Raw genomic sequence first — 57,671 nt, forward strand, 5'->3', positions numbered from 1 at the left:
GAAAATTAACAGGTTTATTTGGAGCACCTGTATCAGATAGAGAAAATAGCATGACAGCTGGCCCACGTGGACCATTAATGATGCAAGATATATACTTTTTAGAACAAATGTCTCACTTTGATCGTGAAGTTATTCCAGAAAGACGTATGCATGCAAAAGGATCAGGCGCATTTGGTACTTTTACTGTAACGAATGATATTACTAAATACACAAGTGCTAAAATCTTCTCAGAAGTAGGTAAACAAACTGAAATGTTCGCAAGATTTTCTACAGTTTCAGGAGAAAGAGGCGCAGCAGATGCTGAACGTGATATTCGTGGATTTGCTTTAAAATTCTACACTGAAGAAGGTAACTGGGATCTAGTAGGGAACAATACACCTGTATTCTTCTTTAGAGATCCTAAATTATTTGTAAGTTTAAACAGAGCAGTTAAAAGAGATCCTAGAACAAATATGAGAAGTGCACAAAATAACTGGGACTTTTGGACAGGATTACCTGAATCATTACATCAAGTTACAATTTTAATGTCTGATAGAGGTATTCCAAAAGATTTACGTCATATGCATGGTTTCGGTTCTCATACTTATTCAATGTATAACGATAAAGGCGAACGTGTATGGGTTAAATATCACTTCAGAAGTCAACAAGGTATTGAAAACTTATCTGATGATGAAGCGGCTAACATAATTGCTACAGATCGTGATTCATCTCAACGTGATTTATTTAATGCCATTGAAAATGGAGACTATCCTAAATGGAAAATGTATATCCAAGTGATGACTGAAGAACAAGCTAAAAATCATAAAGATAATCCATTCGATTTAACTAAAGTTTGGTACCACGGCGATTATCCTTTAATCGAAGTTGGAGAATTTGAACTTAACCGTAATCCTAATAACTATTTCCAAGATGTAGAACAAGCTGCATTTGCGCCAACTAACATTGTACCTGGTTTAGACTTCTCGCCAGATAAAATGTTACAAGGACGTTTATTCTCTTATGGAGATGCTCAACGCTATAGATTAGGCGTAAACCATTGGCAAATTCCTGTTAACCAACCTAAAGGTGTAGGCATTGAAAACTTATGTCCATTTAGTCGTGACGGTCAAATGCGTATCTTAGACGATAACCAAGGTGGTGGACCTCACTACTATCCAAATAATCAAGGCGTATATGATTCTCAACCAGAATTCAAAAAGCCTGCTTTCCCTGTAGACGGTGATGGTTATGAATATAATCAAAGACAAGATGATGATAATTACTTCGAACAACCTGGTAAATTATTTAGATTACAATCTGATGAAGCGAAAGAGCGTATCTTTACAAATACAGCGAATGCTATGGATGGTGTAACTGAAGATGTGAAACGTCGTCATATCCGTCATTGTTATAAAGCTGACCCTGATTATGGTAAAGGTGTAGCGAAAGCATTAGGCATTGATATAAATACAGTTGATTTAGAAGGCGAACAAGACGAAACTTACGAAAATTTTAATAAATAAAATTGAAGATTGCGCACAAAACAAATTTATGATAAAATTTTAAATCGTAAGTATTCCTAATTAGAAAGGGTGTTTAACGTGCGCGTAAATATCACATTAGCATGCACAGAGTGTGGCGATCGTAACTATATCACTACAAAAAATAAAAGAAATAATCCTGAGCGTATTGAAATGAAAAAATACTGCCCTAGATTAAATAAATATACGTTACATCGTGAAACTAAATAAATCTTATCTTTCAAATACGACAATTTGAAATGGCTTAAGGGACCTTTTTCTTTAGGAAAAGGTCTCTTTTTTTACGAGTAAATGTCATTTTTAAACAGAAATATGTTTGTTATAGAACTTTTAGATTTGCAAATTGAGATAATCGTGTTAATATATAAAACGAAATTATTACGATTTATAAAAAGAGAGGTAATGGAAATGGCTAAAAAATCTAAGATTGCAAAAGAACAAAAAAGACAAGAACTAGTAGATAAATATTTTGAATTAAGAAAAGAATTGAAAGCTAAAGGTGATTATGAAGCATTAAAAAAATTACCACGTGATTCTTCACCAACACGTTTAACTCGCAGATGTAAAGTGACAGGAAGACCAAGAGGCGTATTACGTAAATTTGAAATGTCACGAATTGCTTTTAGAGAACACGCACATAAAGGTCAAATACCAGGTGTTAAAAAATCTAGTTGGTAAAACTAGTCCTAAAGTCCATTTACAAGAACAATAAAACAATGTACAGTTAATAAGGATAATGAATTTCTGAATAAAACAACTGATAAAACTATGATTATTCGGATTTTAGCTATTTATCCTAATATTATTGTTTTTAAAAAGGGGCTATTTAATTAATATGAAAATATTTGATTATGAAGACATACAACTAATACCAAACAAATGTATTGTTGAAAGTAGATCAGAATGCGATACATCGATAAAATTTGGTCCTCGTACCTTTAAACTTCCAGTAGTACCAGCTAATATGCAAACAGTAATGAATGAAGAATTAGCTCAATGGTTTGCTGAAAATGATTATTTTTATATCATGCACCGTTTTAATGAAGCAGCTAGAATTCCGTTTATCAATAAAATGCAACAAAATAATCTATTTGCATCCATATCAGTTGGCGTAAAGAAATCAGAATTTGACTTTATTGAGCAATTATCAAATGAAAATTTAACACCCGAGTATATTACTATTGATATCGCTCATGGTCATTCAGATTCGGTAATTAATATGATTAAACACATCAAAACGAACCTACCTAATTCTTTTGTTATAGCAGGAAACGTAGGAACACCTGAAGGCGTAAGAGAATTAGAAAATGCTGGTGCTGATGCTACAAAAGTTGGTATCGGTCCGGGACGTGTATGTATTACAAAAATAAAAACTGGATTTGGTACAGGTGGTTGGCAATTATCTGCACTTAATTTATGTAGTAAAGCAGCTAGAAAACCTATCATAGCAGATGGCGGATTACGTACACACGGTGATATCGCTAAGTCTATTCGATTTGGTGCTTCTATGGTAATGATAGGATCACTATTTGCAGCACATGAAGAATCTCCTGGAGAAACTGTTGAATTAGAAGGTAAGCGATATAAAGAATATTTTGGTAGTGCGTCAGAATTCCAAAAAGGTGAACATAAAAATGTTGAAGGTAAAAAAATGTTTGTTGAACATAAAGGTTCATTAAAAGACACTTTAAAAGAGATGCAACAAGATTTACAAAGTTCTATTTCTTATGCAGGTGGCAAAGATTTGAAATCTCTTCGAACAGTGGATTATGTCATTGTTAGAAATTCAATTTTTAATGGGGATAGAGATTAATATCATACGGTAGGTGGCTAAAATTAAAAGATTTCTAGTATTTTTTATATTCTTCTTGTGTCTCGTTATTTTCTTACCATTAAATGAGTTCAAATTTACAGAGCATTTACAACAAGAAGTTAGAGAGCAAGTTGATCAATGGGCATATGGTAATTCAAATGAAGAAGACTTAAGCTTAGATGTTCCTGACAAACAAGAATTTGCGATTAATAATATTCAAATGAATATGACAAAAAAAGACGTTGAGGATAAATTAGGTAAAGAAAAACGCATAACTTCCAATGAATACGGTACACATTGGTATACGTATTATGATAATGATTATAATCAATTCATAATGATTAGTTATATTAAAAATCGTGTCAATGGCATGTATACGAATCAAAATTTAATATCTTCACAGTCTAAAATTAAATATGCTACACCTAAAAAGGCAGTTCGAGATCGTTTAGGTAAACCTATAGAAGAAATAAGTAAAGGTAACAAACGTTTTGAAGTTAAAAATGACGAGTACGATATTTTCCATAAAAATCACATTTACACAACAGTATTTTACGATAAACATGAAAAAAATGGCGTAACAGCTTTATATCAAGTGAGTGAAGCTATGGAAAATAGATTACAAGAACAATATGGTGCACCTTCCAAATCATTAGAAAAGAGTTTTGAATTACAAAATTTTGACATCGTAAATGCTGAACGTAAACAACATCAATTACCAACTTTAAAATATTCAGCTTCAGTTTCTAATACTGCTAGAAAGCATAGTCAAGATATGGCGGACAATAACTACTTTGATCATACAGATTTAAAAGGAAAATCACCTTTTGATCGTTTGAAAGATGATCATCATGATTTTAGTTCTGCTGGTGAAAATTTAGCGTATGACAACAAAGTAGTATATTTGCACATGAAGGATTAATGAATTCATTAGGTCATCGAAAAAATATTTTAAATGATAGCTTTTCTACTTTAGGCGTAGGTGTTGATTTTAATGATCGTCGACAACCGTATTGGACAGAAAATTATACTGGTTAATCGTTTAGAGTTAATCATCTTTGGGTAATAATTAGTTGTAAGGAAGTAGATAGAATGTCAACTAAATCAAAACAACAACCTGATATCTTAGATAAAGTAAAAGAAGTTTTAAAAAAGAATCAAAATAAAAAGGATTAGGCAATCGCCTAATCCTTTTATTATTTATAGGGGGTTATGAGCATAAAATATGATTACATTTCTCTATATAAACCGATAACTTTACCAACTACTATGACATTGTCTAAATAAATTGGATCCATTGTGCTATTTTCAGGTTGCAATCTATAACGATTTTTTTCTTTGTAGAATCGTTTAACTGTAGCCTCATCATCTTCTGTCATAGCAACAATAATATCTCCATTTTCAGCAATTGTTTGACTACGAACAATTACTTTATCTCCATCTAGAATACCTGCTTCAATCATACTATCACCTACAACATTTAATATGAAAATATCACTGTTATGTGTAGATGTTAAATGTTCGGGTAGTGGGAAATACTCTTCAATATTTTCGACTGCTGTAATTGGAATTCCGGCCGTTACTTTACCTATAACAGGAACGTGAATCGTTTCTTCCATATTAATATTGTCGCCTAATTGTTCGCTAACAATTTCAATTGCTCTTGGTTTAGTAGGGTCTCGTCTAATGTAACCTTTTTCTTCTAATCTTGATAAATGACCATGAACAGTCGAACTCGAAGCTAATCCTACAGCCTCTCCGATTTCTCGAACACTCGGTGGATACCCTTTTGATTGAACAATATGTTTAATGTAATCATATATTTCACTTTGTCTTTTCGTTAACTCTCTCATATATAGGCACTCCCTAATTTTATTTGATTATATTATAGCATCTACATAAACAAAAAACAAACGTTTGTTCGTTAAAGTGTTGACATGGAACATCTGTTCTGTTAAATTAATAATACAAACAAACGTTCTAGGAGTGAGATGCAATGTTAACAAAACAAACAAAAACATTTTTAACTTATATATCAGTATTTTTAATATCTTGTCTTATTTTTCTAGTATTTTTCTTAAGCGTTAACCAAAATGAGCATTCAGAACAAACGTACGAAATGACAGACCATGAAATACATCAAAACGTTAATCATAATACTAATCAATCTTTAAATAAACAAGATGATAGCGAACAAAATTCAGGATCAGTGTTCGCATCAATTAACTAATATCACATTTAATAGTTTATGTGAGCGTAACGATTTGGTTACGCTCCTTTTTTTGTTATATTTTACAAAAGGTATATACACAGAATAAATCCATTTTACTTATTGAAATAATATGTAGTAGGTTATTTTCTAACAAATTATCAATTTAAACGATTAACAAACGAAAGTAGGAGCTAAAATGTCTAATAATTTAAATATTGATAGAATTAATGAATTAGCTAAAAAGAAAAAAGAAAAAGGTTTGACCAATGAAGAAGCAAAAGAACAATCTAAATTAAGAAAACAGTATCTTGATTCATTTAGAAAAGGGTTCAAACAACAACTTAAAAGTACTAAGGTCATTGATCCTGAGGGAAATGATGTTACTCCTGAGAAATTAAAACAAATTCAACGACAAAATAAAGAAAAATAGAATGCTAATTACTGAATTTTAAATATAGATTAATATGGAAAATTAAAAATTTTTCAGATTTTTCTTTATGAATTTATATTAAAATAAGTTATAATTGGCATTAAGTATTATTATTAGAAGGGAAGAATATATAATGTTCAATAAAGAAGATCAATTAGCAATCGATACAATTCGTGCATTAAGTATCGATACAATAGAAAAGGCCAATTCAGGTCACCCAGGTTTACCAATGGGAGCAGCACCAATGGCTTACACACTATGGACAAGACACCTAAATTTCAACCCACAATCTAAAGACTATTTCAATAGAGACAGATTTGTATTATCTGCAGGTCATGGTTCTGCTTTATTATATAGTTTATTACACGTTTCTGGTAGTTTAGAAATGGATGAACTAAAACAATTTAGACAATGGGATTCTAAAACTCCAGGTCACCCTGAATTCAGACACACTGATGGTGTAGAAGTGACAACAGGACCTCTTGGTCAAGGATTTGCAATGTCAGTCGGAATGGCTTTAGCTGAAAGTCATTTAGCTGGTAAATTTAACAAAGATAACTATAATGTTGTAGATCATTATACTTATGTTCTAGCTTCTGATGGGGATTTAATGGAAGGTATTTCTCATGAGGCTGCATCATTTGCAGGTCATAATCAATTAGATAAATTAATCGTATTATATGATTCAAATGATATTTCATTAGATGGAGATTTAGATAAAGCATTCTCTGAAAATACTAAATCTCGTTTCGAATCATATGGTTGGAACTACATTTTTGTTAAAGATGGTAATGATTTAGAAGAAATTGATAATGCAATTAATAAAGCTAAATCTCAGCAAGGTCCAACAATCATTGAAGTTAAAACTGTAATTGGTTATGGCGCGCCTAATAAATCAGGTACAAATGGCGTTCATGGTGCTCCTCTAGGCGACGAAGAACGTAAATTAACTTTAGAAGCTTATGGATTAGACCCTGAAAAGAGATTTAATGTACCACAAGAAGTTTACGACATTTTCAATTCAACAATGTTAAAACGTGCTAATGAAAATGAAGAAAATTGGAAAAATAAAGTTGAAGAGTATAGTAAAGCTTATCCTGAATTAGCGGAAGAATTTAAATTAGCTGTAAGTGGTAAATTACCTCAAGATTACAGAGAAGCTTTACCTAAATTTGATGCAGATCATAATGCAGCTTCACGTGCAGATTCTGGTGAAGTTATTCAAGCGTTAAGTAAACATGTACCTTCATTCTTTGGTGGTTCAGCTGACTTAGCTGGTTCAAATAAATCAAATGTTAAAGAAGCTAAAGATTATGATAAAAATAATCGTGACGGTAAAAACATTTGGTTTGGTGTTCGTGAATTTGGAATGGGCGCTGCTGTTAATGGTATGGCTGCACATGGAGGTTTACATCCATATGGTGCAACATTCTTCGTATTCAGTGACTACCTAAAACCAGCTTTACGTTTATCTGCAATTATGGGATTAAATTCAACATTTGTATTTACACACGATTCAATCGCAGTTGGTGAAGATGGTCCAACACACGAACCAATTGAACAATTAGCTGGATTACGTGCAATTCCAAATATGAATGTGATTCGTCCTGCTGACGGTAATGAAACTAGAGTGGCTTGGGAAGTTGCATTAGAATCAGAAGGCACTCCAACATCATTATTACTTACACGTCAAAATTTACCTACTTTAGATGTTTCTGAAGAAACTGTTGAAGAAGGTGTACGTAAAGGTGCATATATTGTATATGAATCTAAAGAAACTCCAGAATACCTATTATTAGCAACTGGTTCTGAAGTAAGCTTAGCAGTAGAGGCTGCAAAAGACTTAGATGCTCAAGGTAAAGGTGTTAGAGTTGTTTCTATGCCAAACTGGTTCGCTTTCGAACAACAATCTGAAGAATATAAAGAGTCTGTTATTCCTTCAAATATTACTAAACGTGTTGCTATTGAAATGGCTTCACCACTTGGTTGGCATAAATATGTTGGAACACAAGGTAAAGTTATTGGTATAGATAGCTTCGGTGCAAGTGCTCCTGGCGATTTAGTAGTTGAAAAATATGGATTTACTAAAGAAAATGTTTTAAACCAAATTCGTGAATTTTAGTTAATCAATAATTTAAACTCAAATAAACTGCTAGTTAAGCTTATGCGAAACTAGCAGTTTTTAAATGTTAACTTTAATATTCAAAAGTACATTTAATATATATTGAAAATTTGTTATTATTTTTGATGTGCGTTATTTTAAGATACAAATTTGTCTTGAAATAAATATTTGAATCTAGTAAAATTCATTAGGATAAAGAAAGTGGGTGAAACAATGGCAATTTGGTTAGCAATTATTTTAATTATAATAGCATTAATCGCAGGTTTAGCTGGTGGTTTCTTCTTAGCAAGAAAATATATGATGGATTATTTGAAAAAAAACCCACCTATTAATGAAGAAATGCTACGTATGATGATGATGCAAATGGGTCAAAAACCTTCTCAAAAGAAAATCAATCAAATGATGACTATGATGAACAAAAATATGGACCAAGGCATGAAAGGTCAAAAGAAATAAGATAAATATTAGTGGGGATTAAGTCAATGTTAACGTTGATTTAATCCCTTTTTTTATGGAGAATGAGAAAACAAGTTAATTTATAAAATAGCTAGAATTTATTAATTTAAAAACTATGAAAATGACTTGATTTAATGATATACTAACACGTGATTAAAAAGAGTATTAAAGTTTAGAATATATGAGAAGGTGTAAGCGTGGCATATTTAGTATTTTCTATAGTAGTTGCATTCTTTATGGGTGCAATTGTTATTGTGATTCGAATGAAGGCACAAAAATTCCCAGTTAATGAAAAGAAAATTATATTGCCTCCATTTTTTATGGCAACAGGTGCTCTAATGTATGTAGTACCATATTTTAGATTGACTGGTACCGAGATTTTAGAGTCACTTATTTTAGGTGTACTTTTCTCAACAGTGTTAATTTGGACATCTAGATTTGAAGTTAAAGGTAGCGAAATTTATATGAAACGATCAAAAGCGTTTCCGATTATCTTAATTTCTCTATTAGTTATCCGTACTGTTCTAAAAATCTTTATTAGTAACGAAATCGATCCAGGTGAGATAGCGGGTATGTTTTTCTTATTAGCATTTTGTATGATAGTACCATGGAGATTAGCAATGTATTATCAGTATAAAAAAGTAAAAAAATCAATTGTTCATTAAATATATTATAGCCACTTATCTTTAGAGATGAGTGGTTTTTTACTTGATATATAGATTAAAAAATTATAAAATAGTTGCGAACAAACGTTCTATTTGGAGGTAAAAAATGAAAATAATTCATACAGCAGATTGGCATTTAGGGCGAATTTTGAATGGTAAGCAATTGTTAGAGGACCAAAGGTATGTATTAGAACAGTTTATAAAGAAAATGAAAGATGAAGAACCTGATGTCATCGTTATTGCAGGAGATTTATATGATACTACTTATCCAGGTAAAGAAACGATAAAACTATTTGAAGAAACAATTTCACAACTTAATATTGAAATGAAAATACCAGTAGTTATGATAAGTGGAAACCATGATGGAAAAGAACGTTTGAATTACGGGGCAAATTGGTTTGAACATAGTAACTTATATATTAGAACAAAATTAGAAAGTATGATTGAGCCTATAAATATTAAGGGAGTTAATTTTTATACATTACCATTTGCGACAGTAACAGAAGTGCAACACTTTTTTAAAGATGAAACAATTCAAACACATCAACAAGCACTTGATAAATGTATAATGTATATGTCAAAAACGCTAGATAAGAGTAGCATTAATGTTTTAATTGGTCATTTAACTGTCCAAGGTGGCAAAACATCAGATTCTGAAAGACCATTAACTATTGGAACTGTAGAGACAGTGGAAAAAAGATCGTTTGATATATTTGATTTTGTACTATTAGGTCACCTACATCATCCATTTAGTATTAATGAAGATAGAATTAAATACAGTGGTTCACTTTTGCAATATTCATTTTCTGAAGTTGGACAACCTAAAGGTTATCGTGTTGTTAAATTTAATAATAAAGAAAATATAAATGATTATTTCGTTCCAATAGAACCAATGAGAAAGTTAGAAATAGTAGTTGGAGATTACGAAGATGTTATTCAAGAAAAGGTAGATATTACTAATAAAAATAATTACATACATTTTAGATTGAAAAATATGTCTCATATATCAGATCCAATTATCAATTTGAAACAAATTTATCCCAATACACTGGCATTAACTAATGAGACATTTGAATATTATGATGCAATCGAACAAATTGAAATAAAACAGGAAAGTGATATTTCGATTATAAATAAATTTTATGAAAACATAACCAATGAACAACTGAGTGATATTCAAGAAAAGAAAATTAATCAAATTATTAATAATTTGATGAGAAAGGAAGATTAATTAAATTGAAACCTGCTAAGTTAACTTTAACTAATTTTGGACCTTTCTTAAATGAAACAATAGATTTTCATAAAATAGATCAAAATCAATTATTTTTGATAAGTGGTAAGACCGGTTCTGGTAAAACAATGATATTTGATGCCATAGTATATGCGTTATATGGGGAAGCTTCAACTAAAAATAGAAAAGAAAGTGATTTAAGAAGTCATTTTGCTGATGGTAATTCAGCCATGCAAGTTACTTTTGAATTTGAACTAAATAACAAAATCTTTAAAATAGTTCGAACTGGACCTTATATTAAAGAAGGAAATACAACTAAAACACCAGCAAAGCTAAATGTTTTTGAATACAATGATAATGAATTTGATTTACGTGAAAGTATGGTGAGTGCTGGAAATCAATTTATTATTGATTTAATTGGCGTTAACGCTGAACAATTTAGACAATTATTTATATTACCACAAGGTGAATTTAAAAAATTCTTATTATCTAATAGTAAAGAAAAGCAAGGTATATTAAGAACTCTTTTTAATAGTGAAAGATTTGAACAAATTGAAAAAGCTTTGAGTGAAGATGTTAAAAATGAAAAAAAACAAATTGAAGATAGATATAAGAATATTGAAAGATTATGGAATGATATCAACACCTTTGACAGTGAAAGCCTTGAAGAATTAAAAACGATTAATGTTCAGCAAACTGAAAAATTAATAGATGCATTGCCAAAATTCAATGAATTCGGTAAAAAATTGGCTCAAAGTAAATATGAAGATAAAAATATTTTAGAGAACAAGATTTCAAAGATTGAACATAATTTGAATGAAAATAAAGAGCTGGAATCAAATTTAAAAGAATTAGAGAAAAACAAAAATCAATTTAATCAATTAAAAGAACAAGAAGAAAGCATCAATAAACAAAAGGAAAAGCTAAATAAAATCAACGAAATTAAACCTTTATCACAATTGCTTGATAGAAAAAATGAAACAAACAAAAAATTAAAACAAATAGAAAATTCTGTTGAAACATCTAAACAATCAATTAAACAGTTAAATCAAGAACAAGAGGACTATCAATACCAATTAAAAAATTTAACTGAAAGTGAAGAATCAATAAACAAAGAAAAAGCATATTTAGAAAAAACACATACTTTCTATGTTAATTTATCTAAATATGATTCAAGTTATAAAGATAAGGAAAAACTTTCATCTAAATTGGAAAAATTAAAAGAAAAGAAAGAGCAAGTCGAAAAAGAATTCTATCAATTAAAAGATTCTATTGATTCGAAAGACGTTGACTACGATGTAGTTGAACAATTATCTCAAGATATTTTCAAAATAGAAAAAAATATTGAAACAACTGAAAAGCAATTGGAAGAAGTAAAAACCAAAGAAAATCTAAATTCCAGAATTAATGAAATAAAAGATTCTAATGAGAAAACGGACAATGAAATTGAAAAATTAACCAATGCGATAGCTGATATCAATCAAAATGAAATTAATTTAAACAATAAAGAAACGTTAGTAGAACAATTACAGCAAGTTGTTTCAATAGGAGATACTTGCCCAGTTTGTGGTAATGAAATCACTTCTTTAGATCAACATATTGACTTCGAAAGCATTAATGAAAAGCAAAGGTTATTAAAGTCGTTACAAGAAGAATTAAATGAGCATAAAATAAACAAAGCTAAATTTGAAAATTCAATTAATCACCTTACTGAACAATTAAAAAATATTAATGTAGATGAAAAATCAATTCTCAATATAGATAAACTTAATACTCAACTTAGAGAAAAACAGGAAGAAAAAGTAAGACATCAAAAAGAAAATGACCGTATCTTATCAACAAATAAAAAAATTGAACAAAAAAAACAAGAAATATATGAAATAGAAAATGAAATAAAAGATACAAATGCAAAAATTGAACAATGTGAAATTAGAATTAATGATTTTGAAACGACATCTCAATTTACTAACATTAAAGAGTTTAAATTGTACTATGAACAATTAAAAAATAATGTTACTGAATATGAACAACTAACCGAGAAGTATAAACATGCCATGAGTGATATTTCTCAAAAACTAAGTATTGAAGAAAACAATGTTAAGCATCATACCACTTCATTAAATGAAAGCCAAGATGAACTTAAACGAACTCAAAAAGAAATTGAAAATGAAATGAATAGATTAAGTTTATCTTCAATAGAACAAATCCAAAGCATTATAGAAATCGTTAATGAAAAGGAATCAATCGAGAAAGAAATTAATGATTTTAATAAACAATTGCATATGTATGAAGTAGAAATAAATAGGCTAACGAAGCTAGTTTCAGATAGAAATTTGGAAGATATCGATAAAATACAAGAAAATCTATCAAAGACAAAAGAACAATTGAATCAATTAAATAATGAGATAGCAACGCTAGAGTATCAAATCAAATTAAATGAACAAAAAGGAAATGAAGTTGAATCTAATATAAATTACTTGAATAAAGAGTTAAAAGAACAACAAGATATCTTTAATCTGTCTGAAATTTTGTCAGGTAAAAATAGTCAAAAGTTAACCTTAGAAAATTACGTTCTTGTATATTATTTAGAAAAAATCATCGCTCAAGCTAATATTCGTCTTGCAACTATGAGCGGTCAAAGATATCAGTTACAAAGAAGAGCAGCTTTATCACAAGGGTTTAGTGGTCTTGAAATTGACGTATTTGATTTTTACTCAAATAAATCTAGACATATAAGTTCGTTATCAGGAGGGGAAACGTTCCAAGCGTCATTAGCTTTAGCATTAGGTTTAAGTGAGATTGTACAACAAGAATCTGGAGGAATTTCATTACAATCTATGTTTATTGATGAAGGATTCGGTACTTTAGATCAAGAAACACTTGAAACAGCACTTGATACATTAGTTAATTTGAAATCTACAGGAAGAATGGTAGGAATCATATCTCATGTAAGTGAATTGAAACAACGAATACCACTCATTTTAGAAGTGACATCTAATCAATACCAAAGCACAACACAATTTAAATGGAATTAATAATCATAAAGTAATAAAAAAAACGATTTATCAACTTCTATAAATTAGGTTGATAAATCGTTTTAATTAATAATTATTAATTTTTTTCTCGTAATAAATCTCTGATTTCTGTTAAAAGAACAGTGTTTGCTTCTAATTCTTCTTCTGGTTCTTCTTTTCTCATTAATGTATTTGCGATTTTCACAAAGATAAATAATGCAAAAGCTATGATTATAAAATCAATTATTGATTGTATGAATAAACCATATTTAATTCCCCAGAAAGCCCAGTCCTCTGCGAAATTGACAGAACCAAATATTTTACCAATTAATGGCATAATAATGTATTGGACTAATGCAGTGATTATTTTATTAAATGCAGCGCCCATAACTACGGCTACAGCTAAATCTAATACATTGCCTTTTAATGCAAACTCTTTAAACTCTTTAAGCATATAAAAAAATCCTTTCATAACAATATAATCGTCATTATACATCATATAATTAATTTAGAAAATAGTAATTTTAATCAAATTTGATTCTAATATGGAGCTTTGTTATCCTATAGTAGTGTTTTAGTAAAGTTAATTGTTTTAAGATAAAAAAATAATAATTTAATTTTACTAGTTTGAAAATTTAATAATAAGAAGGGAGTAATTAATTATGAATTCTTCTTCTGAAGAAAAAAATGGTAAGAAGATTTCTCCGGTGTTTATCTACAGTGCCATTGTCGCAGCAATTGTTGTGTTAATTGGTGCCATTTTCCCATCTCAATTTGACACGGTTACTAATGAAGTCAAAATGTGGATTACTGATAAACTAGGTTGGTATTACCTAATATTAACTACAGTTATTGTTTTCTTCTGTATTTTCCTAATCTTTAGCCCTATAGGGAAACTTAAGTTAGGTAAACCAAATGATAAACCAGAATTTAAGACAATTTCTTGGTTTGCAATGTTATTCAGTGCAGGAATGGGTATTGGTTTAGTTTTCTATGGTGCAGCTGAACCTATGTCACACTTTGCTTCACCACCTGATGCTGATCCAAAGACTACTGAAGCATATACAGAAGCGTTACGTTCTACATTCTTCCATTGGGGATTCCACGCATGGGCAGTATATGGTGTAGTAGCATTAGCACTTGCATATTCTCAATTCCGTAAAGGTGAACCTGGTTTACTTTCAAGAACGCTAAGACCACTTTTAGGAGATAAAGTAGAAGGACCTATTGGAACATTTATTGATGTTTTATCAGTATTTGCTACTTTAGTAGGTGTAGCTGTATCACTAGGTATGGGCGCATTACAAATTAATGGTGGTTTAAGTTACTTATTCGGAATTCCAAATACAACTTGGGTTCAAGCAATTATTATCGTTGTTGTAACGATATTATTTATCGCTAGTGCTTGGTCAGGTTTAAGTAAAGGTATTCAGTATTTAAGTAATTTAAATATTGGTTTAGGTGCCATATTAATGATTATTACATTAATCATTGGACCAACTGTATTAATCCTTAATATGATGACAAGTTCAACAGGTAGCTTGTTAAATACATTCTTATTCAATAGCTTTGACACTGCAGCATTAAATGGTCAAAAACGTGAATGGATGTCAACATGGACATTATACTATTGGGGCTGGTGGTTAAGTTGGAGCCCATTCGTTGGTGTATTTATTGCCAGAGTTTCAAAAGGACGCTCAATCAGAGAATTTATTTCAGGTGTACTATTAGTACCAGCAATTGTAAGTTTCATCTGGTTTAGTGTATTCGGTGTTCTTGGTATTGAAACAGGTAAAAAACATCCAAAATTATTTGATATGACTCCAGAAACACAATTATTTGGTGTATTCCACCACGTTCCGTTAGGTATAGTGTTATCATTCATAGCACTTATTTTAATTGCTTCATTCTTTATCACATCAGCTGACTCTGCAACATTCGTTTTAGGTATGCAGACAACATTTGGTTCATTAAATCCAAACAGTGCAGTTAAAGTAACTTGGGGAATTGCTCAAGCACTTATTGCATTCGTTCTATTATTAGCTGGTGGCGGAGATGGAACAAAAGCACTCAACGCGATTCAGAGTGCCGCCATTATTAGTGCGTTCCCATTCTCCTTTGTCGTCATACTGATGATGATAAGCTTTTACAAAGATGCCAACAAAGAACGTAAATTCTTAGGCTTAACATTAACGCCTAATAAACACAGATTAGAAGAGTACGTTAAATATCAACAAGAAGATTATGAATCTGATATTTTAGAAAAACGTGAATCAAGAAGAAACCGTGAAAGAGAAGAATAATTCAATAATTAATTCTTTTAGAAATGAGTGAAGATACTACCGGCTCTATATAGGGCTGGTAGTATCTTTTTATCTATAAAAAATGAAAACTAATACTTGCGATTGATAACCATTCTCAATTAATAAAATTTACTTATTGCACTAACGTCTTATGATAAGTTTTGCTTATACTACCTGATTAAAAATGCGAAATGAAAATCGACGTCTTTCTACTCTTATATAGTTGTTTTCGAAAACATATAATAATACAATTTAAATAAGGCATATAAAATATAAAGATTTTCAAGGGGGATATCAAATGGCTTCTAATTTTAAAGAAACAGCAAAGAAACAATTTGATTTAAATGGCCAATCATACACATACTATGATTTGAAATCATTAGAAGAACAAGGTTTAACTAAAATTTCTAAATTACCTTATTCAATTCGTGTATTATTAGAATCTGTATTACGTCAGGAAGATGATTTTGTAATCACTGACGATCACATTAAAAAGTTAGCAGAATTCGGTAAAAAAGATAATGAAGGTGAAGTACCTTTCAAACCATCTCGTGTTATTTTACAAGACTTCACTGGTGTACCAGCAGTAGTTGACTTAGCGTCTTTACGTAAAGCAATGAATGATGTTGGTGGAGATATTAACAAAATCAACCCAGAAGTACCAGTAGATTTAGTTATTGACCACTCTGTACAAGTAGATAGCTACGCTAACCCAGACGCATTAGAACGTAATATGAAATTAGAATTCGAAAGAAACTATGAACGTTATCAATTCTTAAACTGGGCAACTAAAGCATTTGACAATTATAATGCTGTACCACCTGCAACTGGTATCGTTCACCAAGTAAACTTAGAATATTTAGCGAATGTTGTTCATGTTCGTGACGTTGAAGGTGAACAAACTGCTTTCCCTGATACATTAGTTGGTACTGACTCTCATACAACAATGATTAACGGTATTGGTGTATTAGGTTGGGGTGTCGGCGGTATTGAAGCCGAAGCAGGTATGTTAGGACAACCTTCTTACTTCCCAATTCCAGAAGTAATTGGTGTTAGATTAAGTAATGAATTACCTCAAGGTTCTACTGCAACTGACTTAGCTTTACGTGTAACTGAAGAGTTACGTAAACGCGGTGTAGTAGGTAAATTCGTAGAGTTCTTCGGTCCTGGTGTAACAAACTTACCATTAGCTGACCGTGCTACAATCGCTAACATGGCGCCAGAATACGGTGCAACATGTGGTTTCTTCCCAGTTGACGAAGAATCACTTAAATATATGAAATTAACTGGCCGTAAAGCTGATCATATTGAACTTGTTAAAGAATATTTACAACAAAATAATATGTTCTTCCAAGTTGAAAATGAAGACCCAGAATATACTGAAGTAATTGACTTAGACTTATCTACAGTACAAGCTTCATTATCTGGTCCAAAACGTCCACAAGATTTAATTTTCTTAAGTGACATGAAAACTGAATTTGAAAAATCAGTTACAGCACCAGCTGGCAACCAAGGTCATGGTCTAGATGAAAGTGAATTTGATAAACAAGCAAATATCAGTTTCAATGATGGTAGAACAGCTACTATGAAAACTGGTGATATAGCAATTGCAGCTATCACTTCATGTACAAACACTTCAAACCCTTACGTTATGTTAGGTGCAGGTCTTGTAGCTAAAAAAGCTATCGAAAAAGGTTTAAAAGTACCTGAATACGTTAAAACATCATTAGCTCCAGGTTCTAAAGTTGTTACAGGTTATTTAAGAGATTCTGGATTACAAGAATATCTTGATGATTTAGGTTTCAACTTAGTTGGTTATGGTTGTACAACATGTATCGGTAACTCTGGTCCATTATTACCAGAAATCGAAAAAGCTGTTGCTGACGAAGATTTATTAGTAACATCTGTACTTTCAGGTAACCGTAACTTTGAAGGTCGTATCCATCCATTAGTTAAAGCTAACTACTTAGCTTCACCACAATTGGTTGTTGCTTATGCTTTAGCTGGAACTGTAGATATTGACTTAGAAAATGAAGCTATTGGTAAAGGTAAAGATGGCGAAGATGTTTACCTTAAAGATATCTGGCCAAGTATTAAAGAAGTTGCTGACACAGTTGATAGTGTAGTAACACCAGAATTATTCTTAGAAGAATATGCAAATGTTTATGAAAATAATGAAATGTGGAATGAAATCGATGTAACAGATGCACCACTATATGATTTCGATCCAAATTCAACATATATTCAAAATCCATCATTCTTCCAAGGATTATCTAAAGAACCAGGAACAATTGAACCATTAAAAGACTTACGTATTATGGGTAAATTTGGAGATTCAGTAACAACTGACCATATTTCTCCAGCAGGTGCAATCGGTAAAGATACACCAGCAGGTAAGTATTTAATAGACCACAATGTTCCAATTAGAGAATTCAACTCTTACGGTTCTAGACGTGGTAACCACGAAGTAATGGTACGTGGTACATTCGCTAATATCCGTATTAAAAACCAATTAGCTCCAGGTACTGAAGGTGGCTTTACAACTTATTGGCCTACAGACGAAGTTATGCCTATTTATGATGCTGCTATGAAGTATAAAGAAAATGGCACTGGCTTAGCTGTATTAGCTGGTAACGACTATGGTATGGGATCTTCACGTGACTGGGCTGCTAAAGGTACAAACTTATTAGGAGTTAAAACAGTTATCGCTCAAAGTTATGAACGTATTCACCGTTCAAACTTAGTTATGATGGGTGTACTTCCATTACAATTTAAACAAGGTGAATCAGCTGATTCTCTTGGTTTAGAAGGTAAAGAAGAAATTTCAGTAGATATCGATGAAAATGTAAAACCTCATGATTTAGTTACAGTTCATGCTAAAAAAGAAAACGGAGAAGTTGTTGATTTCGAAGCAATGGTTCGTTTTGACTCATTAGTTGAATTAGACTACTATCGTCATGGTGGTATCTTACAAATGGTATTAAGAAATAAATTAGCTCAATAATAAAAATGAACTGTGCTAACGTTTAGGTTAGCACAGTTTTTTTATGCTAAAATACATATGTAATGTATAAGTTAAGGAAGGATTGGAATTCAATGATTTATAGTTTGACTGAAATTGAACCAAGATATCAAGAAACAGATAAAATGGGTGTGATTTATCACGGTAATTACGCAACATGGTTTGAAGTTGCCCGTACAGATTATATTGGGAAATTAGGATTTAATTATGCTGATATGGAAAAGCAAGGAATCATTTCTCCAGTTACCGACTTAAATATTAAATATAAAAAATCTATTTTTTATCCTGAAAAAGTAACGATTAAGACATGGGTAGAAAAGTACTCAAGGTTACGTTCAATATATCGTTATGAATTATTTAACGAACAAGGTGAACTAGCTACAACAGGTTACACTGAATTGATTTGTATGAAAGCTGATACATTTAAACCTATTAGATTGGATCGTTATTTTGCTGATTGGCACGAAGTATATAGTAAAGTTGAAGCTTTAAATAAAGAAGGTATAGATGAAGAAGTAACAAATGGTATCGATCATTTGTAATTAAATTAGCATCAGAAAATGAAAATAGCCTAACATTGCTCACTTTAGTGGCATTGTTAGGCTGTTTTTAAATTACTTTTTACTGTAAGAAATTTCATCTTCATGATCAACTGCATCTACTACAATATGATCATCTTCAAAATACCATAAATCTTTCTCAGCGATGACTAAAGTGAGTCCGTCAAATTCTTCTTCATATGCCACTTCTACATCGGCTTTATTTTCAACATTAAATGCAGGGCTAAACCCTTGTTTTAATTGGAATTCTCCACCAAAACGTACAAAAAAGTGTAATACTTTGTCATCTTGAGGTAAGTCAAACTCATCTTTAAACCACTGAACTGCTGGTTGGGTAAGCTCGATTTTCATAAATAGTTCCTCCATATTAATTATCCATATTTTTTAGGGGTTAAATTGTGAATTTTATTGATAGTAGAATTATAGCATAGCTTAATATCCTAATATAATTATTTTAACTTAATGAGTTATAAGCCACTATCAAAGACTAAAGGTATATCAAACTATATAAAACTCACCAATAACATCATCATAAATCAAAACATTTAACAAAATAAAAAGCACTCAGTGTGATATAAATTTCATATATCATACTAAATGCTTTGTATTGACTATTAAGTTTTAGATTTTATTATTTACATCCATGTTATCTTAGGCTCTTCACCTTTAAAGATTCTAACAATATTTGTTTTATGACGTATGATTAATATAATGGCAACTATTGCGCCTACTGCTAGTAATATATAGTCCTGAATGATGAGAGAACCAATAACACAACAAATAGCTGCAATGATGCTTGATAAGGACACATATTTAAATAATTTTAATACAGCGAAGAAAATAACTGCTAAAATTAATAAAAGAATAGGATTAACGCCTAAAACTACCCCAGCACTCGTTGCAACAGCTTTACCACCTTTGAATCCTAAATAAATTGGATATACATGACCCACAATAGCAAATAATCCTACGATCAGGCCATGGGTAAAGAATGTACTTATAGGTCCATCTGCATGTACAGGTAACCATATAGGGAAGAAAACAGTTATGAATCCTTTAAAGATATCTAAGAATGTAACTACAAAACCTGCTGGTCTTCCTAATACTCTGAAACTGTTTGTTGCTCCAGTGTTGCCACTACCAAATTGTCTTATATCCTTTTTAAAGAATAACTTTCCAATAACTAAACCACTTGGAAAAGCTCCTATAAGATAACTTAGTATTAACATGACGACAATCATCATAAAATACACATCCTTTAATAACTTAGCACTATTTTACCATATCCATCTCATATTAGAACAATAAAAATTACATTTTGAATATGAATAATCAGTAAAATAAACTGTTTTATCAAGATGACACTTGCAATTTATTCTGATTTATATAAGAATAACTATTGTATAGTTTTAAAAACGAACGTACGTTTGTAGGAGGGCGAAATCATTGGCAATGAATAAACAAAATCATTATTCAGATGATTCTATTCAAGTTTTAGAAGGTCTTGAAGCAGTTAGAAAAAGACCGGGGATGTATATAGGATCAACTGATAAACGTGGATTGCATCATCTAGTATATGAAGTTGTCGATAACTCCGTCGATGAAGTATTAAATGGTTATGGGGATGAAATAACAGTTATCCTTAACCAAGATGATAGTATTTCTATAGAAGATAACGGTCGTGGAATGCCTACTGGTATCCATGCATCAGGAAAACCAACTGTGCAAGTTATTTTTACGATTTTACATGCTGGAGGTAAGTTCGGCCAAGGTGGCTATAAAACATCTGGTGGATTACATGGTGTTGGTGCCTCAGTAGTAAATGCACTTAGTGAATGGTTAGAAGTTGAGATTCATAGAGACGGAAATATTTATAAACAAAGATTTAAAGATGGCGGCGTGCCAGCAACAGGTTTACTAAAAGAAGGAAAGACAAAGAAAACAGGTACTAAGGTTACATTTAAACCAGATCCTGAAATTTTCAAAGCAACAACATCATTTAATTTTGATGTTCTAAGTGAGCGATTACAAGAATCTGCTTTTCTATTAAAGAACTTAAAGATTAAATTAATCGATTTACGTCGTGGTAAAGAAAGAGAAGAATTTTACCACTATGAAGAAGGGATTAAAGAATTTGTAAGTTATGTCAATGAAGGTAAAGAAGTACTTCATGACGTTACGACTTTTACAGGAACATCTAACGGTATAGAAGTAGATGTTGCATTTCAATATAATGACCAATATTCAGAAAGTATATTAAGTTTTGTAAATAATGTACGTACTAAAGATGGTGGTACACATGAAGTTGGTTTTAAAACAGCGATGACACGTGTGTTCAATGATTACGCTAGACGCATTAATGAATTAAAAGAAAAAGATAAAAACTTAGACGGTAATGACATACGTGAAGGATTAACAGCTATAGTATCTGTAAGAATTCCTGAAGAGTTACTACAGTTTGAAGGTCAAACTAAATCTAAATTAGGAACGTCAGAAGCTAGAAGTGCTGTAGATTCAGTTGTATCCGAGAAATTACCATTTTACCTTGAAGAAAAAGGTCAATTATCTAAGTCACTTGTTAAAAAAGCAATTAAAGCACAACAGGCTAGAGAAGCAGCTCGTAAAGCACGAGAAGATGCACGTTCTGGTAAAAAGAATAAACGAAAAGATACACTTTTATCTGGTAAATTAACACCTGCTCAAAGTAAAAACACAGAAAAAAATGAACTTTATCTTGTTGAGGGTGATTCAGCAGGTGGTTCAGCTAAACTTGGACGTGATCGTAAGTTCCAAGCGATTCTGCCATTACGAGGTAAAGTTATTAATACTGAAAAGGCTCGTTTAGAAGACATTTTCAAAAACGAAGAAATTAATACGATTATTCATACTATAGGTGCAGGTGTCGGTAATGAATTTAAAATTGAAGACAGTAATTATAGTCGAATTATTATTATGACCGATGCTGATACAGATGGTGCACATATTCAAGTACTGTTACTAACTTTCTTCTTTAAATATATGAAACCATTAGTACAAGCAGGTCGAGTATTTATCGCATTACCACCACTTTACAAATTAGAAAAAGGTAAAGGTAAATCTAAAAAAGTGGAATATGCTTGGACAGATGATGAATTAGATAAATTACAAAAGCAACTTGGTAAAGGTTTCACATTACAAAGATATAAAGGTTTAGGTGAAATGAATCCTGAACAATTATGGGAAACAACTATGAATCCTGATACTCGTACTTTAATACGTGTTCAAGTTGAAGATGAAGTGCGTTCTTCAAAACGTGTTACAACGTTAATGGGTGATAAAGTAGCACCACGTAGAGAATGGATTGAAAGTCATGTTGAGTTTGGTATGCAGGAAGATTCAAGCATTTTAGATAATACAGAAGTTCAGATATTAGAAAGTGAAAACTATGAGGAGGATGAAACGATTTGAGTGAGATAATTCAAGATCTATCACTTGAAGATGTAATTGGAGACCGTTTTGGAAGATATAGTAAATATATTATCCAGGAACGTGCTTTGCCTGACGTTCGAGACGGACTAAAACCAGTACAGCGTCGTATTTTATATGCGATGTATTCAAGTGGTAATACATTCGATAAAAATTTCCGTAAAAGTGCCAAAACTGTCGGGGATGTCATCGGACAGTATCATCCTCATGGTGATTCTTCAGTATATGATGCCATGGTTCGTTTAAGCCAAGATTGGAAATTAAGACATGTTTTAATAGAAATGCATGGTAATAACGGTAGTATCGATAATGACCCTCCTGCAGCAATGCGTTATACAGAAGCAAAATTAAGTCAATTATCTGAAGAACTATTAAGAGATATTAATAAAGAAACAGTTTCTTTTATACCAAACTATGATGATACAACACTTGAACCTATGGTATTACCTGCAAGATTTCCTAATTTATTAATTAATGGTTCTACAGGTATTTCAGCAGGTTATGCTACTGATATCCCACCACATAATTTAGGTGAAGTGATTCAAGCAACATTAAAATATATTGATAATCCAGATATTACTGTGAGTCAATTGATGAAATACATGAAGGGTCCAGACTTCCCAACAGGTGGTATTATTCAAGGTATTGATGGTATTAAAAAAGCATACGAAACTGGTAAAGGTAAAGTTGTTGTACGTTCCAAAGTAGATGAAGAAACATTACGTAATGGACGTAAAGAACTTATCGTGACTGAAATACCATATGAGGTGAATAAAAGTAATCTCGTTAAACGTATTGATGAATTACGTGCTGATAAAAAAGTTGATGGTATTGTTGAAGTTAGAGATGAGACTGATAGAACTGGTTTACGTATTGCAATAGAACTTAAAAAAGACGTGAATAGTGAAGCAATTAAAAATTTCCTATTCAAAAATTCAGACCTTCAAATATCTTATAACTTTAATATGGTTGCAATCAGTGATGGTAGACCTAAATTAATGGGTATTAAACAAATCATTGATAGTTATATTAACCATCAAATAGAAGTCGTGGCTAACAGAACTAAGTTTGATTTAGAACATGCTGAAAAACGTATGCATATCGTTGAAGGTTTAATGAAAGCTTTATCTATTTTAGATGAAGTGATTGCCTTAATTCGTAATTCTAAAAATAAAAAAGATGCTAAAGATAATTTAGTTGCTGAATATGACTTTACTGAAGCTCAGGCAGAAGCCATCGTTATGTTACAACTTTATCGTTTAACTAACACAGATATCGTTGCTTTAGAACAAGAGCACGATGAGTTATCTAATTTAATTAAAGATTTACGTCATATTTTAGATGATCACGATGCATTATTGAATGTTATCAAAAATGAATTAACAGAAATTAGAAAGAATTTTAAAACTGATCGTTTATCAACAATTGAAGCGGAAATTTCTGAAATTAAAATTGATAAAGAAGTGATGGTGCCTAGTGAAGATGTAGTATTAAGTTTAACTAGACATGGTTATATTAAACGTACATCTACACGTAGCTTTAATGCTAGCGGCGTTTCTGAAGTCGGTTTGAAAGATGGCGATAGTTTATTAAAATACCTTGATGTAAATACACAAGATACAGCGCTTGTATTTACGAATAAAGGTAGATACTTGTTTATTCCAGTTCATAAACTAGCTGATATCCGATGGAAAGAATTAGGTCAACACGTATCTCAAATTGTTTCTATTGATGAAGATGAACAAGTTATTGACGTATTTAATGAAAAAGACTTCAAAGAACAACAAGCATTCTATATTATGGCTACTCGTAACGGTATGATTAAGAAAAGTACTGTACCGTTGTTTAAAACAACACGATATAATAAACCATTAATTGCCATGAAAGTAAAAGATCAAGATGAGGTAATTAATGTATTACGTGTTGAAGAAGATCAACTTATTACTGTTATTACACATAAAGGAATGTCATTAACATACTCTACAAACGAATTATCTGATACAGGCTTACGTGCGGCTGGTGTGAAATCTATTAATTTAAAAGATGAAGACTACGTTATTATGACGCAAACAATCACTAATAAAGAATCTATCCTTATGGCTACACAACGTGGTGCTGTTAAACATATTGGATTTAAAGTATTACAAGAAGCGAAACGAGCACAACGAGGTATTACCTTACTTAAAGAATTGAAAAAAGCACCACATCGTATCGTGGCAGCAGATGTTGTTCGTTCTGACAATACAACATATACTTTATATTCAGCTAAAGACCAAGAAACTAATGATATCGCTTCAGTTCATAAATCAGAACAATATACTAATGGTTCATTTATAGTAGATGTAGATGATTTCGGAGAAGTTGAAGGAATGTACTTACAATAAAAGTATATGCAACACATGCATAAGATGATAAAATAAAATATAATAATCACAATTAAATCATTCAAGAGGTTTATATTCTCAATTGAACTGTCTATTTTAGTATTTGTTATTTGATACATTGCTTAATTAGACTTTCATATGCCAATATGAATCTCTTGATATTTTTAAGATATGAATTTTATTTATAGATGAGAGGGATTTATTTGAAAGATTTTGATAGTTTAATTCCTGGTTGGTTTAAAGATTTTGTACAAGTAGGTAACGACTTAATTTGGTCTCAGTATCTAATTGGATTGTTACTTACAGCAGGATTCTTTTTCACTATCAGTTCTAAGTTTGTACAACTACGAATGTTACCAGAAATGTTTAGAGCGTTGGTCGAGAAACCAGAAACATTAGAAAGTGGTAAAAAAGGTATTTCACCGTTCCAAGCATTTGCGATTAGTGCAGGTTCAAGAGTAGGTACTGGAAATATTGCCGGTGTTGCTACAGCAATTGTACTTGGTGGTCCTGGTGCGGTATTTTGGATGTGGATTATTGCATTTATAGGTGCGGCAAGTGCTTTTATGGAAGCTACTTTAGCTCAGGTTTATAAAGTTCATGATAAAGATGGTGGTTTCCGTGGTGGACCAGCTTATTACATAACTAAAGGTTTAAACCAAAAATGGCTTGGTATTGTGTTTGCGATATTAATTACAGTTACCTTCGCATTTGTATTTAATACAGTGCAATCTAATACGATTGCGGAATCATTAAATACTCAATATCATATTAGTCCAGTGATTACAGGAATAGTATTAGCAGTTGTAACAGCCATTATTATTTTTGGTGGGGTTAGAAGTATTGCTACTTTATCATCATTAATTGTTCCAATTATGGCTATCATATATATTGGTATGGTTTTAGTTATCTTGTTATTAAACTTAGACCAAATTGTTCCAATGATTGGTACAATTATTAAAAGTGCTTTTGGTTTTGAACAAGTAACTGGTGGTGCAGTTGGTGCTGCTATTTTACAAGGGATTAAACGTGGTTTATTCTCAAACGAAGCAGGTATGGGTTCAGCACCTAACGCAGCTGCAACAGCAGCAGTCCCTCATCCAGTAAAACAAGGTTTAATTCAATCATTAGGTGTTTTCTTTGATACAATGCTAGTATGTACAGCTACAGCAATAATGATTTTATTATATTCAGGTTTAAAATTTGGAGAAAACGCTCCTCAAGGTGTTGCAGTTACTCAATCAGCTTTAAATGAACATTTAGGTTCAGCTGGTGGTATTTTCTTAACAGTGGCAATAACATTATTCGCATTTTCTTCAGTTGTAGGTAACTACTATTATGGTCAATCTAACATTGAGTATTTATCTAATAACAAAACAATTATTTTCATCTTTAGATGTTTAGTAGTTGTGCTTGTATTTATTGGTGCGGTTGCTAAAACTGAAACAGTTTGGAGTACAGCCGATTTATTCATGGGCTTAATGGCCATAGTGAATATTGTCTCCATTATTGGACTTTCCAATATTGCATTTGCAGTAATGAAAGATTACCAAGTACAACGTAAAGCAGGTAAAAAGCCTGTATTCAAACCAGAGAATCTTGAAATTAATTTATTTGGTATTGAATCTTGGGGAATTAATGCAAACAAATCAAATAAAGATTTAAAATAAATGATTAGCTTGAGTGTCGTAAGGATACTCAAGCTTTTTAATTTGAAATTTATAATTATATCTATTATTTATTATAAAGAGGTAGAAAATTGTTTAATATACTAAAAATTAATTTTACTCATGAAAGTATTTAATAAGTTATTTTCTTTTCATTTATATCATTAAGCCTTATAATTTTAATAATGGAGTAAGAAAGGTGATAATGATGGGTAAGTATAAAATTAGTAAAATTCTCAATAATAACGTTATCATATGCACGAATAAAAACCAGGAAGTTGTTTTAATTGGAAAAGGTATAGGTTTTAATAAAAAGCAAGGCTATACGTTAGATGAATCAGCTTCCATTGAAAAAGTTTATAAACTTGATCTAGATAAGCATAAAGAACACTATAAGACATTAGTTGAGATGGCTGATGACCATGTTCTACAAGCAGTGATTGAAGCTGTTAATTTAATTACAAATACGACTCTAGATGTTAATGATGAAAATCTAGTTGTTGCGCTAACAGATCATATTATTTTTGCGTATAAACGTTTAAAACAAAATCAAATAATTAGCAACCCTTTTGCCATGGAAACAAAATACTTATATCGAGATGCTTATCAAATAGCTGAAAAAGTAATTGATAGACTAAATGAACAGTTAGATGTTGATTTTCCAGAAGATGAAATTGGTTTTATCGCATTACATATTGCTTCGAACTCTGAAGAATTATCTATGAGAGAAATGGCGTTAATTAATCAATTAATCAATAAAAGTATCACTATTATTGAAACGGATTTACAACATCAAGTTGATCAATCCTCAATACAATATCAACGTTTTATTAGACATGTACAATTTCTCATTCGTCGTTTAAGAAATAATGAAACATTACATGCTCAAAATGATTTTGTTGATATGGTTAAAAATCAATATCCTAGTTGCTATTCTACAGCTTTTAAAATATTAAAAATGATTCAGATGGAATTTGATATTACTGTTAATGATGTTGAAATCATTTATTTAACATTACATATCCATCATTTTGAAGCCCAAATGAAGTTGGATTAAAAGTACTTATGCGCTCTCATAAGTACTTTTAATTTTTATATAGACTAGTTTTTAATATTCCTTAGTTTTGTAAAATTATGTTATGATTAGTGTTAGAAATTTTTAGTAACTCATTTTTATGATTTTTATAAAGCGAGGTAACATGAAAGTATGGTGATGTCGAATGTCGAATGAAATGAAATCTTCCGAAAAGAAGACATCTAGAAAGTTTAAAACGATTTTCAGTATGTCTGAAACAAGATTCATGAAATTTTTAGGCGGCAATGATTTAATTTATGCTTTGTTAGCACTTGTGCTTTTAGGGATAGTTATATTTATCTTTGATAAAGTATCATACGTGTTTCAACCATTTATTATAGTATTCAATACTATTGCTGCACCAATTATAGTTTCATTGATTATATTTTATTTATTTAACCCTCTTGTTAATTTGATGGAACGTTATCGAATTCCAAGATTAGTAGGGGTTTTGATTATTTATGTTGCGATTGTAGGCATAATCGTGTTGATTGTTAATTTATTAATTCCTCTAATTAGTTCACAATTAGGAAGTTTCATTAATAACTCTCCTCAATATTTTAAAAAGTTAACTAATACAATTAATAAAGTAACAAGTAATTCAATTTTTGCTGGTTATTATGATCAAATTAATGATCAATTGAACTCATTAACTAAAAAGATACCATCTATGCTTTCAGATTATTTTGATGGCTTTGGTTCAAAATTAGCATCATTCGTTGAAGCAGTAGCTAATGTTGGAGTAGTCATTGTGACTACACCATTTGTTTTATTCTTTATGTTAAAAGATGGTCATAAGTTCAAAGATTTCACTACTAATATTATGCCACCTAAATTTAGAAAAGATTTTCATGATTTACTTGAAAAAATGAGTGTTCAAGTAGGTTCTTACATACAAGGACAAATCATTGTGTCATTCTGTATAGGTGTTTTACTATTTATTGGTTATTCTATTATTGGATTGAAATATAGTTTAATATTAGCTTGTATAGCTGCTGTAACAAGTGTGGTACCTTATTTAGGACCTACAATAGCGATTTCACCAGCTATCATTATTGCTTTAATTACGTCTCCAATAATGTTACTCAAATTAGCGATTGTATGGACTTTAGTTCAATTCTTTGAAGGACACTTCATTTCTCCAAATATCATGGGTAAAACATTACAAATTCACCCGCTAACAATTATCTTTATCTTACTAAGTGCAGGTAATTTGTTAGGTATAGTCGGGGTTATATTAGGTATTCCTGGTTATGCAGTGTTGAAAGTTTTAGTTTCTCATATGTTCTTATTATTCAAGCGTAGATATAATAGATATTATGGAGAAGATGCAGGAAATTATAAGTTAAATAAAGAACAAGAATAATCTATCTTTGTACAAGGATATCTTTAGAAATTATTTCAAGTAGCTTTTATGCCATCAATTTGTGGCATATGGATACTTAATTTCTAAGATATCCTTTTTTGTTTTTAAAGAAGTACAATCCTTTTATCTACAAAAGATTTGCACCTTACATTGAGTATGACAATAATGTTATGCATAATTGACTTTATTTATATTCCATTTATCTTATTCTTATGATATATTTTTCTAGATAGAAGAATTAAATAGAATTGAAGTGAAAAAATGACCCAGGAAAATAAAAGTAAATTATTATCTATATTAAAATTTGTGTTTGCTGCTGCACTATTTACGTTTGTAGTTTTCACGTTATATCGAGAATTATCTTCCATTAATTTCAAAAATACTTTAATGCAATTTGGTAAAATCAATCGTTTATGGATTGTATTATTGTTTATTAGCGGGGGAGCGTCTTTATTAATTTTATCTTTATATGATGTCATTCTTGTTAAATCACTTAAGTTAAAAATTCCTTTAATAAAAGTATTAAGAGTGAGTTATATTATTAATGCTTTAAATGCCATTGTAGGCTTTGGTGGGTTTATCGGAGCAGGTTTAAGAGCATTTATTTATAAAAATTATACCCAAGATAATAAGAAACTCGTTCACTATATATCTATCATACTCATTTCGATGTTAACAGGTTTGAGCTTGTTATCGATTTTAGTTGTTCTTCATGTGTTTAACGCATCTGATATGTTAGATAAAATATCATGGGTACGTTGGGTTTTATATATTGTTGCTTTATTTTTACCAGTATTTATTATTTATACGATTGTGAAACCTGCGGATACAAATAACCGATATATGGGCGTATATTGTACGTTAGTTTCTTGTGTTGAATGGTTAGCTGCTGCAGTTGTTTTATATTTTTCTGCATTAATTGTAGGTATTGATATTTCCTTTATGAATTTTATTGGTATTTTCATTATTGCAGCATTGTCTGGATTAGTTAGTTTTATTCCAGGAGGCTTTGGTGCATTTGATTTAGTAGTACTACTCGGTCTTAAATCACTTGGTATAAATGAGGAAAACATTTTATTAGCTTTATTACTATATCGTTTTGCTTATTATTTCGTACCTGTAGCCATTGCATTAGTATTATCTACATTTGAATTTGGTAATACAGCTAGAAAATATATCGGAGAATCTAAATACTTTGTTCCTGCAAAAGATGTTACGTCATTTTTGATGTCATATCAAAAGGATATTTTATCTAAAATTCCATCTTTTTCATTAGCGATTTTAGTATTTTTAACAAGTGTTATTTTCTTTATTAATAATTTAACAATCATATATGACGGATTATATGACGATAATCATTTGGCTTACTATTTAACATTATCTATTCATACAAGTGCTTGTTTATTATTAATGTTAAATGTAAAAGGAATATTTAAGCAAAGTCGACGTGCAATTATTTTTGCTATTATTTCGATTTTATTAATTTTTGCAGCAACAGTTTATACGTATGCGTCATTCATACTTTTAACATGGCTTTTGGTTATGTTAGTACTCTTGTTTATTGCTTATCGTCAATCAAAAGTGCTTAAGAGACCATTAAGATTAAAAAATGCCTTCTTATTTATATTAATAAGTATCATCGTACTTTATATTAATCATGTTATTATCTCTAGCACGTTATATGCACTCGATGTTTATAATATTGAAGTAGATACGACAGTGCTTAGATATTATTTCTGGATAACGATAGCTCTAATTACTATTATTGTTGCACTTATTGCATGGCTATTTGATTATCGATTTATTAAATCAAGTCAAAATAAAAATTTAGCTGTTTGTGAACAAATTATTCAACAATATGGTGGTAATTATTTAACACATCTTATTTATAGTGGGGATAAAAATTATTTTATTCATGAAAACGAATCAGCCTTTTTGATGTATCGATATAAATCTAATGCTTTAGTAGTATTAGGTGATCCAGTTGGGGATACTGCATCGTTCGAATCTTTATTAGAAGCATTTTATGAATACGCTGAATATTATGGCTATGATATTATTTTTTATCAAGTAAGTGATAGATTCATGCCACTTTATCATAATTTTGGTAATCAATTCTTTAAACTTGGGGAAGAAGCAATTATTGATTTAACTACATTTACTACTTCTGGTAAAAAGCGTCGTGGTTTTAGAGCAACTTTAAATAAATTTGAAGATTTAAATATCAAATTTGAAATAATTGAGCCGCCATTTTCACAAGATATGTTCGAAACATTAAAAAATGTGAGTGATCAATGGTTAGAAGGTAGAAGTGAAATGCATTTTTCAGTAGGTCAATTTAGTGAAGATTATTTATCTAAAGCGCCGATTGGTATTATGCGAAATGAAGAAGGAAAAATTATAGCGTTCTGTACTCTAATGCCAACATATTTTAATGATGCTATTTCGGTTGATTTAATTCGTTGGTTGCCGGAATTAGATTTACCATTAATGGATGGATTGTATTTACACATGCTATCGTGGAGTAAAGAAAAAGGATATCAATCATTTAACTTAGGTATGGCGACGCTATCTAATGTAGGACAACTACATTATTCATATCTTAGAGAACGATTAGCAGGAAGAGTATTTGAACATTTTAATGGACTATATCGTTTCCAAGGTTTAAGACGTTATAAAGAAAAGTATGGTCCACAATGGGAGCCAAGATTTTTAGTTTATAGAAAAGATGCCTCGTTATGGCAATCTATGATTAAAGTAATGAGAGTTATACGTCACAAATAATATAATAAAAGCGATTGATGAAAATAAATGATTTCATCAATCGCTATTTTTGTATGTTTATACAACCTTCTCTGAATTAACAGTTAGTCTTTTTTATAATTTTTACGATCTTGTTCTTCTTTAGCATATCTTTCAGGTTGTTTCTTATAAAAATCTTGATGATATGCTTCTGCTTCATAAAACGTCGTTGCAGGTAAAATTTTAGTAGCAATCGCTTTATCAGCGTTGATTGTATTTTGCATTGCCTTGATATAGTCTTCGGCTAGTTTCTTTTGATGTTCATTGGAATAGAAAATCGCCGTTTGATATTGAGAACCTCTATCTTGAAATTGTCCTTCATCATCTAAAGGATCAATAACAGAAAAAAAGATTTCTAATAATTTATTGTATGAGAATAATGCGACATCATATTCTACTTTTACAGTTTCATAGTGTCCAGTAGTGCCACTTTTAACCTGCTCGTATGTAGGATTAGCAATGTCTCCACCCATATATCCTGATGTAACTTTTTCTATTCCATCAAATGTATCAAAAGGTTTCGTCATACACCAAAAGCACCCACCCGCAAAATATGCAGTATTTATATTCATTTATGACACCCTTTCATTGGACCTTAGTACCATTTATTAAAAAAACCCTTGCTTTTTGAATACTTTTTCTATAACGTTAATACATATTAATTATAGATGATAGTATTATAATTTTAAAGGTATAAGGTAGGTAAATATGAGAGACGAGAAGGATAACAGAGAAGAAACTGAGTATAAACGACAAGCAGGTACATCAACTACACCTTCTAGGCGACGAAAGAAAAAAAGAGTGCGCAAATTACCTTTTATTATTTTATTAATTTTAATTATCTTCATCATTATTATTGCTTATATTGTTCATGGATATAATAGTGGTGTGAAGTATGCTGAAAAGCATGCTAAAGACATTAAAGTACATCAATTTAACGGTCCAGTGAAAAACGACGGTAAAATTTCTGTATTGGTTTTAGGCGCAGATAAAGCTCAGGGTGGTAAATCACGTACAGACTCCATTATGGTTGTACAATATGATTACATTCATAAAAAAATGAAAATGATGTCAGTCATGCGTGATATATATGCAGACATACCTGGATATGATAAATATAAAATTAATGCTGCTTATTCTCTTGGTGGTCCAGAATTACTAAGAAAAACATTAAATAAAAATTTAGGAATTAATCCTGAATATTACGCAGTGGTTGATTTTACTGGTTTTGAAAAAATGATAGATGAATTAGAACCTAATGGTGTTCCTATAGATGTAGAAAAAGATATGTCTGAAAATATTGGAGTATCATTGAAAAAAGGTCATCATCGTTTAAATGGTAAAGAGTTACTTGGTTACGCAAGATTTCGTCATGATGCAGAAGGCGATTTCGGACGTGTACGTCGTCAGCAACAGGTGATGCAAACACTTAAATCTGAATTAGTGAATTTTGGTACAGTTGCTAAGCTACCTAAAGTAGCTGGTATTCTTCGAGGATATGTGAATACAGATATGCCTGATTCAGCTATGTTCCAAACTGGAATAAGCTTTGGTATTCGAGGAGACAAAAATGTTGATTCATTAACTGTTCCTATTAAAAATTCTTATCAAGATATCACTACTAATAACGATGGTAGTGCATTGCAAATTGATAAAGCAAAAAACAAAAAAGCAATTCAAGACTTTTTTGATGACAAAAATGATAAAAAATAATACGAATAAAGCCACGCACAAGTTGTTAAGTGCGTGGCTTTATTTTATTTATCAACTTATTGATCTGATTTTCTAACTCCTGCAACACCATAATGATTTTTCTTCATTTCTTCAATGACTACATGGATAGCCTCTCTATTAGCACCTGTTGTTCTTTCTACCGCTGATGTTACTTCTGTAACTAAGTCTTTAAGTTGTTCATCTGAACGACCTTCTAATAATTTAACGTTTACGATTGGCATATGTCATTCCTCCAATGATATTTATTACACTCTTAGTATAGCATGAATAATTAATAAAAAAACATTTTCCTTTTAGAACATTTGTTCGTTATATACTTGAATAAGAACATTTGTTCGTATATAATGAAAATGTATTAGGGAGGGGTAATGATGTATGACTATCATTTATTAGAAGATAGAGATGTACTATGTATTGATCAAAAGAGCTTTTTCGCAAGTGTGTCATGTATAGAAAAGGGATTGGATCCCTTAACAACAAAATTAGCAGTAGTTGCTGATACTAAAAGACAAGGCTCAGTCGTATTAGCTGCGACACCTAAACTTAAAGAATTAGGTGTTAAAACGGGATCAAGGTTATTTGAAATACCACATCGCAACGATATATATATTATTAATCCAAGTATGCGAAAGTACCTTAATGTTTCAGTAACTATATCTAAGATTGCTTTACGTTATGTGCCACCAGAAGATTTACATCAGTATAGTATTGACGAATTTTTTATGGATGTGACTGATAGTTACCATAGATTTAATTCAACCGTTCAAGCATTTTGTGAAAGATTACAGAAAGAAATTCATGAAGAAACAGGTATTAGATGTACTATTGGTATAGGTTCCAATATGTTACTAAGTAAGGTAGCAATGGATATTGAAGCCAAGCATACAAAAAACGGTATTGCTGAATGGCGTTATCAGCATGTACCAGAAAAGTTATGGCCAATTCAACCATTAAGAGAATTTTGGGGAATAAATAGAAAGACAGAAGCTAAATTAAATAAAAGAGGTATTTTTACTATAGGTGATTTAGCTCAATATCCGTATCAATATTTAAAAAGGGATTTTGGGATATTAGGTGTGGATATGCATCTTCATGCTAATGGTATTGATCAAAGTAAAATGAGAGAAAAATATAAAGTCAATAATCCATCAATATGTAAAAGTCAGATATTGATGAGAGATTATGAATTTGAAGAAGCCAAAGTTGTTATGCAAGAGTTAATTGAGGATGTAGCAAGTAGGGTTCGAGCAAGAAAACAATTGGCACGTACCATACACTTCTCATTTGGTTATAGTGATGAAGGTGGCGTACATAAGCAATATACCTTGGAAGAAGGAACTAATTTAGAAAAAGATATTTTCAAGGTAGTTAACTATTTTGCGAACAAATTGTGTGATAAACAAGCATTGTACCGGACATTAAGTGTGTCACTAACACAATTTATAAATGAGAATGAAAGACAAATGAACTTGTTTATTGACGAATATGAACGGAAACGAGACGAAAAATTAGCAAAAACGATTGACCATTTACATTTGAAATATGGAAAAGGTATTGTTTCCAAGGCAACATCGTATACAGAAGCTGGTACGAAACATGGACGACTAGGACTTATGGCAGGTCATAAAATGTAATAAAACGCTAATAGAAATATTATTTTTAAAACGTAATAAGCATATTTTAACCTGAGACGTATTAATTAAAGTCTCAGGTTAAAATCATTGAATCATAAATATTATTCAATATAAGTATCAAATTGACTTAGTGCTTGAATAGCACTTTCCCGATCTTCAGGAGTTTTAAAACTAATTTGTAAGGCACCATAAATATCTTCACGGACTTCTAAAATTTTAAGGTTTCTTATAGAAATATTATGTAAACCTAGAATGTGAGTAACTTTGCTAATCATACCCGGTTTATCCGGAATATCAACAAATAGATCATACGCCGTAGATAGCGCACCTCGTTGTTTAGCGGGTAGTTGATCTCTGTAATCTTTAGCATTAGCAAAAAATTGATAAATATCTTCAGATTTTGAAGATGAAATCATTGTCATAACAGAACTAATTTGATTTTGTAAATCTTCTAAAATATCTAGAATGAAAGTTTTATTATTTAATGTGATATCTTTCCACATCTCTGCATTACTACTAGCAATTCGAGTTATGTCACGGAATCCTCCTGCAGCTAATTGTTGTACTAAATGATGTTTTTCTACGTGGTCGGCACTTAAGTGAACTAGACTGGACGCGACTATATGTGGTACGTGACTAACAATACCAGTAACAAAGTCATGCTCATTAGCGTCAGTGAATATAAATTTAGCTAACGTTGATTTTAATAATTCTTGGATTTTCTCAGCAGCTTTCTTATTTTCCTTTTGATTAAAGACAAGTAAATAATAGGCATTTTCGAAAAGATGTTTTTTTGCATTTAATACGCCAGATTTATGACTACCAGCCATTGGATGACCACCAACTAGATGGATATCATGTTCTAACAACTCATTTTCAAAAGATTGAATTGTTGATTTAGTACTACCAGTATCTGTAACAATTAAATGGGGTTTAGTATTTAATTTAGTTAAATGTTTAAGATAGTAGACAGTTTGTTCAACAGGGGTAGCATAAATAATCATATCAGCATTTTCAACAGCTTGGGTATAATGAATAGCTTTGTTATCGATAATACCAATTGATAGTGCTTTATCTAACTGTGATTCGTCTGCATCGAAAGCTGTAATAGTAATGTCTTGATGATAATATTTTAAATTACTTGCTAAACTCCCACCAATCAAACCAAGTCCTACGAATAATATGTTTTTCATGAATGACCACCTATTTCGAAATTTTCAGAATACTAATATTGTAAAAGACGAGAGCAACGGAATCAATAGAAATATATATTAGAATATATTAGTTAAATAGTCTAAACTGAAACTAAACATATTATGCAGGAAAGGGTAAATAAGATGAGTAATATTTTACAAACTATAAAGACATTAACAGAAATTAATAGTCCATCAGGCAATGCTGAAAAAGCAATAAATTTTGTAAAGGATATAGCAGAAGATTTAGGTTATCAAACCGAACTCACTAACAAAGGTGCTTTGATTATAACAGTAGATGGAGACAATCAAAGTCAACAGCGATGTATTGCAGCTCATGTTGATACATTAGGTGCAATGGTTAAAGAAATAAAAGAAAATGGAAGATTAGCTATAGATTTAATTGGAGGATTTCATTTTAATGCTATAGAAGGTGAGTATTGTGAAATCCAAACAGAATCTGGTGATGTCTATACAGGAACGATATGTTTACACGAAACGAGTGTACACGTATATAAAGATAATCATGAAATACCGAGAGATTTAGAACATATGGAAATAAGAATAGATGAAAAGACAAATTCAGTTCAAGAAACTAAAGATTTAGGTATTGAAGTAGGGGACTTTGTTAGCTTTGATCCTAGAACACAAATTACAACATCTGGTTTCATTAAGTCACGCCATCTTGATGATAAAGCAAGTGTAGCAATGATTATTGAGTTATTGAAAAAAATTAAGCAAGATAATATTAATTTACCTCATACTACACAGTTTTATATTTCTAATAATGAAGAAATTGGCTATGGTGCAAATGCGTCACTTTCAAATAACATTGTGGATTTTATTGCGTTAGATATGGGCGCTTTAGGTGATGGACAATCATCTGATGAATATACAGTTTCAATATGTGCAAAAGATAGCTCAGGCCCATACCATAAAGGATTGAGATCTCAATTAGTACAATTATGCAAATTAAATGCCATACCATATAAAGTAGATATTTATCCTTATTATACTTCTGATGCTACAACAGCACTGAAAGCAGGAGCTGATATTCGCCACGGGTTATTTGGAGCTGGAATAGAATCTTCACATGCATTAGAAAGAACACATATTGAATCTATTGAAGCAACACAGAATCTTTTGTATGCGTATTGTATGTCGCAAATTTCAAAATAAATTTTGATTTTACGTTGACAAATATTAGAGTGGAATGTATTATACTAAATAATTAGAATTGTTAAACAATTCGGAAGATAAAGTAGCGAATGTGATTTGTAGCAAATAGAAAGCTAATGGTTAATGTAAATTAGCACAACATATTCAGTGAATTGGGCTTTCGAATATAAAATTAAATAGTATAAAAGTGAGCAATAATAATTTGTTAACTAAGGTGGCACCACGGTAACGCGTCCTTATTGATTTTACGCGTTTCGTGGTGCTTTTTTCATTGGTGCAAAATGTAGTAGTTTGTAGCAAGGTAGTGACAGAAAGTTAGTGTGTGATGAGAACTAACACCTCTATAAATGAAATTGGGTTTTGCAAATAAAGACAAATAATTAAATAAAGAAAATGAGTGAACGTTTAATATTCTGAATGTTAAGAATATTACGTTAATTAAGGTGGTACCACGCGTCAGCGTCCTTTTATAGGAGGCTGATTTTTATTTGCATAAAAATCATTCTTCAGAAATAAGCAATCTAATAAAACAAACTAAAAGATAAACATGAATAAGAAAGCAATATTAATTATAAAGGAGTATTCAAAAGTGGAAATATATTATGAAAAACTACAATCCAATATAACACCAGAAACTTTAGCTCAACTCAAAAACCGAAAAATTATTTTAGAAAGTTCGAGTCAGAATAAACTTAAGGGAAGATTTTCCATTGTTGTGTTTGATAGTTATGGAAAAATCACGCTAGATAGCAATCAAGTTTATATTAGTACTCAACACAAAAACGAAACTATAACAGAGAAACCATATCAATATTTAAAACAATTTGTTAATCAATACTATGAAGATATAGAAGATAAAAGTTTACAAGAATTACCATTTATCTCAGGTTTTATTGGAACATGCAGTTTTGATTTAGTAAGACATGAATTTCCTATATTACAAAACATAAATTTAGATGATCATCCACAACATGATGTTAATTTTCACATGATTGAAGACGTTTATGTGTTTGATCATTACAAAGAAGAATTATATGTCATTAGTACAAATCTATTCTCTCAAGTAGCTCGAGAAAAATTAATTAAACGTGTAAAAGAAAGAATCGAACAACTCAAAACGATTCAAGTATATCAACCAAGTATTCAATTTAAAGCTAAGGACAAACAAATAGAAACCAACATAAGTGAACAACATTTCATGGAAATTGTTAGTGATTTTAAAAAGAAAATAACTGAAGGTGATATGTTTCAAGTAGTACCTTCAAGGATTTATCGCTATCAACATCATTTTGAAAATCAACGTCAATCATTATCATTTCAGTTATATCAAAATTTAAAAAGACAAAATCCAAGTCCATACATGTATTACATCAATATGAGTGAACCAATTATTGTAGGTAGTTCGCCTGAAAGTTTTGTAAAAGTGCATGATGGTTTAGTTGAAACCAACCCAATTGCTGGAACTATCAAAAGAGGACGGACACTAGAAGAAGATGAAGCTAATGCACATCAGCTAATTAATGACGAAAAAGAACGCAGCGAACATAGTATGTTAGTAGACTTAGGTAGAAATGATATTCACAGGATATGCCGAAATGGAACGTCTCATATTAAGAAATTGATGGAAATAGAGAAATATGAACACGTAATGCATATAGTAAGCGAAGTCACAGGGCAAATTAAAAAAGATATTTCACCAATGTCTGTGATAGCAAGTTTATTACCAACCGGAACAGTTTCTGGTGCACCAAAACTAAGAGCAATACAAAGAATTTATGAAGTTATGCCCAACAAACGTGGTGTATACAGTGGTGGCATTGGTTATATCAATTGTAATCACAACTTAGACTTTGCACTTGCAATACGAACAATGATGATTGATGACACATATATCAATGTAGAAGCAGGTTGTGGCGTTGTTTATGATTCTGAACCACAGAAGGAATTAGAAGAAACCAAATTAAAAGCTAAAAGTTTATTGGAGGTGTCACCATGATATTAATTGTCGATAATTATGACTCATTTACTTATAACCTAGTTGACATCGTAATGCAGCATATGCCAAAAGAAGATGTCACTGTACTATATCCAGATGATGAAAAGGTAATGAATCAAGATGTAGATGGTGTCATTATTTCACCTGGACCAGGCCATCCATTGGATAATAAATGGTTAGTTAATATTATTGAACGTTATAAAGATAAACCCATACTTGGCGTTTGTTTAGGAGCACAAGCACTCACGTGTTATTACGACGGAAAAGTAATACAAGGTGAAACTGTAATGCATGGAAAAGTAGATGAAATAAAGCAAAATGGTACCTCCATACTATATAGAGACTTACCTCTAAACTTTAATGTCATGCGTTACCACTCATTAGTTAGCGACGCAAAACATTTTCCTAAGTCACTAATTATAACTGGAACAACAAATGATTGTATCCAGTCATTTGAACACGAAAATCAATTGCATTTTGGAATTCAATATCATCCAGAATCTTTTGCAACAGAATACGGAGAAGATATTATTAAAAACTTTATTAATTTAGCAGTAAAGGGTGATTAGATGAAAATTTTACAACAACTAGAAAAGCAACAACACTTAAATGAAGAAGATATGAAATCATTTATAAATTTAATGATTAATCCAGAAGTTGAAAATCAAGTTAAATATAAGGCTTTAAAAACATATACTGATAAAGAAATGCAGCAAACTGAGTTAACATTTTTAGCTAAAAGTTTAATTAAAACAATGTATAAAGAACAACCTTACTATGAAGGCGCAATGTGTGTATGTGGTACGGGAGGGGACAAGTCAGGAAGTTTTAATATTTCGACGACCGCTTCATTTATAGTTGCTAGTGCAGGAGCTTTAATTGTGAAGCACGGAAACAAGAGTATCACTTCTAATTCTGGAAGCACAGATTTACTCAATCAATTAAATATAAATACTACAAAAGTTAACGATGTGATTAACACATTACAACAATATAATTTAGCATTTGTCAGCGCTACAGAATCATATCCAATTATGAAATATATTCAACCCATTAGAAAAATGATGTCAAAGCCAACTATTTTCAATCTAGTGGGACCGTTAATTAATCCTTTTAAATTAACATACCAAGTAATGGGTATTTATGATCCCAATCAATTAGGTAATGTTGCTCAAACAGTAAAAGACTTGGGTCGTAAGAAAGCAATTGTACTTCACGGCGCAGGAGGTATGGATGAAGCAAGTTTATCAGGAGACAACTTAATTTATGAAGTAACCGCAGGTAAAGATATAGAAACATATACGATTAATGCTAAAGACTTCGGATTACGCAATGCTTCTAATGATACTTTAAAAGGTGGCACATCTGAGGAAAATAAAGCAATTACAGTAAATATATTGAATGGACAAGATCACACAAGTAAAAGAGATGTTGTTGTGTTGAATGCAGGTATAGCTTTATATGTTGCAGAAAAAGTTAAAGATATTCAAACAGGTATCAATCTTGCTCAATATTTAATTGATAGTGGTTTAGCTATGAAACAATATTTAAGAATGGTGGGGAATTAAATGACAATATTAGATGAAATTGTAAGTTATAAAAAGAAATTATTATCGTCTCATTATTATCAAGAAAAATTAATATCACTCAAATCATACAACAATGAACACACGCCACACCTAAAGAAAAAAACATTAAAAGAAAGTTTAGCCAATGATGAACAACTTTCTATCATTGCAGAAATAAAATCTAAAAGTCCTTCTGTAAATCAATTACCAGAACGAGATTTATCACAGCAAATTAAAGATTATGAAACGTATGGGGCTAATGCAATATCAATACTTACTGATGAACAATATTTTGGAGGAAGCTTTGAAAGGTTACAAGAGTTAGCACCACAAACAACATTACCCATTTTATGTAAGGATTTTATCATAGATGAAATTCAAATAGATGTAGCAAAAACTGCAGGAGCATCGATTATTTTACTTATTGTTAATATTTTATCTGATGAACAGCTTCAACGATTATACCAATATGCGACACAACTTAATTTAGGAGTGTTAGTAGAAGTTCATGACAAAGATGAACTTAATAGAGCATATCAAATACAGCCAGAAATAATAGGAATTAATAATAGAGACTTAAAGCAATTTGTAACTGATGTTAATCATACAAATGACATTTTAGCAGATAGGGAAGATGGATTTTATTATATTTCTGAGAGTGGCATTCATAATAAGTCTGATGTTGAACAAATTATAAACTCAGGTATCGATGGATTACTTATTGGAGAAGCTTTAATGAAATGTGATGATTTAAGTCAATTTCTACCAACACTTAAGTTAAACAAGGTGAAATCATGTATTTAAAATTTTGTGGATTCAGATATGAAGATGATGTGAAAAAGGCAATTGAGAGTGATATCGATGCGATAGGATTTATCCATTTTTCCAAAAGTCGACGTCATCTAGACATTAATCAAATTCAGCATTTGTCAGCGCTTGTTCCTAAGACTATACAACGTGTAGTTGTTGTAGTGAATCCAGATAAGAATCAAATCCAACAACTAGTTACGCTTACTAATATTGATACAATCCAATTTCATGGTAACGAAAATATTGAACTTATCAAATGGGTTAAACACCAATATCCAAATATTAAAATTTTTAAAGCGTTACCCGCTACTCAAGACCTCAATAGTCAACTTGATTTATATAAACCGTATGTTGATTTATTTATTATAGATACACCATCTATTGAATATGGTGGTACAGGTCAAACTTTTGATTGGAATTTAATAAAACATATTGAAGATACACCATTTTTAATAGCAGGTGGTCTCAATGATGAACATATTAAGACGATTCAACATATGCCTTTAAAACATTTAGGTTATGATATCGCCTCTGGTATTGAAACAAATGAACGAAAAGATAAACGCAAAATGAAAACAATCTTTAATATAGTGAAAGGGGAATGAGTTATGATTAAACAAATACAAACGGAAGCAGATGAATTAGGGTTCTTTGGAGAATGTGGTGGACAATATGTACCGGAGACATTAATGCCAGCAATCATAGAACTAAAACAAGCATACCAAAAAGCTAAAAATGATCAAAAATTTCAAGATGAACTTCAATATTATTTAAAAGAATATGTGGGTAGAGAAACACCCTTAACTTATGCCAAAGCATATACAGAGCAATTAGGTGGAGCAAAAATTTATTTAAAAAGAGAAGACCTTAACCACACTGGTGCGCATAAAATTAATAATGCACTTGGACAAGCACTGTTAGCAAAACGTATGGGTAAACGTAAACTAGTAGCTGAAACAGGTGCTGGACAACATGGTGTGGCTAGTGCAACAGTTGCTGCATTATTCGATATGGAACTCATTGTCTTTATGGGAAAAGAAGATATTCAAAGACAACAATTAAATGTCTTTAGAATGGAATTGTTAGGCGCTAAAGTTGTTTCGGTTGAAGAAGGTCAAGGCACTTTATCAGATGCAGTAAACAAAGCATTGCAATATTGGGTTAGTCATGTTGAAGATACACATTATCTTTTAGGATCTGCATTAGGGCCAGATCCATTTCCAACAATAGTTAGAGATTTACAAAGCGTAATAGGAAAAGAAATTAAATCTCAAATATTGAACAAAGAAAATCGATTACCGGATGCAATTGTTGCTTGTATTGGTGGTGGCTCTAATGCTATCGGCACATTTTATCCATTTATTCAAGATGAAGTGAAACTATATGGTGTTGAAGCAGCAGGTAAAGGCAAAAATACTGATAAACATGCACTTGCAATTGGTAAAGGGAATCCTGGAGTTTTACATGGTGCCAAAATGTATTTAATTCAAGATAAGCATGGACAAGTGCAATTAGCACATTCCATTTCAGCTGGTTTAGATTATCCAGGTATTGGTCCTGAGCATTCTTATTATAACGACATTGGACGTGTAACTTATACCGAAGCTAGTGATGAACAGGCTATGGAAGCTTTAATACGTTTCACTAAAGCTGAAGGAATTATTCCAGCCATTGAAAGTGCGCATGCATTAAGTTATGTAGAAAGACTAGCACCAACTATGAATAAAGATGACATCATTGTTGTCACACTTTCTGGTCGTGGTGATAAAGATATGAATACGATACGTCAATACACACAACAAAGAGGTGACACAAATGAGTAAACTATTTATTCCATATATAATGGGTAATTCTAAAATGATAGAACATATGAAAGTGTTGAGTCAGTGTGGCGCAGATATTATTGAAGTTGGTGTACCATTTTCAGATCCAGTGGCAGATGGACCGACAATAATGGAAGCTGGTGGAAAAGCTATAGAAGAAGGTATTACAATTGAATACATTTTCGATCAACTAGAATTACATCAATTAGAAATTAAAAGTCAGTATGTGTTAATGACTTACTATAATATTATTTGTAATTATGGTGAATAAGCATTTTTTGAAGCTTGTCAACGAGCAGGTGTTTATGGAGTGATTATACCTGATTTACCATTTGAACTTGCTCAAAAATTAAAACAACAAACACATGAAAGTAATGTGAAAATAATTCCATTAATTGCTATGACAACGACTGAAGAACGAATGAAATTAATAGCTGAAAAAGCTGAAGGTTTTATTTACACTGTTACAATGAATGCAACTACTGGAAAAAATGGTGAGTTCCATCCAGAGTTAAAATCCAAACTTAATTTAATTAAACGAACTGCTCAGGTTCCGGTCGTAGCTGGTTTTGGAATTAGAAATGTGCAACACGTTAAAGATATTTCACAAATTGCAGATGGTGTAGTCATAGGTAGTGAAATAGTAAGACGATTCGATAATGATTCGACTGAAGAAAATATTAAATATTTCAACTCGATACGACATGCACTAAATCAATAATTTAAATGTATGGATTTTAATTCATAGCATGATAAATCAGAAAAATGTAAATATAAAGGATATATGTAATTTAATACACGTATTATGATAGAACTTAATCAAATTGCATAAATTTTACAATGTTTTAAGGGAAGTCATTGGCAATAGGTTTGTAAATGCATTAAAATAATAGATGATAATACATTAATAGTATGGGTTTATATATTTAACTCATACTATTATTTATTACATTTAGTCAAAATAAGTTGAAAAGGTTATGAAAAACATCCCTAAGTAATATTAAAATTATTAATTTTTAAGGGGTATCAGTAATAACTTATATAGACAACATAGATAGCAATATTTATATTGCATATATTTAAGTATTATTAGATATTATATACATAGAAAGTAACATCATTTGAACATAGTATAATTTGAACTTAAATCGAATTCTTAACAGAGATAAAAATAGAGATAAAAACAATAGGAGTTATGATAATGAAGTTTACAAACTTAACAGCGAAGGAATTTGGCGATTTTACAGACCAAATGCCTTACACCCATTTCACACAAATGATAGGTAACTATGAATTGAAACTTGCTGAAGGTACAGAGTCGCATTTAGTTGGTATCAAGAATAACGACAATGAAGTCATTGCAGCATGTTTACTAACAGCAGTACCAGTGTTGAAATTCTTCAAGTATTTCTATACTAATAGAGGTCCAGTCATTGATTATGATAATAAAGAATTAGTTCATTACTTTTTTAATGAATTAACTAAATATGTTAAAAAGCATAACTGTCTTTATTTAAGAGTAGATCCATATGTACCGTATCAATATTTAAATCATGATGGGGAAGTCCTTGGAAATGCCGGCCATGATTGGATATTTGATAAAATGAAATCACTAGGGTTTAAACATGAAGGTTTTCATAAAGGCTTTCATCCAGTATTACAAGTTAGATATCATTCAGTATTAGACTTAAAAGACAAGACCGCTAAAGATGTTTTAGACGGAATGGATAATTTACGTAAACGTAATACTAAAAAGGTACAAAAAAATGGTGTGAAAGTTAAATTCTTATCCGAAGAAGAATTACCAATATTTAGATCATTTATGGAAGATACATCAGAAACTAAAGAATTCCAAGATAGAGACGATAATTATTATTATGATCGTTTTAAACATTTCAAAGATCGAGTTTTAGTGCCATTAGCATATATTAATTTTGATGAATATATTGAAGAGTTAAATAATGAAAAAGAGACACTAAACAAAGATTTAAATAAAGCCATCAAAGATATTGAAAAGCGCCCAGATAATAAAAAATCACATAATAAAAAGGCTAACTTAGAGCAACAAATAGCTGCTAATCAACAGAAATTAGATGAAGCACAACGACTTCAAGCAGAACATGGTAATGAATTACCAATTTCTGCAGGTTACTTCTTTATTAATCCTTTCGAAGTTGTTTACTATGCAGGCGGTACGTCAAACAAATATCGACACTTCGCAGGTAGTTATGCTGTACAATGGACAATGATTAATTATGCACTAGAACATGGCATCAATCGTTATAATTTTTATGGAATCAGTGGGGACTTCACAGAAGATGCAGAAGATGCTGGTGTAATTAAATTTAAAAAAGGCTATAATGCTGATGTCATTGAATATGTAGGAGATTTTCTTAAACCAATAAATAAACCTATGTACACTGTTTATACTACATTAAAGAAATTACTTAAAAAATAAACATAAATAATAAATTTTTATTAGGAAGGGAATTATCTAAATATGAAATTTACAGAGTTGACAGTTAAAGAATTTGAGAACTTTGTACAAAATCCATCTTTAGAAAGTCATTATTTTCAAGTAAAAGAAAATATTGCTACTCGTGAAACAGATGGTTTTCAGGTTGTATTATTAGGTATAAAAGATGAAAGTAATAAGGTCATTGCAGCAAGTCTATTTTCTAAAATTCCAACAATGGGTAGTTACGTTTATTATTCAAACCGCGGCCCTGTTATGGATTATTCTGACTTAGGACTAGTTGACTTTTATTTGAGAGAGTTAGAAAAATACTTACAACAACATCAATGTTTATATGTCAAAATGGATCCATATTGGATTTATCAAATTTATGATAAAGATATTAAACCTCTAGATAATCATGAAAAAAATGATGCACTCGTTAATTTATTTAAATCACATGGCTATGAGCATCATGGATTTACAACAACATATGATAATTTCAGTCAAGTAAGATGGATGGGTGTATTAAATTTAGAGGGGAAAACACCTGCATCATTGAAAAAAGAATTTGATAGTCAACGTAAAAGAAATATTAATAAAGCGATAAACTACGGAGTTAAAGTAAGATTTTTAAGTAGGGACGAATTTGATCTCTTCTTAGAACTTTATCGTGAAACTGAAGAAAGAACTGGTTTTGCTTCTAAAACGGATCAATACTTTTATAATTTTATAGACCATTATGGAGATAAAGTATTAGTTCCTTTAGCATATATTGATTTAGATGAATATATTGAATCATTACAGCATTCACTAAATGATAAAGAAAGCCGCCGCGATCAAATGATGGCTAACGAAAATAAAAGTGATAAGCAACTTAAGAAAATTAGTGAGTTAGACAAACAAATTGAGCATGACAAAAAAGAAATGCTTCAAGCGAGTGAAATTCGTCAAACTGATGGTTCAATATTGAATCTTGCTTCAGGTGTATACTTTGCTAATGCTTATGAAGTTAACTATTTCTCAGGTGGTTCATCAGAAAAATTCAATCAATACATGGGTCCATACATGATGCATTGGTTCATGATTAATTATTGCTTCGATAATGGCTATGATCGTTACAATTTTTATGGCTTATCTGGTGATTTTACTGAAAATAGTGAGGACTACGGTGTTTATCGCTTTAAACGAGGCTTTAATGTTCAAATTGAAGAGTTAATAGGAGATTTTTATAAGCCAATTAACAAAGTGAAATATTGGTTATTCACTACATTAGATCGTATTCGTAGAAAAGTGAAAAAGTAAGTTAAATAGAATAATTTATTGTATTTAAGAGGTTGGGGCCAGTGTCTCAATCTCTTTTAATATTTATCTACTTTATTCAAAAGTTAAAATCTACAAATAAATATTATAAAAATTCTAATTTTTATAATCATATTGCACCCTACTAAAATAATCATAGCATAATAGAATCGCTTAACAACAATAGTTATAGCGAAATTTTTAATAAATTAATTATAAGTAGAATATCACTAATATTAGCGGAAATATAACAAATTACGTACAGGAATGTTTAAAACTATTATTTAATTTACAAATATGTATAAATAGATTTGTGTTAATAATCGTGTACCGAAGTTTAGAGTTATATGATTTTATATGTTAAATTTCATTAATAATATATGTGTAAAAAGAATTCATATAGATGATTAATTGATAATATCAATAGATATGTCAGTTATGCGATATGACATAAGCTGAAGTTTGTAGCATTTATTGGTATATCACATAATAGTCTTAGTTTCTGTGAGATTATAACAGTTAGCATTTAATAGAAATTATTTGATAGTCTGTATCAAAGTAATAATTTATCTTATATTGAGATTAACAAGATAATGGATATTATTAACTACAGACTTATAAAAATCAATACAGGATAAATTAAGGTTTAATAGTTATAAGTCATACAAAAACAAAACTACTTAAAAATATAACGAATTGTAAAATATAAAATACGGTAATGAAATTTAGAATTTAAGAATAATCCAAGGAGACTAAGTTATTTTTTGATTTTAGTTTACATAATATATATTATAGGAAGTTATAGATATTCGATACAGGGGACCCTATTTTCTGTTTATTACAAATGAATTTCGTTTATTAACGCAAACTTACACCATGCTATAATATGTTCATCATTTTAGTTTAGGAGTTTTGTTTTATGAATTTTGTTTTTGATATTGATGGTACGATTTCATTTGATGGTCTACATGTAGATCAACGTATTATCGATCGTATGTTTAAACTACATGCTAACGGTCATCAAGTTATATTTGCATCAGCACGTCCAATTAGAGATTTATTACCAGTAATTCCAGAATTTGAAGATTTTACACTTATTGGTGGCAATGGCTCAATTATTTCTCAAAATGGTCGTATTGAAGTTATTAAATCAATCCCACTCGATGATTTGCAATTAATTAAAGATATTGTAAATGCATACCAACTAAAATACATATTTGATGATAAATACAACTATTCAACGAACTTAGATACTACAAATGAATTATTTCAACGAATTGACCCTAATAATACTGCAAAGGCTTTAGATATGAATGACATTTCTCAACCAATTAAAGCCATTATATTAGAAATTCGTAAAGATGATTTTGAAGAAATTGCTACGATTTTAGCTGAAAAATCTAAATCAGTTGAACTTATACATCATCTTAATGAACGATATATTGATATTACAGCTCAAGGTATTGATAAACATACTACTATCCAAAAACTCATTGGTAATGCCACTGAATATATAGCTTTTGGTAACGATCATAACGATATTCAAATGCTAGAACATGCTACACAAGGCTACTTTGTCACAAATGAACATATGGACCATACAACATTCATCAATAATACTAATATTACATTAATTGAAAATACTAATGAAGCCGTATGTGAAGTAATAGATAAATGGTTGTAAAATAAGTAAAATTCCTATTGATAATGATTCTCATTTTCAATTATAATATTGATAAGGAGGATTATTATGAAAAATACATGTAAATTATTATTTATTTTAATGATAGGATTAATTTTAGTAGCTTGTAGTCAAGGTTCTCATAAATCAAAGGAACAAAATAAAGACACAGTTACTATAAAGAATACATATGAATTTAAAGATAAAAACAATACCCACTCTAAAGGAGATAAGAAAACTGAGACAGTCAAGGTACCTAAAAATGCTAAAAATGTCGCAGTTATGGACTACGGTGCTTTAGATATTATGCAACAAATGGGTTCTTCAAAGTCATATTAAAGCAATTGCTAAAGGTCAAGGTAATAGCTTTTTACCCCACTCTTTATCTGAATTTAAAGATAAAAAATACATTAATTTAGGAAATCCTGGGCGCCCTAATTATGATAACTTAGCTAAAGCAAAACCAGACTTAATACTTGCTTCTTTCAGACAAGCACATACGAAAACTGTTGATGAAATGAAGAAGGCTGCACCTAATGCTAAAATTTTATTTGTAAGCCCAGATAACGATAACTACATTTCTTCAATTGAAAATACGACAAATCAACTTGGTAAAATATTTGATAAAAAGCAAAAAGCCAAATCTTTAAATAAACAATTGAAAGATAAAGTTAAAGAAACACAACGTGTAATTACTAAAGACAAAGTATTATTATTGTTGGTTGATGATAAAGGTATGAAAGCATTTGCTAATACTGGTCGTTTTGGTGGCTTTTTAAATAAAGATCTAGGTATTCAACATGCTGATGACAATATGAAAGCAAATTCAGCGGGAAATCAAGTGAGTTATGAATACTTAAATAAAATTAATCCTGATAAAATATTCGTAATTAACCGTACTAAAGATGGTAATGACAAAACTATACCTAAAGAATTAAATAATAAAGTCATTAAGAATGTTAAAGCAATTAAAAATGATGAAGTATATCAATTTGAATCAAATGCATGGTACTTTGGTGAAGGTGGACATCAACTTACAATTGATCAACTTGACCATATACAAGATGCCTTTAAAAATAAAAAGTAACATTCAATAAAACAATAAAAAAGTGAGTGAGGTTGGCAATGTAATGCCTTCCCCACTCACTTTTTAACTTATTTATTCAAATGCTTGAACAAGTTGTTTAGTATAAGGATGTCGGTCCTCATTAAATAACAATCCAGTTTCAAAATCATCAACAATTTCGCCATTTTGTAATACAATCATACGTTGACACATCCGCTGAATGACAGACAAATCGTGTGAAATCATAATTAAAGTTTGTATATGTTTTTGATAATTTTCTTTTAAAATATCTAACATGTGTTGTTCTGCGATAACATCTAAATTGGATGTAATTTCATCGCAAATTAATATTTGTGGTTTTGCGAGTAACGTACGCATCAAGTTAAAACGTTGTAGCTGACCACCACTTAATTCACTAGGATATTTTGTTAGTAAAGATAATGGTAAATTAAATGATTGTGTTGTATCGTTGATGATTTTATCAATATCATTATCATTATACTTTTTATAGTAGATCAAAGGTTCAGACAATGACTGTTGGATAGTCATATTAGGATTAAAACTTTCTGAAGCATGTTGAAATACAGGTAGTATGTCTTGAGTATCTGACTTAATAAATCCCTCTGATGGGCTGTGTTCATTCATTAATAATGAGGCAAGTGTACTCTTCCCTGACCCACTTTCCCCAACAATACCAACGATTTCATTATCTTGTATTGTTAAATTAATATGTTTCAACACAGGTAGATTTTTATGGTAATTGAAAGAAACATTGTCTAATTTAATCATGTTCATCCTTCTTTAAATGACTTCTAGAATGTAATAATTGTTGAGAATAAGGATTGATATGGTGACTTTGAAAATAGTTAAGGTCGCCATAATCTATGATTTGTCCAAATTTCATAACATTAATGTAATCTGCATATTTTAAAACATGACTCATGTTATGAGTAACGATTAAAAGCGTTTGATGATGATCTTTAACAATATGTTGTAATAAATCCATAATTTGTTGTCCATTTACGACGTCCAAAGAAGCAACAGGTTCATCAGCAATAATGAGTTTTGGGTCAAGCATAAGTACGCTAGCGATATATACACGTTCTAACTGCCCTCCTGATAATTGAAAGCTATAACGTTGTAATATAAATTCACCTTCTAAGTTCACCCATCCTAATGCTTTATTTACTTTAGAAATAGCCTCTTGTTTTGTCACATCGTAATGAGTGCGATAAATAGCAACAAGTTGTTTGCCTAGTTTAGAGTGGTCATTGAAACTTTGTGTATAATTTTGAGAAATATACCCGATATCTTTACCTAATTGATATTGAATAGTGCCATGAGAGTGATCATTAAAATGAAAATGATCACAATTAACTCGAAAATGCGACGGTAGTTGATTTAATATAAAACGCATCAATAGCGTTTTTCCTGCCCCACTTTCACCAATGATGGCATTTACTTGTTTATCATATATAGTAAAATCGATATTTGTTATTAGTTGGTTTCTATGTTCGTCTTCAATTGAGAGATTTTTAATGTCTATAGTATTCAATTATCGATTTCCCCTTTCTAATAAACGATCACGTAAAGCATCACCGGTTAAATTAAATATTAAGATTGTAATAGCAATAGTCGTTGCAGGTGCAATCATCATAATAGGATGAGAAGTTATAAAATCACGTCCTGCTTGCAACATCGCGCCCCATTCTGGTGAAGGTGGTTGAGCACCAAGACCTAAAAATGATAACGAACTAATATATAAAATAATTTTCCCAAAGTCTACAATGACTAATACTAATATTGATGGTAATACTTTAGGCAATAAATGTTTAAAAAGAATCTTCGATGTAGGTACTTTGAAAAGTTGTGCCATACGTATATAAGATTGATGCATCTCGCTGTTAACTATTCCTCTTGTGACTCTTGTATAATTCATCCATTTTATAACTGTAATAGCTATAACTAAATTCCAAATACTTGGATGAAAGAAACTTGCTAAAGCAATCATAATAACAAATTCTGGAATACTTAATCCGATATCGATTGCACGCATAATAATATTGTCTGTCCAACCTTTTTTATAACCTGCTAATAAACCAAGTGGAACGCCAATAATGACTGTAATGATAAGTGTTAATACTGTTACCAACAAAGTTGAACGTGCACCAACAACTAAACGTGTAAATAAATCTCTTCCGTAATCATCAGTTCCTAAAAAGTGTTTTCCACTTATTGGCTCAAATGTTTGAGATAAATTAACTTTTATAGCAGTTTCATCATTTACAAAAAATTGCATCAGAATAATGATTAAAATATAAATGAAAAATACATAAAATATCCAGTTTTTCTTGTTGAATTTAATTTTCATGAGGTGTCGCCTCCTTTTGTTCATATCCTTGAGACGATTTCTTTGTATTACGGTGTGAAGCCAAACGTTGTTTTGGGTCTAACATTACACTTAATAAATCAGCTAAGGTATTAATAATAATGACTAAAGTGCCGATAAATAAAACAACGCCTTGGATAACGGGATAATCTCTAGAACGAATACTATCGACTAAAAAAGCACCTAAACCAGGTATTTCAAATAGATTTTCAATAACCACCGTACCTCCGACTAAACTACCTACTGATAACCCAATCAATGGAATGGTTGGTAAAAGTGCAGGTTTTAATAAATCATGAAATAGAATATAGTGTTCAGACATACCTCGTAATCGAGAAACTTGTACGATCGGACTTTGATATAAATCCAACAAATTAGATCTAATTAATCTAATGAGGTATGCGCACATACCAATACTCATTGTTAAAATTGGAAGTATATATGAAACAAATTGACCATCACTAGCTGGTGGTAAGATGTTTAATTTCAAATCAAATATATATAATAAAAGTATACCTATAAAAAATGCAGGTAAACTGACCAATAATGAAGTACCTATTCTTATTATTTTATCAATTGGGCGATGATAATGGATTGCTGCTAAGATACCTAATGGTAATGAAATAATAATAGAAACAACAAGTGTACCTAAAGTTATAATTAAAGTTGGGGGTGCATAGTTAGTGATTTCTTGAGTAACTGGCTCATTTGTTTGATAACTAACACCTAAATCCAAATGTAAAATTTGATTGATCCAATGCCACCATTGAATAAATATGGAATCATTTAGTCCAAGTTTGTCCTCTGTTGCTTTAATTTGTGTATTTGAAACTTGTGCAGTATCTAAATGTAAAATCTTATCAACTGGATTACCCGGTGATAATTTCATCAATAAAAAAGTAATCGTTGATAAAACTAACAGCACAACAATCATTTGTATGCACTTTGCAGTGATTATTTTAAAAATATTCATTGATATCTCTCCATAAAAATGATGATATTAAATTAATAAAGCCAAAGTTTATAGACGCTAATATTTATATTGTAAAAATGTTTAGTTACATCAAAATTAAAAACCCAACTCTGTTAGTTATATTCAGAATCGGGTTATGAAAATTATATTTAACGACGACGATATTTATCGAAATCATCATTATAGTCATGTTCAAATTGTTCATATCTACGCATATCTTTTTCGAGTCGTTTTTTCTTTCTTTCACGTCTCCAATTACGAGTGAAATACCATAATAAGAAACTAATAATTAAACTGATTATTGCCATAAAAGCAGCAAATCCTAATAACGGTTGATATGTAATATCTTGAAAGTTAGGGATTAAGAATGCCAACACACCTAAAACCACAAATGAAATTACTGCCGCAATAAACCATCTATGTAATACTAAAGTGCAAAACACTGTTAGTATGATGACCGCTAATATAGTAATCCATAGGAAATTGGGCATATCAAAAATTGTCATATACGAATTCTCCTTATTTAAAATAACACTATTTTTATTATACTATTTTCTAACTAACAACTAAACCTACTATAGTAGTATATCTCATTAATAACACTTTTAATTAAAGTTTGATTTTCCTATCTGAATCAACTGCGTAAGAAAAATAACTAATGTATAATATGACGTATATTAACAAACAGGGAGTGAAACATATTGTCTCAAGGCTTACCTAATAGAAAAGATGTATCAAGTTCAGAAACCTGGGATTTAAAAGACTTATTCCAAAATGATGATGCCTTTTACGAAACGTTAGAAGAAATAATGGCTTCAACTATAGATTTTAATAAACGATTTGCTGGTCAACTAACAAACTATCAAATTGCTGAAAAAGCATTACATGAGTATGAGACTCTATTAATACAATTAGATCGTCTAGGAAACTATTCAGAATTACGTCTAAGTGTAGATACTAGTGATGAAACAGCACAACAATTAAATGCGAAATTAAATACTTCATATGGTAAAATCGCAAGTCAGCTATCATTTTTAGAATCGGAAATATTAGATTTAGATGATGATGAATTACAACACTTACTAGCTGAAACACAATATCCACACTATATTCAGCAACTCATTCAGCGTAAACCATATCAACTAGATCCTAAAGTAGAACAAACTTTAGCTAGTTTATCCCCTACTATTAATCAACCTTATGATTTATATGGTACGACAAAAATGCTAGATATCGCATTTGAATCGTTTGAACATGAAAATGTAGATTATCCAATGGATTACGCAACATTTGAAAATGAATATGAAGATCATGCTGATGCAGAATTCAGAAAGAAAAGTTTCAAATCATTTAGTGATGCTATTAAACGATATCAACATACAACTGCAGCAACTTATAATATGCAAGTTCAACAAGAAAAAATTGAAGCAGATTTAAGAGGCTATGATTCAGTTATTGATTATCTGTTACAAGAACAAGAAGTGACACGAGACATGTTTGATAGACAAATTGATGTAATTATGAGTGATTTAGCACCAGTAATGCAAAAATATGCCAAATTATTACAACGTGTTCATGGTTTAGATAAAATGCGATTTGAAGATTTGAAAATTTCAATAGATCCTACATATGAACCAGATATTTCAATAGAAGAATCTAAAAAATATATTTATGGTGCATTAAATGTGTTGGGTGATGATTATACTTCAATGCTTGAATCTGCTTATCAGAATCGTTGGATAGATTTTGCTCAAAATAAAGGTAAAGATACTGGCGCATTTTGTGCTAGTCCATATTTTACACATTCATATGTCTTTATTTCTTGGACGGGTAAAATGGCTGAAACATTTGTATTAGCACATGAATTAGGTCACGCTGGACATTTTACCTTAGCACAAAAACATCAAAATTTCTTAGAATCTGAAGCATCTATGTATTTTGTAGAGGCACCGTCTACTATGAATGAAATGTTGATGGCCAATTATTTATTTAACCATAGTGATGACCCTCGTTTTAAACGTTGGGTGATTGGCTCAATTTTATCACGTACTTATTATCATAATATGGTGACACACTTACTTGAAGCGGCATATCAACGGGAAGTTTATAAAAAAGTAGATAATGGAGAATCTTTAACTGCGCCAGTACTTAATGATATTATGTTAAACGTTTACCAAACATTTTTCGGTGACGCAGTTGAAATGACTGATGGTGCCGAGTTAACTTGGATGAGACAACCACATTATTATATGGGATTATATTCATATACTTATTCTGCAGGTTTAACAATTGGTACGGTTGTTTCTCAAAAAATCAAAAATGAAGGTCAACCAGCAGTCGATGCTTGGTTAAATACGTTAAAATCAGGTGGCAGTTTATCTCCTGTTGAATTAGCTAAACAAGCAGGTGTAGATATTACAACTGAAGCGCCATTAAAAGATACTATTCGCTATATTTCTGAATTAGTAGATGAAGCAATTGCATTAACTGATGAGATTGAAGGTCAATCAAAATAACTATAAAAATATCCCCTCAAATGAAAGAATCACCATTCATTTGAGGGGATATTATATGTTTATTTATTAATTTGGATTATATAGTTAGATTAATGTGATATTTCATAACGGTTACCAGTTAAGAAGTAATATACACTTTCAGCAATATTACTAATATGGTCCCCTACACGTTCTAAGTTTCTAGCGGCTAAATGAGCTTGTCCAGCAACGAAAGGATCATTATCAATTAAGTAAGTAGTATTAACGATATTGATATATAAGTCATCAATATCTTGATCGCGTTCGATAATTTCTTTAATCAAAGTAATATCTTCATTTTTAACGGCTGTATTTAAATCTTCAAGCATTAACATAGCAAGTTTACCCATTGTTTTTAATCTAGTTAATACATAATTGTCAGTTATTTTGACTCGAAGTCTAATATGAGCGATATTAGCTGCATTGTCTCCCATTCGCTCTAAATCTGTAGAAATTTTTAATGCTGACATCATCATTCTCAAATCTGTAGCTATTGGTTGCTGTTTTGTAATCAACATAATCACTTTTTCATTAATTTCATGATCTAGATGATTGATTTCTTTATCTTTTTGAATAGTTTCTCTGGCAAATGTTCTCTTCTCTTCACTTAACGACACTAAGGCATTCTCAATATTAAAATAAACACGAAGACCTAGTCGGCGTAAATCTTTGATTAAGCCTTCTAGTTGATCTTCGTATTTTTGTCTAATAACTGCCATCTATTATCCGAATCGTCCTGAAATATAATCTTCAGTTTGCTTATCAGCAGGATTTGAGAAAATTTTGTCAGTGTCGTCATATTCATTAATATAACCATTTAAGAAGAAAGCAGTTTTATCAGAAACACGCGCTGCTTGTTGCATGTTATGTGTAACCATAATAATTGAATAATTTTCTTTTAATTCTTGAACTAATTCTTCTATTTTTAAAGTAGAGATTGGGTCTAATGCTGATGTAGGTTCGTCCATTAAAATAACATCAGGTTCAATCGCTAAACATCTAGCGATACATACACGTTGTTGTTGACCACCAGATAAACCATACGCATTCATGTGTAATCTGTCTTTTAATTCATCCCAAATAGCAGCACCACGTAGTGATTTTTCAACAATTTCATCTAATACTTTTTTGTTTTTAATACCGTGTGTTTTTGGCCCGTAAGTAATATTGTCATAAATTGATTTTGGGAATGGATTTGGTTGTTGGAATACCATACCTACATTAGTT

General features: G+C 30.7%; 47 protein-coding genes and 3 pseudogenes (1 of these 50 cut by a window edge). 36 read left to right on the forward strand and 14 right to left on the reverse strand.

The genetic code is table 11. The annotated features are described in order from the left end of the window. The 5 genes and pseudogenes from CD121_RS04880 to CD121_RS04900 form a co-directional block, all read left to right on the forward strand. A partial coding sequence (locus CD121_RS04880; protein ID WP_143565112.1) for a catalase occupies positions 1 to 1,502 on the forward strand: 1,502 nt, incomplete at its 5' end. Between the two features lie 78 nt (positions 1,503 to 1,580). Beyond that, on the forward strand, positions 1,581 to 1,730 hold the full coding sequence (gene rpmG, locus CD121_RS04885; RefSeq protein WP_001831295.1) for a 50S ribosomal protein L33: 150 nt from the start codon (positions 1,581 to 1,583) through the stop codon (positions 1,728 to 1,730). Positions 1,731 to 1,928: 198 nt separating this feature from the next. Next, positions 1,929 to 2,198, forward strand: coding sequence for a 30S ribosomal protein S14 (gene rpsN, locus CD121_RS04890; RefSeq protein WP_017637355.1), 270 nt, complete (start codon positions 1,929 to 1,931; stop codon positions 2,196 to 2,198). A 157-nt stretch (positions 2,199 to 2,355) separates the two neighbouring features. Beyond that, positions 2,356 to 3,333, forward strand: coding sequence for a GMP reductase (gene guaC, locus CD121_RS04895; protein WP_017637356.1), 978 nt, complete (start codon positions 2,356 to 2,358; stop codon positions 3,331 to 3,333). 13 nt (positions 3,334 to 3,346) lie between these two features. Further along, positions 3,347 to 4,371 (forward strand): annotated as a pseudogene (locus CD121_RS04900) (CAP domain-containing protein). Positions 4,372 to 4,562: 191 nt separating this feature from the next. Here the strand turns inward: CD121_RS04900 and lexA are convergent. Then, positions 4,563 to 5,186, reverse strand: coding sequence for a transcriptional repressor LexA (gene lexA / locus CD121_RS04905; protein WP_017637358.1), 624 nt, complete (start codon positions 5,184 to 5,186; stop codon positions 4,563 to 4,565). Between the two features lie 143 nt (positions 5,187 to 5,329). Between lexA and sosA the strand changes: the two genes are divergently transcribed. The 7 genes from sosA to sbcC all read left to right on the forward strand — a co-directional run bounded on the left by sosA (position 5,330) and on the right by sbcC (position 13,484). Next, complete coding sequence (gene sosA / locus CD121_RS04910; protein WP_017637359.1) at positions 5,330 to 5,563, forward strand: DNA damage-induced cell division inhibitor SosA; 234 nt, start codon at positions 5,330 to 5,332, stop codon at positions 5,561 to 5,563. Between the two features lie 178 nt (positions 5,564 to 5,741). After that, complete coding sequence (locus CD121_RS04915; RefSeq protein ID WP_126567536.1) at positions 5,742 to 5,975, forward strand: DUF896 domain-containing protein; 234 nt, start codon at positions 5,742 to 5,744, stop codon at positions 5,973 to 5,975. Positions 5,976 to 6,108: 133 nt separating this feature from the next. Then, the gene (gene tkt / locus CD121_RS04920) at positions 6,109 to 8,097 is read left to right on the forward strand and encodes a transketolase (RefSeq protein WP_126567537.1); all 1,989 of its coding nucleotides are present in this window, start codon (positions 6,109 to 6,111) and stop codon (positions 8,095 to 8,097) included. Between the two features lie 213 nt (positions 8,098 to 8,310). Continuing rightward, on the forward strand, positions 8,311 to 8,553 hold the full coding sequence (locus CD121_RS04925) for a YneF family protein (RefSeq protein ID WP_029055399.1): 243 nt from the start codon (positions 8,311 to 8,313) through the stop codon (positions 8,551 to 8,553). A gap of 197 nt (positions 8,554 to 8,750) precedes the next feature. Then, on the forward strand, positions 8,751 to 9,218 hold the full coding sequence (locus CD121_RS04930; RefSeq protein ID WP_029055398.1) for a CcdC family protein: 468 nt from the start codon (positions 8,751 to 8,753) through the stop codon (positions 9,216 to 9,218). Between the two features lie 106 nt (positions 9,219 to 9,324). After that, positions 9,325 to 10,449: an exonuclease subunit SbcD gene (sbcD, locus tag CD121_RS04935; RefSeq protein WP_126567538.1), complete on the forward strand. Its 1,125-nt coding sequence runs from the start codon at positions 9,325 to 9,327 to the stop codon at positions 10,447 to 10,449. 5 nt (positions 10,450 to 10,454) lie between these two features. Further along, positions 10,455 to 13,484 carry an exonuclease subunit SbcC gene (sbcC, locus tag CD121_RS04940; protein ID WP_126567539.1) on the forward strand — a complete coding sequence of 1,010 codons (3,030 nt, stop codon included), beginning with the start codon at positions 10,455 to 10,457 and terminating at the stop codon, positions 13,482 to 13,484. 76 nt (positions 13,485 to 13,560) lie between these two features. Here sbcC and mscL read toward each other — a convergent pair whose 3' ends face one another. Next, positions 13,561 to 13,917 carry a large conductance mechanosensitive channel protein MscL gene (mscL, locus tag CD121_RS04945; protein WP_017638422.1) on the reverse strand — a complete coding sequence of 119 codons (357 nt, stop codon included), beginning with the start codon at positions 13,915 to 13,917 and terminating at the stop codon, positions 13,561 to 13,563. A 208-nt stretch (positions 13,918 to 14,125) separates the two neighbouring features. Between mscL and CD121_RS04950 the strand changes: the two genes are divergently transcribed. From CD121_RS04950 to menI, 3 genes are all read left to right on the forward strand, one after another. Continuing rightward, the gene (locus CD121_RS04950; RefSeq protein WP_126567540.1) at positions 14,126 to 15,766 is read left to right on the forward strand and encodes a BCCT family transporter; all 1,641 of its coding nucleotides are present in this window, start codon (positions 14,126 to 14,128) and stop codon (positions 15,764 to 15,766) included. A 298-nt stretch (positions 15,767 to 16,064) separates the two neighbouring features. After that, entirely contained in the window at positions 16,065 to 18,770 is a 2,706-nt protein-coding gene (acnA, locus tag CD121_RS04955) for an aconitate hydratase AcnA (protein WP_029055394.1), read from the forward strand. Positions 18,771 to 18,862: 92 nt separating this feature from the next. Continuing rightward, positions 18,863 to 19,330, forward strand: coding sequence for a 1,4-dihydroxy-2-naphthoyl-CoA hydrolase MenI (menI, locus tag CD121_RS04960; RefSeq protein ID WP_017638425.1), 468 nt, complete (start codon positions 18,863 to 18,865; stop codon positions 19,328 to 19,330). Positions 19,331 to 19,402: 72 nt separating this feature from the next. Here the strand turns inward: menI and CD121_RS04965 are convergent, their stop codons facing one another. Continuing rightward, positions 19,403 to 19,699, reverse strand: coding sequence for a HesB/YadR/YfhF family protein (locus CD121_RS04965; RefSeq protein WP_126567541.1), 297 nt, complete (start codon positions 19,697 to 19,699; stop codon positions 19,403 to 19,405). 284 nt (positions 19,700 to 19,983) lie between these two features. Next, positions 19,984 to 20,592 (reverse strand): glycerol-3-phosphate 1-O-acyltransferase PlsY, encoded by a 609-nt coding sequence (gene plsY, locus CD121_RS04970; RefSeq protein WP_017638427.1) that lies wholly within the window; start codon positions 20,590 to 20,592, stop codon positions 19,984 to 19,986. Positions 20,593 to 20,800: 208 nt separating this feature from the next. Between plsY and parE the strand changes: the two genes are divergently transcribed. From parE to mprF, 6 genes are all read left to right on the forward strand, one after another. Further along, positions 20,801 to 22,795, forward strand: coding sequence for a DNA topoisomerase IV subunit B (parE, locus tag CD121_RS04975; protein ID WP_070451427.1), 1,995 nt, complete (start codon positions 20,801 to 20,803; stop codon positions 22,793 to 22,795). Next, positions 22,792 to 25,197, forward strand: a complete 2,406-nt coding sequence (gene parC, locus CD121_RS04980) for a DNA topoisomerase IV subunit A (RefSeq protein ID WP_029055391.1) — start codon at positions 22,792 to 22,794, stop codon at positions 25,195 to 25,197. Before parE ends, parC begins: the two co-directional genes overlap by 4 nt. Positions 25,198 to 25,400: 203 nt before the next feature. Beyond that, positions 25,401 to 26,867 carry a glutamine transporter AlsT gene (gene alsT, locus CD121_RS04985; RefSeq protein WP_017638430.1) on the forward strand — a complete coding sequence of 489 codons (1,467 nt, stop codon included), beginning with the start codon at positions 25,401 to 25,403 and terminating at the stop codon, positions 26,865 to 26,867. 205 nt (positions 26,868 to 27,072) lie between these two features. Further along, positions 27,073 to 27,921, forward strand: a complete 849-nt coding sequence (gene glcT / locus CD121_RS04990) for a glucose PTS transporter transcription antiterminator GlcT (protein WP_017638431.1) — start codon at positions 27,073 to 27,075, stop codon at positions 27,919 to 27,921. Between the two features lie 175 nt (positions 27,922 to 28,096). Next, positions 28,097 to 29,305, forward strand: a complete 1,209-nt coding sequence (locus CD121_RS04995; RefSeq protein ID WP_176745265.1) for an AI-2E family transporter — start codon at positions 28,097 to 28,099, stop codon at positions 29,303 to 29,305. Between the two features lie 261 nt (positions 29,306 to 29,566). Beyond that, a complete protein-coding gene (mprF, locus tag CD121_RS05000) occupies positions 29,567 to 32,089 on the forward strand; it encodes a bifunctional lysylphosphatidylglycerol flippase/synthetase MprF (protein ID WP_126567542.1) in 2,523 nt (840 codons plus the stop codon). Positions 32,090 to 32,172: 83 nt separating this feature from the next. On the opposite strand, the gene msrA is transcribed toward mprF, so the two are convergent. Next, positions 32,173 to 32,679, reverse strand: a complete 507-nt coding sequence (gene msrA / locus CD121_RS05005; RefSeq protein WP_029055389.1) for a peptide-methionine (S)-S-oxide reductase MsrA — start codon at positions 32,677 to 32,679, stop codon at positions 32,173 to 32,175. A gap of 136 nt (positions 32,680 to 32,815) precedes the next feature. Here msrA and CD121_RS05010 point away from each other — a divergent pair, with 136 nt between their 5' ends. Continuing rightward, positions 32,816 to 33,820, forward strand: coding sequence for an LCP family protein (locus CD121_RS05010; protein WP_017636419.1), 1,005 nt, complete (start codon positions 32,816 to 32,818; stop codon positions 33,818 to 33,820). 56 nt (positions 33,821 to 33,876) lie between these two features. On the opposite strand, the gene thmT is transcribed toward CD121_RS05010, so the two are convergent. Next, entirely contained in the window at positions 33,877 to 34,062 is a 186-nt protein-coding gene (thmT, locus tag CD121_RS05015) for a 2-hydroxymuconate tautomerase (protein ID WP_017636418.1), read from the reverse strand. 150 nt (positions 34,063 to 34,212) lie between these two features. On the opposite strand from thmT, the gene CD121_RS05020 reads away from it, so the two are divergent. Continuing rightward, the gene (locus CD121_RS05020) at positions 34,213 to 35,475 is read left to right on the forward strand and encodes a Y-family DNA polymerase (protein ID WP_070451232.1); all 1,263 of its coding nucleotides are present in this window, start codon (positions 34,213 to 34,215) and stop codon (positions 35,473 to 35,475) included. Between the two features lie 101 nt (positions 35,476 to 35,576). Here CD121_RS05020 and CD121_RS05025 read toward each other — a convergent pair whose 3' ends face one another. Beyond that, the gene (locus tag CD121_RS05025) at positions 35,577 to 36,668 is read right to left on the reverse strand and encodes a prephenate dehydrogenase (RefSeq protein WP_126567543.1); all 1,092 of its coding nucleotides are present in this window, start codon (positions 36,666 to 36,668) and stop codon (positions 35,577 to 35,579) included. A 144-nt stretch (positions 36,669 to 36,812) separates the two neighbouring features. On the opposite strand from CD121_RS05025, the gene CD121_RS05030 reads away from it, so the two are divergent. The 12 genes and pseudogenes from CD121_RS05030 (at position 36,813) to CD121_RS05085 (ending at position 50,569) form a co-directional block, all read left to right on the forward strand. Continuing rightward, positions 36,813 to 37,847: a M42 family metallopeptidase gene (locus tag CD121_RS05030; RefSeq protein ID WP_126567544.1), complete on the forward strand. Its 1,035-nt coding sequence runs from the start codon at positions 36,813 to 36,815 to the stop codon at positions 37,845 to 37,847. A gap of 589 nt (positions 37,848 to 38,436) precedes the next feature. Continuing rightward, on the forward strand, positions 38,437 to 39,843 hold the full coding sequence (locus CD121_RS05035) for an anthranilate synthase component I (RefSeq protein WP_126567545.1): 1,407 nt from the start codon (positions 38,437 to 38,439) through the stop codon (positions 39,841 to 39,843). Continuing rightward, the gene (locus tag CD121_RS05040) at positions 39,840 to 40,412 is read left to right on the forward strand and encodes an anthranilate synthase component II (protein ID WP_126567546.1); all 573 of its coding nucleotides are present in this window, start codon (positions 39,840 to 39,842) and stop codon (positions 40,410 to 40,412) included. Before CD121_RS05035 ends, CD121_RS05040 begins: the two co-directional genes overlap by 4 nt. Then, positions 40,413 to 41,411 (forward strand): anthranilate phosphoribosyltransferase, encoded by a 999-nt coding sequence (gene trpD, locus CD121_RS05045; protein ID WP_108000416.1) that lies wholly within the window; start codon positions 40,413 to 40,415, stop codon positions 41,409 to 41,411. Continuing rightward, positions 41,412 to 42,215 (forward strand): indole-3-glycerol phosphate synthase TrpC, encoded by an 804-nt coding sequence (gene trpC / locus CD121_RS05050; RefSeq protein ID WP_126567547.1) that lies wholly within the window; start codon positions 41,412 to 41,414, stop codon positions 42,213 to 42,215. Continuing rightward, positions 42,206 to 42,826, forward strand: a complete 621-nt coding sequence (locus CD121_RS05055) for a phosphoribosylanthranilate isomerase (protein ID WP_108000418.1) — start codon at positions 42,206 to 42,208, stop codon at positions 42,824 to 42,826. Before trpC ends, CD121_RS05055 begins: the two co-directional genes overlap by 10 nt. Positions 42,827 to 42,829: 3 nt before the next feature. Then, positions 42,830 to 44,044 (forward strand): tryptophan synthase subunit beta, encoded by a 1,215-nt coding sequence (trpB, locus tag CD121_RS05060; protein WP_126567548.1) that lies wholly within the window; start codon positions 42,830 to 42,832, stop codon positions 44,042 to 44,044. After that, a pseudogene (trpA, locus tag CD121_RS05065) lies at positions 44,037 to 44,765 on the forward strand (tryptophan synthase subunit alpha). The gene trpB and the pseudogene trpA overlap by 8 nt, the downstream one beginning before the upstream one ends. A 480-nt stretch (positions 44,766 to 45,245) precedes the next feature. After that, on the forward strand, positions 45,246 to 46,502 hold the full coding sequence (locus CD121_RS05070) for an aminoacyltransferase (protein ID WP_029055383.1): 1,257 nt from the start codon (positions 45,246 to 45,248) through the stop codon (positions 46,500 to 46,502). A 42-nt stretch (positions 46,503 to 46,544) separates the two neighbouring features. Further along, the gene (locus tag CD121_RS05075) at positions 46,545 to 47,804 is read left to right on the forward strand and encodes an aminoacyltransferase (RefSeq protein ID WP_017636406.1); all 1,260 of its coding nucleotides are present in this window, start codon (positions 46,545 to 46,547) and stop codon (positions 47,802 to 47,804) included. 916 nt (positions 47,805 to 48,720) lie between these two features. Then, the gene (locus tag CD121_RS05080; protein ID WP_126567549.1) at positions 48,721 to 49,485 is read left to right on the forward strand and encodes an HAD-IIB family hydrolase; all 765 of its coding nucleotides are present in this window, start codon (positions 48,721 to 48,723) and stop codon (positions 49,483 to 49,485) included. A 66-nt stretch (positions 49,486 to 49,551) separates the two neighbouring features. After that, a pseudogene (locus CD121_RS05085) lies at positions 49,552 to 50,569 on the forward strand (siderophore ABC transporter substrate-binding protein). 72 nt (positions 50,570 to 50,641) lie between these two features. Here the strand turns inward: CD121_RS05085 and CD121_RS05090 are convergent. From CD121_RS05090 to CD121_RS05110, 5 genes are all read right to left on the reverse strand, one after another. Continuing rightward, positions 50,642 to 51,337, reverse strand: coding sequence for an ABC transporter ATP-binding protein (locus CD121_RS05090; protein ID WP_029055379.1), 696 nt, complete (start codon positions 51,335 to 51,337; stop codon positions 50,642 to 50,644). Continuing rightward, entirely contained in the window at positions 51,330 to 52,103 is a 774-nt protein-coding gene (locus CD121_RS05095) for an ATP-binding cassette domain-containing protein (RefSeq protein ID WP_126567550.1), read from the reverse strand. Before CD121_RS05095 ends, CD121_RS05090 begins: the two co-directional genes overlap by 8 nt. Further along, positions 52,104 to 52,919 carry a nickel transporter permease gene (gene nikC / locus CD121_RS05100; protein ID WP_126567551.1) on the reverse strand — a complete coding sequence of 272 codons (816 nt, stop codon included), beginning with the start codon at positions 52,917 to 52,919 and terminating at the stop codon, positions 52,104 to 52,106. Further along, complete coding sequence (gene nikB, locus CD121_RS05105) at positions 52,909 to 53,910, reverse strand: nickel ABC transporter permease (RefSeq protein WP_017636982.1); 1,002 nt, start codon at positions 53,908 to 53,910, stop codon at positions 52,909 to 52,911. Before nikB ends, nikC begins: the two co-directional genes overlap by 11 nt. 149 nt (positions 53,911 to 54,059) lie before the next feature. After that, positions 54,060 to 54,416: a hypothetical protein gene (locus tag CD121_RS05110; RefSeq protein WP_029055375.1), complete on the reverse strand. Its 357-nt coding sequence runs from the start codon at positions 54,414 to 54,416 to the stop codon at positions 54,060 to 54,062. Positions 54,417 to 54,611: 195 nt separating this feature from the next. Here CD121_RS05110 and pepF point away from each other — a divergent pair, with 195 nt between their 5' ends. After that, a complete protein-coding gene (pepF, locus tag CD121_RS05115) occupies positions 54,612 to 56,426 on the forward strand; it encodes an oligoendopeptidase F (protein ID WP_126567552.1) in 1,815 nt (604 codons plus the stop codon). Between the two features lie 89 nt (positions 56,427 to 56,515). Here the strand turns inward: pepF and phoU are convergent, their stop codons facing one another. Both phoU and pstB read right to left on the reverse strand, forming a co-directional pair. Then, the gene (gene phoU / locus CD121_RS05120; protein WP_126567553.1) at positions 56,516 to 57,163 is read right to left on the reverse strand and encodes a phosphate signaling complex protein PhoU; all 648 of its coding nucleotides are present in this window, start codon (positions 57,161 to 57,163) and stop codon (positions 56,516 to 56,518) included. A gap of 3 nt (positions 57,164 to 57,166) precedes the next feature. After that, positions 57,167 to 57,671, reverse strand: the 3' portion of a protein-coding gene (pstB, locus tag CD121_RS05125) for a phosphate ABC transporter ATP-binding protein PstB (protein ID WP_070451208.1). It continues 371 nt past the right edge of the window; the window shows 505 of its 876 coding nt (coding positions 372-876); its start codon lies beyond the right edge, outside the window; it ends in the stop codon at positions 57,167 to 57,169.

It is taken from the genome of Staphylococcus pasteuri, assembly GCF_003970495.1.
Lineage (GTDB): Bacteria > Bacillota > Bacilli > Staphylococcales > Staphylococcaceae > Staphylococcus > Staphylococcus pasteuri.

What these genes read in the sequence shown, in the direction of transcription:
- parE (WP_070451427.1), top strand. Translation starts at nt 20,801, where the DNA reads ATGAATAAACAAAATCATTATTCAGATGATTCTATTCAAGTTTTAGAA.
- CD121_RS05055 (WP_108000418.1), top strand. Translation starts at nt 42,206, where the DNA reads ATGTATTTAAAATTTTGTGGATTCAGATATGAAGATGATGTGAAAAAG.
- CD121_RS04965 (WP_126567541.1), bottom strand. Translation starts at nt 19,699, where the DNA reads ATGAAAATCGAGCTTACCCAACCAGCAGTTCAGTGGTTTAAAGATGAG.
- lexA (WP_017637358.1), bottom strand. Translation starts at nt 5,186, where the DNA reads ATGAGAGAGTTAACGAAAAGACAAAGTGAAATATATGATTACATTAAA.
- CD121_RS05110 (WP_029055375.1), bottom strand. Translation starts at nt 54,416, where the DNA reads ATGACAATTTTTGATATGCCCAATTTCCTATGGATTACTATATTAGCG.
- nikB (WP_017636982.1), bottom strand. Translation starts at nt 53,910, where the DNA reads ATGAATATTTTTAAAATAATCACTGCAAAGTGCATACAAATGATTGTT.
- CD121_RS05025 (WP_126567543.1), bottom strand. Translation starts at nt 36,668, where the DNA reads ATGAAAAACATATTATTCGTAGGACTTGGTTTGATTGGTGGGAGTTTA.
- CD121_RS05070 (WP_029055383.1), top strand. Translation starts at nt 45,246, where the DNA reads ATGAAGTTTACAAACTTAACAGCGAAGGAATTTGGCGATTTTACAGAC.
- CD121_RS05040 (WP_126567546.1), top strand. Translation starts at nt 39,840, where the DNA reads ATGATATTAATTGTCGATAATTATGACTCATTTACTTATAACCTAGTT.
- tkt (WP_126567537.1), top strand. Translation starts at nt 6,109, where the DNA reads ATGTTCAATAAAGAAGATCAATTAGCAATCGATACAATTCGTGCATTA.
- trpB (WP_126567548.1), top strand. Translation starts at nt 42,830, where the DNA reads ATGATTAAACAAATACAAACGGAAGCAGATGAATTAGGGTTCTTTGGA.
- plsY (WP_017638427.1), bottom strand. Translation starts at nt 20,592, where the DNA reads ATGATGATTGTCGTCATGTTAATACTAAGTTATCTTATAGGAGCTTTT.
- sosA (WP_017637359.1), top strand. Translation starts at nt 5,330, where the DNA reads ATGTTAACAAAACAAACAAAAACATTTTTAACTTATATATCAGTATTT.
- CD121_RS05075 (WP_017636406.1), top strand. Translation starts at nt 46,545, where the DNA reads ATGAAATTTACAGAGTTGACAGTTAAAGAATTTGAGAACTTTGTACAA.
- guaC (WP_017637356.1), top strand. Translation starts at nt 2,356, where the DNA reads ATGAAAATATTTGATTATGAAGACATACAACTAATACCAAACAAATGT.
- sbcD (WP_126567538.1), top strand. Translation starts at nt 9,325, where the DNA reads ATGAAAATAATTCATACAGCAGATTGGCATTTAGGGCGAATTTTGAAT.
- phoU (WP_126567553.1), bottom strand. Translation starts at nt 57,163, where the DNA reads ATGGCAGTTATTAGACAAAAATACGAAGATCAACTAGAAGGCTTAATC.
- acnA (WP_029055394.1), top strand. Translation starts at nt 16,065, where the DNA reads ATGGCTTCTAATTTTAAAGAAACAGCAAAGAAACAATTTGATTTAAAT.
- CD121_RS05030 (WP_126567544.1), top strand. Translation starts at nt 36,813, where the DNA reads ATGAGTAATATTTTACAAACTATAAAGACATTAACAGAAATTAATAGT.
- CD121_RS05020 (WP_070451232.1), top strand. Translation starts at nt 34,213, where the DNA reads ATGTATGACTATCATTTATTAGAAGATAGAGATGTACTATGTATTGAT.
- rpsN (WP_017637355.1), top strand. Translation starts at nt 1,929, where the DNA reads ATGGCTAAAAAATCTAAGATTGCAAAAGAACAAAAAAGACAAGAACTA.
- CD121_RS04915 (WP_126567536.1), top strand. Translation starts at nt 5,742, where the DNA reads ATGTCTAATAATTTAAATATTGATAGAATTAATGAATTAGCTAAAAAG.
- CD121_RS04925 (WP_029055399.1), top strand. Translation starts at nt 8,311, where the DNA reads ATGGCAATTTGGTTAGCAATTATTTTAATTATAATAGCATTAATCGCA.
- CD121_RS05010 (WP_017636419.1), top strand. Translation starts at nt 32,816, where the DNA reads ATGAGAGACGAGAAGGATAACAGAGAAGAAACTGAGTATAAACGACAA.
- CD121_RS05080 (WP_126567549.1), top strand. Translation starts at nt 48,721, where the DNA reads ATGAATTTTGTTTTTGATATTGATGGTACGATTTCATTTGATGGTCTA.
- thmT (WP_017636418.1), bottom strand. Translation starts at nt 34,062, where the DNA reads ATGCCAATCGTAAACGTTAAATTATTAGAAGGTCGTTCAGATGAACAA.
- mscL (WP_017638422.1), bottom strand. Translation starts at nt 13,917, where the DNA reads ATGCTTAAAGAGTTTAAAGAGTTTGCATTAAAAGGCAATGTATTAGAT.
- msrA (WP_029055389.1), bottom strand. Translation starts at nt 32,679, where the DNA reads ATGAATATAAATACTGCATATTTTGCGGGTGGGTGCTTTTGGTGTATG.
- mprF (WP_126567542.1), top strand. Translation starts at nt 29,567, where the DNA reads ATGACCCAGGAAAATAAAAGTAAATTATTATCTATATTAAAATTTGTG.
- nikC (WP_126567551.1), bottom strand. Translation starts at nt 52,919, where the DNA reads ATGAAAATTAAATTCAACAAGAAAAACTGGATATTTTATGTATTTTTC.
- menI (WP_017638425.1), top strand. Translation starts at nt 18,863, where the DNA reads ATGATTTATAGTTTGACTGAAATTGAACCAAGATATCAAGAAACAGAT.
- CD121_RS04995 (WP_176745265.1), top strand. Translation starts at nt 28,097, where the DNA reads ATGAAATCTTCCGAAAAGAAGACATCTAGAAAGTTTAAAACGATTTTC.
- CD121_RS05090 (WP_029055379.1), bottom strand. Translation starts at nt 51,337, where the DNA reads ATGATTAAATTAGACAATGTTTCTTTCAATTACCATAAAAATCTACCT.
- CD121_RS04950 (WP_126567540.1), top strand. Translation starts at nt 14,126, where the DNA reads ATGAATTCTTCTTCTGAAGAAAAAAATGGTAAGAAGATTTCTCCGGTG.
- glcT (WP_017638431.1), top strand. Translation starts at nt 27,073, where the DNA reads ATGGGTAAGTATAAAATTAGTAAAATTCTCAATAATAACGTTATCATA.
- trpC (WP_126567547.1), top strand. Translation starts at nt 41,412, where the DNA reads ATGACAATATTAGATGAAATTGTAAGTTATAAAAAGAAATTATTATCG.
- trpD (WP_108000416.1), top strand. Translation starts at nt 40,413, where the DNA reads ATGAAAATTTTACAACAACTAGAAAAGCAACAACACTTAAATGAAGAA.